Source organism: Pseudochrobactrum kiredjianiae, assembly GCF_030362795.1.
GTDB classification, from domain to species: domain Bacteria; phylum Pseudomonadota; class Alphaproteobacteria; order Rhizobiales; family Rhizobiaceae; genus Pseudochrobactrum; species Pseudochrobactrum kiredjianiae.
The window spans coordinates 230,685-288,355 of the sequence record NZ_JAUCBM010000003.1; the positions used below are offsets into that span (position 1 = coordinate 230,685).

Consider the following 57,671-nt stretch of genomic DNA (forward strand, 5'->3'; position numbering starts at 1 on the left):
TCTGTTGCTGATATGGCAGAGGACTTGCTCGACGCTGTTGTGAATATCTCTACCTCGCAAACCGTGAAAGACGAGAGTGGTGAGGAAAAGGCTGAGCCAGCGCCGGAAATACCGGAAGGTTCGCCGTTTAAGGAATTCTTTGATGATTTCTTCTCTGAAGAAAATCAGAAAGACGGCGGCAGTGCCGCGCGTAAAATGCAGTCGCTTGGTTCAGGCTTTGTGATCGATGCCAAGAAGGGTCTCGTTGTCACCAATAATCACGTTATTGCGGATGCTGATGAGATTGAGGTGAATTTCACCGATGGCAAGAAGCTGAAAGCTGAATTGCTCGGCACAGATACCAAGACTGATATTGCATTGCTGAAAGTCGATCCGACCAAACACAAACTGACAGATGTCGGTTTTGGTGATTCTGAAAAGTCGCGCATTGGTGACTGGGTGATGGCAATCGGTAATCCGTTTGGCCTTGGTGGCACTGTAACGCTTGGTATTATCTCTGCACGGAACCGCGATATTCAGGCGGGGCCATATGACAATTTTATCCAGACGGATGCGGCCATCAACCGTGGTAATTCCGGTGGTCCATTGTTTGATATGCATGGCAAGGTCATCGGCATCAATACCGCAATTATTTCCCCAACCGGTGGTTCGATCGGGATCGGCTTTGCTATTCCGTCCGAACTGGCTGTGACTGTTATCCAGCAGCTGGAAGAATTCGGTGAAACCCGTCGTGGCTGGCTGGGTGTTCGTATTCAGCCGGTGACGGATGATGTGGCTGAGAGCTTTGGCATGAGCGAGCCAAAAGGCGCACTGGTTGCCGGTCTCATTGCCAATAGCGGTGTCGAGAACAAAGAACTGATGGCCGGTGACGTTATTCTGAAATTCGACGGCAAAGATGTGGCGAATGCCCGTGATCTGCCGCGCGTGGTTGCGGAAAGTCCTGTTGGCAAAGAAGTGGGCGTTCTGGTGCTGCGCAAAGGCAAAGAGCAGACCGTAAAGATCAAACTTGGCCGTCTGGAAGATTACGAAAACAAAGACAAAGCTGCTGTCGCTAAAGATGGCGCGAAGGCTAAAGAAGCCGCGACCGTGACTGTTCTGGGGATGACACTTGGCAAACTGGATGATGCGCAGCGCAAGCAGTATGAAATCTCTGAGGATGTTGAGGGCGTGCTGATCAGCGCTGTGGAAGCCAAATCAACCGCAGAGGAAAAGCGTGTTAAGGCCGGTGATGTGATTGTTGAATTCGCGCAGGAGGCGGTTAAGGCTCCTGCTGATATTCAGAAGAAGCTTGAAAAACTGCGTCAGCAGGGACGAAAGAATGCATTGCTGATGCTGGCAGCCCCAAGCGGTGAGCTGCGCTTTGTGACGCTGCGAATCGATTGATATGACATCAACAAGAATGTAGAAAAGGCCGGAGGATGTGTACATCCTCCGGCCTTTTTATTTGTAAAAACTTGAATCAGATGAACGGATTAGGCGTCGGACTTGCCATGTTGATTCAACCACTGCTGTTTGCTGATGGTATAAAGCACATGGCGCTTCAGCTGCGGATGGCTGTCCGGTACTTTCGGGTGGTCGAAGTCGCGCTTCGGATCGTTGACCATACCAATGCGTTGCATCACTGAAGTTGAACGATAATTATTATGGACAGCGAAGGAGACAACCTCATCCTGTCCGCGTTCGTTAAAAGCATAGGCGAGCGAGGCAAGTGCAGCCTCGGTTACATAGCCTTTGCCCCAATAGCGTTGAGCTAAGCGCCAGCCGATTTCCAGTACGCCCTTAGGCATGAATGGCTCAAGATCAGTTCTCATCAATCCGGTGAAGCCGACAACATCGCCGGTATCTTTATCTTGCAAGGCATAGAAGCCGAAACTGTCATCATTGATCATCGCCACGATGCGATCCATCAGTGCATCGGATTCTTCACGGCTGCGCAGAGCTGGAAAGAACTCCATCACTTCCGGATCAGAATTGATTTCATGGAAGAATGCACGATCATCTTCCTGCCAGTTGCGCAGCAGCAGGCGGGGTGTTTCAATAATGGTACTCATTTAACAAAATCCGTTTTTCTGTAACCCTGAATGTAGAGCAGAGCTGTCAGGTCACCATGATTAATGCGGATACGTGCCTGTGCTGCAACCGCAGGCTTGGCATGGAGGGCAACGCCACTGCCTGCATGTTTGATCATCGGCAGATCATTGGCGCCGTCACCGACTGCCATTGCTTGTTGAGCTGTAATGCCGAGCGTGGCGCAGATTTCATCAAGGCTGATCTTCTTGGCTTCGGCACCGAGAATCGGCTCTTTAACAAGGCCGGTAAGATGTGTGCCGTCATCCAGCAGAAGATTGGCACGGTTTTCATCAAAGCCAAGCATCGCTGCAATGCGGGAGGTAAAGCTGGTGAAGCCGCCGGAAACCAGAGCCGTATAGGCACCGTTTTTCTTCATGGTGGCAATTAGTTCACGCCCGCCCGGTGTCAGGGTGATGCGGTTGGCGATAACCTGATCAACGATGCTGACCGGCAGACCTTTAAGCAGGGCAACGCGTTCCCGCAAGGCCGGTTCAAAGGCAATTTCACCATTCATTGCACGGGCGGTGATACCGGCAATATGTTCGCGCAGGCCAACCTCTTCAGCGAGTTCATCAATACATTCCTGTTGGATCATGGTGGAATCCATATCCGCAATCAGCAATTTCTTGCGACGGGTATCCTGTTCCTGAATAACCACATCTACAGGAGCGTCACCCAGTGCTGCGCGGATATTTTCAGCCGCTTGGCCAGCATCTGTGCCGGTTTTCAGTGGCAGATCACAGGCAATACCATCTGCCAGCCAGTAAAGGGCTTGCGTATCGGCAGCCACGCAGGCTTTATGCGCCAGTTCAGGTGTCAGAACCGGATGAGCAGGATTGCAGATCAGTGTGGTAACAAGTGAGGCAGGCTGGGACATAAAACCGGTTCCGCTTTGTGCGTTTGGAGAATTTTTGAGTGATAGAGCAGAGAGACAGGCAAAAGGCAATTCTGATCGCGGGGCCGACTGCCAGCGGTAAATCAGCATTGGCACTGCGTCTCGCACGGGATTGCGGCGGCTATATCATAAATAGTGATTCCATGCAGGTTTATGATGTGCTGGATCAGCTGACGGCGCGCCCGCAATCTGACGATCTGCAAATTGTTCCGCATTATCTTTACGGCCATGTTTCACCATTGCAACTTTATTCGACCGGTCGCTGGCTCGAAGAAGTTGAGGCACTGCTGGCCAGACCGGAATTGCAGGGGCGCATACCGGTTTTTACCGGCGGCACGGGTCTTTATTTCAAAGCGCTGCTCGGTGGTCTTTCAGATATGCCGCAGGTGAAAGACGCAGTGCGCGACTACTGGCGCAACCGTATACAGCAAGAAGGCGCGCCGCGCCTGCATGAGGAATTGCAACAGCGCGATCCGGCAATGGCAGAACGGCTGAAGGCCGGTGACAGTCAGCGGATTGTTCGCGCTCTGGAAGTGATCGACAGTACCGGACGTTCGCTCATTGAATGGCAGGAAGCTAAGGGCAGGGCGCTGATCGATCCGCTGCATGCGGAAAAACTGGTGCTGACGCCGGACAGGGCATGGCTGCGTCAGCGTATTGCCCAGCGTTTTGATCTGATGATGCAGGGCGAAGCCGTGCAGGAAGTGCAGGCTCTGCTTGCCTTGCAGCCGGATGCGGCTCTGCCGGTGATGAAAGCCATCGGTGTGCGTGAGATTGAAAGCTGGCTTAAAGGTGAAATGTCCCGCGAACAGGCGGTGGAGCTGTCAGTGATCGCCACGCGCCAATATGCCAAACGGCAGATGACATGGTTCCGCAATCAGTTTGGCGATGAATGGCGGCGGCTGGAACGGGCTGAAGACTACTTCGGCTGATGCGTCCGCGCCGTTAACGTGGGTGAAACACTTAAGTTTTAATCTCGTTCAGAAATCTGTTGTTTTAGGACAGTGGGTCGGCGGGGGATAATGCGTTTTTTCAGAGCAGAACTGTTTTTCATCATTATGCTGGTGCTGCTATGCGGCGCAGGCCTGATGCTGTTTATGCAGTATCGCCTGATCCATGATCTGGGAGAGACGTATAAATCCGGTGCTTTGTCAGATGCGCCGTTGGGCATCGCGCTTTTGTTACTGGTTGCTGCCGGTATAACTGGTAGCCTGATGCTGTTGCCGCAAATTCGTATGCAGGTTAAAAACAGAGGCCAGCTGAAAATCATCACATGGATGATTGCCCGTAATTCAAAAGATTTAGAGCAGATCAGCTTTACCGATCCTTTGACTGGTTTGCAGAGCAAGGCTTATTTTGATGCAGCCTTGCATGAATATTTGCTGCAATTTGCTAAAATCAAGCATCCGGTTACTATTGTGCTGATCGGTGTTGAACGTTTGCAGCAGCTCTGCGAGCAGCGCGGACGTGATGCGGCAGACCGTTTGTTGATGGAAGCGGCTTTATGTATCCGCAACTGCACCCGTTATCATGATGTGCTGGCGCATATCGGCGATGGTGAATTCGCACTGATCGTGCCGGATCTGGAAGCGGCTGATGCCAAAGGAATGTCGGCGAGAATCTGCAAGGCACTGGAAGAGTGCGAATTGCGGATGGGACATGACAGCCATATCATTCGTGCAGTCTCTGCTGTTACACAATGGAATGGTACTGAAAAAGCACCGGTATTGTATAAAAGAGCCCGTGCAGCCTTGCAGAGCGCCATCGGTACATCTGTTTAATTACATGATTTTCAAGGTCTTGCTGATGTTCGCTATGAGAATGATTCATAGTGAAATGCAGTTTTTGCCTGATGGTGTTTTTAGGCATAAATTTGCAAAGAAAATAACAAGATTACGTTTTTTGCCATTGACGTGAAAAAAACTGCTGTTTAATCTCCCCTTATGGCTAAGAAAATTATTCTCGTGGTGGGTAAGCGTATGGGCAGGATGGTGTAACCATCCGGCGAAAGCTCCCATGCGCGAAACACAGGCTCCCTCAGGGGGCCTTTTTTATTATCTAAACACAGCGGATAAAGCTAAACAGTACGGGACTTCCGGTGAGTATCAGGGAAGTAATCACCGGCACAGCAGACGGGACATCGAAAGACAATGAGTACAGATACAAGTGGCGCAGCTGCCGCAACACAAAAAGAAACCGGCAAACGGGAAATGACCGGTGCTGAAATGGTTGTACAGGCGCTGATCGATCAGGGCGTGGAGCATATTTTCGGTTATCCGGGTGGTGCAGTGCTGCCGATCTATGACGAGTTGTTTCAGCAGGAAACTGTCGAGCATATTCTGGTGCGTCATGAGCAGGGTGCTGGTCATGCGGCTGAAGGCTATGCGCGCTCAACCGGCAAGGTTGGCGTTATGCTGGTAACCTCGGGTCCGGGTGCGACCAATGCGGTAACGCCGTTGCAGGATGCGCTGCTCGACTCTATCCCGCTGGTTTGCATTACCGGTCAGGTTCCGACGTCTCTGATCGGTACGGATGCATTTCAGGAAGCTGACACTGTTGGTATTACCCGTCCTTGCACCAAGCATAACTGGCTGGTTAAAGATGTAAATGATCTGGCCCGTGTTCTGCATGAGGCTTTTCATGTTGCGCGTACCGGTCGTCCGGGTCCTGTTGTTATTGATATTCCGAAGAACATTCAGTTCGCGACCGGTATGTATACGCCGCCTGCAACAAGCCCGCGCACCAGCTATAATCCGGTTGTCAACGGTGATCAGAATGCAATCCGCGCGGCCGTTGAGCTGCTGGTGAATGCCAAAAAGCCGGTTATCTATTCCGGCGGCGGCGTTATCAATTCCGGTCTGGAAGCCTCGAAGCTGCTGCGTGAACTGGTTGAAATTACTGATTTCCCGATCACATCGACATTGATGGGGCTGGGCGCTTATCCTGCATCGGGCAAAAACTGGCTGGGTATGCTCGGCATGCACGGTACGTTCGAAGCCAATATGACCATGCATGAATGCGATGTTATGCTGTGCGTTGGTGCGCGCTTTGATGACCGTATCACCGGCCGTTTGGATGCTTTCTCACCGAATTCCAAGAAAATCCATATTGATATCGACCCGTCTTCAATCAATAAGACCGTTCGCGTGGATGTGCCGATTATCGGTGATGTTGCCCATGTTCTGGAAGATATGGTGCGCCAGTATCGTGCTTCTTCCAAGCGCCCTGAAAAGGCCGATATGTCCGCTTGGTGGAACCAGGTTGATAAATGGCGCGCACGTAATTCGCTGGCCTATAAGCACAACCGCGATGTGATCATGCCGCAATATGCGCTGGAGCGTTTGCAGGAACTGACCAAGGATCGCAAAACCTATATCACCACTGAGGTTGGCCAGCATCAGATGTGGGCGGCGCAGTTCATGAAATTTGAAGAGCCGCACCATTGGATGACCTCGGGTGGTCTGGGTACTATGGGTTATGGTCTGCCGGCAGCGCTGGGCGTGCAGATTGCCCATCCGGATGCATTGGTGATTGATATTGCCGGTGATGCCTCCATTCAGATGTGTATTCAGGAAATGTCGGCGGCCATTCAGCATAATGCGCCGATCAAGATTTTTATCCTGAACAACCAGTATATGGGCATGGTGCGCCAGTGGCAGCAGCTGCTGCATGGTAACCGTCTGTCGCATTCTTACACGGAAGCGATGCCGGACTTTGTTAAACTGGCTGAAGCCTATGGCGGTACAGGCATCCGTTGCTCTAAACCCGCTGAACTGGATGATGCAATCATGAAAATGATTGAAACAGACGGGCCGGTGATTTTTGACTGTCACGTTGCCAATCTGGCGAACTGCTTCCCGATGATCCCTTCAGGCAAGGCGCATAATGAAATGCTGTTGCCGGATGAAGCGACTGATGAAGCTGTTGCCAATGCCATTGATGCTAAAGATCGTCACCTAGTCTAATACCGGAACAAGGATATTCATTATGAACGCACAAAATGCAGCTTCCGGTTCAGCCTATTTTCTGACCGAAGAAACCCAGCTAACGGAAACCCATACACTATCGGTATTGGTTGATAATGAACCGGGTGTCCTTGCCCGTGTTATCGGTCTGTTTTCCGGCCGTGGCTATAATATTGAAAGCCTGACGGTTTCTGAAACCGAACATGAAAAGCATCTGTCGCGTATTACCATTGTAACGCGTGGTACTGCCAATGTGCTGGATCAGATCCGTCATTCGCTGGAGCGTATTGTTCCGGTGCATCGCGTGGTTGATCTGACCTATCATGCCTATCAGCTTGGCCATGAACACCCTGTTGAGCGTGAGCTTGCACTGGTTAAAGTGGTTGGCAAAGGTGAGACCCGTGCAGAAATGCTGCGTCTGGCCGATGCTTTTAAAGCTAAGGTTGTGGATGCAACGGTTGAGCATTTCATTTTTGAAATCACCGGCAAGGGCGCGAAAATCGACCAGTTCATTTCAATTATGAAGCCGCTTGGCCTGATTGAAGTGTGTCGTACCGGTGTTGCAGCTATGATCCGTGGTGCCGAAGGAATGTAATCGTGTCTGGCCTAAAAGGCGTCCGACTGGGCTGCAAATGGCAATTTTATGCGCTTCGGTACTCACGTACACATGGTGCCGCACGTCCGTAGGACGTGCAAAGGTCACCATGAACTTTAGTTGCTGCATATCTTATCTTTCATCGTTATGAAAGGATTATGCAGAAGTACGCTCCGTTCCGATGCTCGAAAATCACCATTTTCGCTGTCGTCTGACGCTTTTTGATCCAGACACTTAAATTGCTGATCGTTTGTCGCACCGCTGTTCTCAATAGAGGCAGCGGTGTTGCTTTTCGTAAAGTGAGATTTATCGAAGATGCTGCTGGCTTCCGGTGTGAATTTCGGATTTCGCCGTACCATTCCGCATATGCTGGGAATTGGCGTTGGCTTTCTGTCACTATTGCTTGGCGTGGGTTACGGGCTTGGCGCGGTTTTGGAGATGGCTCCGTATTTATATCTGGCGCTGAAATTCGCCGGTGGCGCCTATATGCTCTATCTGGCTTATAAAATTGCCACTTCCACTTCAGTCGGTCAGGTTACAGATAGCGCTGCTAAGCCTATGAGTTTTATGCAGGCTCTGTTGTTCCAATGGGTAAACCCGAAGGCGTGGGTGATGGCGGTCACTGCTATGGCCAGCTACACGGTGCATGACGCCTATACGTTGTCAGTGCTGGTGATCGGCCTTGTGTTCGCTATCATCAATGTGCCGAGCGTGTCGTCATGGGCGGCTTTCGGCAGTTTGCTGCGCCAATGGCTGGAAGATCCGGTGCGGCTTAAATGGTTCAACCTGACCATGGCTTTGTTGCTGGTTGTCAGTCTGTGGCCGATGCTGAGGTGATAAAACTTGCTCTTTAGACGCGAATCCGGTCAATCAGTACCATGATGGAATTTTCACCGGAACAGGACAACGCGCTGCAAGCTGTGGCGCAATGGTTGGCAAAAGGCGGCTCCCCGATTTTCCGCCTTTTTGGCTATGCGGGAACGGGTAAGACGACGCTTGCGCGCTATTTTGCCGAGCATGTGGATGGTGAGGTGCAGTTCGCAGCCTTTACCGGTAAGGCGGCGCAGGTCTTGCGCTCCAAGGGCGCGAGCAATGCCCGCACACTGCACTCGCTGATCTATCGCCCGAAAGGCGAAGAAGCGATTGAAGATGAGACGACCGGTAAAACCTCGATCTCTCCGACTTTTTCACTCAATCGTCAAAGCCCCGTGGCGAAAGCAGCATTGATCGTTGTTGACGAATGTTCGATGGTCGATGAGCAGCTTGGCCGCGATCTGATGACATTTGGCACGCCGATTTTGGTGCTGGGTGATCCGGGGCAGTTGCCACCGATCAGCGGTGGCGGCTTCTTTACCGAGCAGGAACCGGATTATCTGCTGACAGAAATTCACCGTCAGGCGCAGGACAATCCGATTATCCGTTTGGCGCTGGATGTGCGCGAAGGGCGAGATATTCCCTATGGCGATTATGGTGCCGCGCGGGTGATCAGCAAATCGGAAGTGACACAGGATCTGGTGCTTGATGCCGATCAGGTGCTGGTTGGCACCAACCGCACCCGTAAGCGGTATAATCAGCGCCTGCGTGAGTTGAAGGGTTTTACCGCAGAATATCCGCAGTCTGGCGACAAGCTGGTTTGCTTGCGTAATGATCCGGCCAAGGGTCTGCTCAATGGTTCGCTCTGGAAGGTGATGACATCTTCCAAGGAAACCGTGAAGCCCGGTATCAATCTGCTGATTGCGCCGGAAGATGAAGAGCCGGGTCGGGGTGTTGCCAAGATCAAATTGCTGAAGGCGCAGTTTGAAGATCCGGATGCGGAAATTCCGTGGCAGACGAAAAAGCGTTTTGATGATTTTGATTACGGCTATGCACTGACGACACATAAAGCGCAGGGCTCGCAGTGGAATAATGTGGTATTGTTTGATGAGAGCTATGCCTTCCGCGATACACGCGAGCGCTGGCTCTATACGGCGATTACCCGTGCGGCGGAAAAACTAACAATCGTTCGCTAGAGCGCATCCCGAAAGCGGGAACGCTCTGGGAGGGACTGAAATTGATCAGGGAGTTTGATCATGGTTGCAACCTTGTCGATTAATCTCAATGCTGTGGCTATGTTGCGTAATCGCCGCGATCTGCCATGGCCGAGTGTGACAGGCTTGGGGCGCGTTGCGCTTGATGCAGGTGCATCCGGCCTGACCGTGCATCCGCGCCCTGATCAGCGCCATATCCGTTTTTCTGATCTCGGCGATCTTCGAGCGTTAATTGACGATGAGTTCCCGCAGGCTGAATTCAATATTGAAGGCTATCCGTCGGAAGAGTTTCTGGCTCTGGTGGAGAAGCATGAGCCGGAACAGGTGACACTGGTGCCGGATGATCCGGCTCAGAATACTTCGGATCATGGCTGGGACTTTGCCAAGCATAAAGTAAACTTAACTGAGGTGACCAAGCGTCTCAAATCGCATGGCATGCGTGTTTCGATGTTTGCTGATCCGACACCGGATGGTCTTGAAATTGCCAAAGAGACAGGTGCCGACCGCGTGGAGTTTTTCACCGGCCCTTATGGCGGAGCCTATGCAGATCCGAAAGCGCAGGCGCACGAACTGGCCTTGCTGGAGCGCGCCGCTTTGAAAGCCGTGGAACTCGGACTTGGCATTAATGCGGGGCATGATCTGACCGTTGCTAATCTGCCTGCACTGGTAAAAATCATGCCGACTTTGAGCGAAGTTTCCATCGGGCATGGTCTGACAGCCGATGCGCTGGAATATGGTATGCGCCTGTCTGTGCAGCGTTTTATCAAAGCACTCGGCTAAATTGCTTTTTGTGTTTTGATTCAAACTAATTTTATAAGATTTTGATTTTAATCAATTAATATAATTTCCTGCCCTGATGAGCTATCCGTATTTGTAATGCCTCATCAGGGCAGATATGCATTTCTGTAGTCTTGTTATTTCGAGAAATTGAGCATTTATATACTGCCTTCCGGCCATTTCCTTCGTCTTGGTATAAGGCTAATATCAAAGGGCAGACCGGCCATTTTATAGCATCATATAATTATAGGTTATGTATGAAGCAGGCGCAGCGTGAAGAGATTGCAAATCAGGATATACCGGTTAGCGCCGATGAGGATCAGAATGATCCTCATAGCCATACGGGAAATCTGAAGCTTTTAATGATGGGTGCGCTTGGTGTCGTCTATGGCGATATCGGTACTAGTCCGATTTATGCTTTTCGTGAAGCGCTGCATGCCTCCGTCTCCGATGGCGATTTGCTCCGGATTGAAATTCTTGGCGTGATCTCCCTGATCGTCTGGTCACTGGCACTGATTGTCACCGTAAAATATGTACTTTTTGTGCTGCGAGCGGACAATAATGGTGAGGGCGGTATTCTCTCGCTGATGGCGCTGGTGCGTTCCAGCTTTGCCAGCAGGCCGGATATTATTCTTGGTATCGGCATTATCGGTGCAGCGCTGTTCTTTGGTGATGCGGTGATTACACCGGCAATTTCTGTGCTTTCCGCTGTAGAAGGACTGGAAATTGTTGCACCGCATATGACGCCCTATGTGGTGCCGATTACCATTACAATTTTGCTGATACTGTTTTTTGTACAGCGGCACGGTACGGGGCGTATGGCCAGTATTTTCGGCCCTGTAATGTTGCTATGGTTTTTTGCATTGGGGCTAACCGGTTTTATCCATATTTTTGATGATCCGGGCATTCTTGCAGGGCTTAATCCTTATTACGCCTTTGCTTTTCTCAGCGGTAATCTGACGACCTCTTTTGCGACCATCGGTGCTATTTTTCTGGCGGTGACCGGTGCAGAAGCTCTCTATGCCGATCTTGGTCATTTCGGACGTAAGCCGATTGTGCGTGCATGGTTGTGGATTGTGTTTCCAAGTCTGATTCTGAATTATTTCGGGCAGGGGGCATTTATCCTGACGCATAGTGCGGCGGGTGGGGCGGAGGTGCACAACCCGTTTTTCCAGATGATGCCGAAATGGGCATTGCTGCCGATGGTGCTGCTGGCAACGATTGCCACAGTGATTGCCAGTCAGGCGGTGCTGACGGGAACCTATTCACTGGCGCGTCAGGCAGTGCAGCTGAATATTCTGCCAAGGCTTGAGGTCTTGCACACGTCTGAAACGCTGCACGGCCAAATCTATATGCCGCGCATTAATCTGCTGCTCGGTATCACGGTTATTCTGCTGGTCGTGACTTTCCAGAAATCCAGCAATCTGGCCGCCGCCTATGGTATTGCGGTAACCGGCAATATGCTGGTGACGACCACGCTGTTGTTTTTTGTGATGCGCCGGTTGTGGAAATGGAGCTTGCCGGTTGTGCTGGTGCCGATTATTGGCTTTGCTGTTGTTGATCTGATGTTCTTCAGCGCCAATCTGGTGAAGGTGCATCAGGGCGGCTGGGCTTCTATTGTGGTCGGATCGCTGGTCTTGCTGGTGATGTGGACATGGGTGCGCGGCAGCCGCCATTTGTTCCAGAAAACCCGCAAAACGGAAGTACCGCTGGATATTATTGTCAGTCAGATGGCACGCAAAGAACCGGTGATTGTCGCCGGTACTGCGGTCTTTCTGACTGGTGACCCGTCCAGTGTGCCGACAGCGCTGATGCACAGTCTCAAACATTATAAAGTGCTGCATGAGAATAATGTGATCCTGACGGTGGTGACGGCGCCGCGCCCTTGGGTGTCTGCGGATGATCGGGCGCGCATATCGCAATATAGCGACCGTTTCATGCAGGTGACTTTGACCTTTGGCTATATGCAGTCACCGAATATTCCGCGCGCTTTGGGTATCTGTCGCAGGCTTGGCTGGAAATATGATATTATGACTACGTCATTCTTCCTTTCGCGGCGCGTTTTGCGCGTTTCACCGCGTTCGCCGATGCCGCATTGGCAGGCCAAATTATTTATCACGCTTGCCCGCAGCGCCTCAGATGCAACGGAATATTTCCAGATTCCAACCGGCCGTGTGGTAGAGATTGGCACGCAGGTCAATCTATGACCGGTTTGCTGTATAAAATTTAGCGATGGACACAAAATCCCTCTTGCATTGTTGAAATTGTAGCGGCATAGTCCGAACCGTAACGTACGGTACGCATGATGAGAATCTGTGAGATACGTATGAGATAGGTTTAAAAGGAGCGTGGAAGCGTGCAGTTGCAGCAGCCTGATAATGTCGTGAGCAATGTCGGAACCGGCGTCGATCTGACAGATCGTCAGAAGGATGTGCTGAATGCTGCACTCGAGCTACTCGTTGAGGGCGGCGACAGTCTGACCATGGCTGGTGTTGCGCGACGGGCAAGCTGCTCCAAGGAAACGCTCTATAAATGGTTTAACGACCGCGATGGTTTGCTAACCGCAACTGTGCAGTGGCAGGCATCGAAAGTACGGGTTGTGCCGGTGGCACGCGAAGGGCTTGATGAAGAGTCGCTCTTTACCAGTCTGGAGCACTTTGCCCGCGACTGGCTGCTGGTTTTGTCCGGCAGTACATCGATTGCGCTGAACCGTTTGGCTGTGAGCCATGCGGGTTCCGGCAAGTCTGATCTCGGTGAGATCGTGTTGAATAATGGTCCGATCGCAATGGCGCGTCGTCTCAAACCGGTTCTGGAAACCGGTCGCGATGCTAGCCTGCTGGACTTTGATGATATTGATGAAGCATTCGCTTCATTCTTTGGCCTTGTGGTGCGTGACAAGCAGATCCGTCTGCTTCTCGGCGATCATCATGAAGTCAGTGATGCAGAAATTATCCGCGATGCCAGAACGGCAACGCGCCAGTTTTTTGCACTCTACGGAAATAAAGCCGGCTCCTGAAAAGCCGGATAAGAAACACCGGTTTTGTTAAAAACCGGACACAGCATAGAAGGAAGGGAATATCCTATGCGCGTTTATTATGACAGCGATGCAGACGTAAATCTGATCAAAGGCAAGAATGTTGTTATCGTTGGTTACGGTAGCCAGGGTCGCGCCCACGCGCTGAACCTTAAAGATTCCGGTGCGAAGCATGTTCGCATTGCGCTGCGCATGGATTCTGCCACAGTTAAAAAAGCTCAGGCTGATGGCTTTGAAGTTGTTAGCGTTGCAGATGCTGCTAAATGGGCAGACCTGATGATGATGGCGACCCCTGATGAACTTCAGGCTGACATCTATAAAGAACACATCCATGACAATCTGCGCGACGGCGCTGCCATTGCTTTTGCTCATGGTCTGAATGTTCATTTCGGCCTGATCGAAACTAAAAATACCGTTGATGTTGTGATGATCGCGCCAAAAGGCCCGGGCCACACTGTGCGCGGCGAATACCAGAAGGGCGGCGGCGTTCCTTGCCTAATCGCTATTCATCAGGATGCTTCCGGTAATGCACATGATCTGGCTTTGTCTTACGCTTCGGGCGTTGGCGGCGGTCGTTCGGGTGTTATCGAAACAACCTTCAAAGAAGAGTGCGAAACCGATCTGTTCGGTGAGCAGGCTGTTCTCTGCGGTGGTCTGGTTGAATTGATCCGCGCCGGTTTTGAAACACTGGTTGAAGGTGGCTATGCCCCTGAAATGGCTTACTTCGAGTGCTTGCACGAAGTGAAGCTGATCGTTGACCTGATCTATGAAGGCGGTATCGCCAACATGAACTATTCGATCTCCAACACTGCTGAGTGGGGCGAATATGTAACTGGTCCGCGCATCATCACTGCAGAAACCAAAGCTGAAATGAAGCGTGTTCTGCACGACATTCAGACCGGTAAGTTCACATCCGACTGGATGCAGGAATACCGTGCCGGTGCTGCACGCTTCAAGGGTATCCGTCGTATGAACGACAATCACCAGATTGAAGAAGTTGGCGCCAAGCTGCGCGGCATGATGCCTTGGATCTCCAAGAACAAGCTGGTTGATAAGGCTCGCAACTAATTTGGCTAAGAACAAGTTGGTTGCAAAAATGACAACCAAGCAAATGTTCTGGCAATTATGAATATCAGGCCCGCACAAAGTTTTGTTTGTGCGGGCCTGACTATTTATGGCAGTACTGCTGACGGGAGGATTTAAGCATGACTGAAATAACAATCCGGCAGTTAGTGTCAGACGATTTTCCAATTTTGCGAGAGATCAGGCTGGAGGCACTGCAACTGCATCCGGAAGCCTATAGCTCGGCCTATGAGGACTGGGTGAAATTCTCAGACACAGACTGGCGAGCTAAATTAAACGCACCCGTTTTTGCTGCTTTTGACGGTGACAAGGCCGTTGGTCTGATTGGCTTGTGGCCTCAGGACGGCGCGCGGACATCGCATCGTGCGATTGTTGTGATGGTCTATGTGAAAAGCGAAATGCGCGGCCGGAATATTGGGCAGAAACTGATGCAGGCTGTTGAGGTCTATGCGCGTGATAATGGCTTCAGCCAGCTTGAGCTGAGTGTGCTCGCTGAAAATAAAACCGCATTGCAGCTTTATCTACGTGAGGGATACACAGAATTCGGACGCAGACCGAACTGGATATCGCTGAACGGTGCGTTGTATGATGAAGTGATGATGGTGCGTCCGATCACTGCAAATGCATGATTGTTAGTTTTTTGCGATGATTTTTGTACGAAAATAACGAAATTTACACTCGTCTCGCAACAATGTGAATAAAAGGTCAGCATTGCTGACATATTTTGCTTGTTTTGTTGTGAAATACGCATAAGGTGATACCCAAAGGTACACAGCTTTTGGTTAAGTATTATGGTCTATTCCATGGCATCTTTTTGAATTGATAAGGAACTCCCCATGTTGGATTGGGAAAAAATATTCGCAACACGCTCCTCGCGTATGAAAGCGTCTGAAATTCGTGAATTGTTGAAACTGCTTGAGCGTCCGGATATTATTTCTTTCGCTGGCGGTATTCCTGATCCGAAGCTGTTTCCGGCGGAAGAATTTAAAGAAGCATATGCTGATATTTTCGCTTCCGGAAAATCCGATGCGGCGCTGCAATATTCGGTGAGTGAAGGCTATAAGCCGCTGCGCGAATGGCTGCAGGGTGAAATGGCTAAACTTGGTGTGCCTTGCACTGCGGATAATATTTTCATCACATCCGGCTCACAGCAGGCACTGGATTATCTGGGCAAGCTGTTCCTGTCGCCAAATGATACGGCGCTGGTTGTTCGTCCGACCTATCTCGGTGCGTTGCAGGCTTTCAATGCCTATGAGCCGACCTATGATGATCTGCAGCCAAACGGCAATCGCACTCCGGCTTCCTATGAAGAAGCTGCTGCGAGTGCCGGTGGTAAAGTGAAATTTGCGTATTTCTCAGCAGATTTCAGCAATCCGACCGGTGAAACCATTGATCGAGAAGGCCGTGAAAAGCTGATTGATCTGGGCGATGAAATGGATATCGCACTGATCGAAGATGCTGCCTATCAGTATCTGCGTTTCGACGGCACGCCGATCCCGCCGGTTCTGGCGCTGGAAATCGAGCGCAAAGGTTCGATTGAAAATACCCGTACCATCTATTCCGGTAGTTTTTCCAAGACACTGGCACCGGGTCTGCGTGTTGGCTATGTTGTGGCCAATGCGACAGTTATCCGTAAACTGGTGCTGATGAAGCAGGCTGCTGATCTGCATTCTTCAACCATCAATCAGCTGGCTGTGCATCATGTTGCTGCCAATGGTTTTGATGCGCAGATTGCTAAGATCAAGGCTGTATATTCCCATCGCCGCAACAAAATGCTCGAAGCGCTGGATAAATATATGCCGAAATCCGCCACATGGACAAAGCCTGAGGGCGGTATGTTCATCTGGGTGACCCTGCCGGATTATATGAACGGCGCTGATCTGCTTGCCGCGGCCATTGAGACTGAAAAAGTCGCTTTTGTACCAGGTAAAGCATTCCATGCCGATGGCAGTGGTGCCAATACAGTGCGTTTGGCCTATTCCTGTGCCAATGATGAGATGATTGAAGAGGGCATTAAACGCCTTGGCAATCTGATCCGTGCACATCAGAAATAATAATATCTGTTGAAGTTGGAAAAGCCGGAGCCTTGCTCCGGCTTTTTTATGTCTTCAGGGCAGAGTTTCAGCCGAAGCATATCGCCGTTAAATGGATGTATTTAACGGCGATATGCTTCAGCACTTAACTTGCTGAATTTGCGGCTTTCTTTATAAAAGATACTTGGATTTAGCGGGCAATGCTGTAGCTTGGATACGCAATAATTTTATGTGTCTGAGTCCGGATAATGGTGAGCGGTTCAGGCGGAGAATGAGGGGAAACTCATGACTATAATTAAAAAATATACGCTGGCTTTGGCCTGTGCATCCGTACTTGGTATGGCTGCTGGTGCTTATGCCGCAACACCGGCCAATACGCTGGTTGTGGCTATGGCCATTGACGACGTGATTTCTCTCGATCCGGCAGAAATTTTCGAAATCACCACATCAGAGATTCTGACAAACACCTATGAGCGCCTGATCACAACCGATCCGAAAGACCCGACCAAGATCATCCCGCAGGTCGCTGAAAGCTGGACGATCTCTGAAGACGGCAAGACCATTACTTTTAAAATCAAGCAGGGGCTGAAGTTTGCCTCCGGCAATCCGCTGACAGCGCAGGATGCGGTTTATTCCCTGCATCGCGCAATCAAACTTGATCTGAGCCCTGCATTTATCATCAGCCAGTTTGGTTTGAATAAAGACAATGTCGATAAGCTGGTGACCGCGCCGGATGATTATACCGTTGTGTTTTCTACGGAAGAAACCTTCGCGCCAAGCTTCGTGCTCAATGCGCTGTCTTCCAGTGTTGCTTCTATCGTCGACAGTAAGCTGGTTGAGGAACATGCGGTCAAGGTTGAGAAAACCGATGCTAAGCCTTTTGATACGGATTTCGGCTATGATTGGCTGAAGCGCAATTATGCGGGTTCGGGTGTCTACAGCCTGAAAGAATGGCGTCCGAATGAGGTTATTCTGCTGGATCGTAATGAAAATTATAGCGGCACAAAACCGGCTGTTGAGCGTGCTATTTATCGTCATGTGAAAGAAAGCATGTCACAGCGTCTGCTGTTGCAGGCCGGTGATATTGACGTTGCCCGTAATCTGGAGCCGGGTGATATTGAAGAACTTGCTAAAAGCAGCGATTTCAATGTGCTAAGTGCTCCTAAAGGCCGCACTTACTATCTGACAGCCAACCAGAATGTGCCAAACCTTGCCAAGCTGGAAGTGCGTCAGGCGATGAAATATCTCGTCGATTATGATGCGATTGAAAATACGCTGATTAAAGGTATCGGCCGCACACATCAGTCATTCCTGCCGCTTGGTATGTTTGGCGCGATTGATGACAAGCCGTTCAAGCTGGATGTTGATAAAGCCAAGCAGTTACTTGCTGATGCGGGTCTGCAAGATGGTTTCAGCGTGACGCTTGATGTGCGTAATACACAGCCAGGTGTTGGTATTGCGGAAAGCATTCAGCAGACTTTTGCCAAAGCCGGTATCAAAGTTGAGCTGTTGCAGGGCGATGGCAAGCTGACTACTACGAAGGTTCGCGCCCGTAAACATGAGCTTTCATTGGGTATCTGGGGCCCCGATTATTGGGATCCGCATACCAATGCTTCGACCTTCTCCTATAATCCGGATAATGGCGAAGATGTTTCGATGAAAACGACAGCATGGCGCAGTTCGTGGGATATTCCGGAAATGTCCAAGGAAACTATGGATGCTGCAAAGGAAACTGACACTGCAAAGCGCGAGCAGATGTATCATAAAATCCAGAAGGATTTTCAGGAGACCAGCCCGTTCGTCATGCTCTATCAGCAGATCGAAACTGCTGTTGCTGCTAAAAACGTGAAGAATTTCAATATGGTTGCTGATGCCAACTATATTACAGAGGTCAGCAAAGACTAATTTTCTGTACCTTTTTAAATAAGACAACGCCCCTTCAGATTTAGGTCTGAAGGGGCGTTATTTTTTAAAGCTCAGAAAGGAGAGTTACAGGTTTTGCGGACACCGGCAAAAGGCTGATAACTGTTATCGGAAGCGCGATAAGAGCGGTACTGGTTACTGCACCATTGCATGTGGTTGGTGTTATCGCTGGTGCCTGAGGATGTTGCGGAGCCGATACGCGATGTGGCGCCGCGCTGTATCAGCGGATCGCCGTTCTTGTAATTCAGCACACCTTCTTCGGTGTAATAAGAGCCGCTTTCTTTGCAGAGCGTTGAGCCATAGCAATTGCGGGAGGCTGGATCAGTGCGATTACCACCGGCAATACCGCCGATAATCAGCATTCTTGTCGGGTTGAGCGAGGGAATGCCGCCGCCGATCTGGCTACCGCCAGCATAGGCTGAAGCGCCTGAAAGCAAAGCAAAGCTCAGCGCTAAAGCAGACTTTAAAATGAATCTGGACATGGCAATATCCGTTCGTAATTTAGTAAAACTACCTTTTAGAGCGCGTTTCGATCTGATTAAATCAGATCGGCGCTCTGACACACTGATTTGACGCGCATCTTGTCCGAAAACCGTTTCACCCTTTTCGGGATGCTCTCTTATATAGCTATAAAATGCCGCCAATTTAAGGTGCAGGAACATTGCCACAAAAATGTTACCGGCCATATCAGAGATTGCAATTCAGTTGATGCTGTTTAGGTTGGGGTGAGCAGTCGCTGATGAACGCAATGATGGTACAATAATGTCTGAAATGATTTCTGCGCAGGGTGAACAGGCACGTGATAATGCTTCAGCCGAAAAGCCTGTTCTATTTACACTGGCGACATTCAATATTGAAAATCTGATGCGGCGGTTTGATTTTACCGGCTATCGCAATGAGAGCCGTCAGGATCGTTCCTTGCAGCTCTTTGAGATTGATAATGAGGCGCAGTACCGCTTGTTGGAACAGGCACGTATGGTGGCGCATACGGATGATACGCGCCAGCTTTCTGCTTTGTCGATTGCGCAGACCCGCGCGGATATTCTCTGCTTGCAGGAAGTTGATGACCTCGAAGCGCTGAATGCTTTTGAATATGGCTATTTGTTTAAAATGGTCGGGCAGGGCTACAAGCATAAATATCTGATCGATGGCAATGACAGTCGCGGCATTGATGTTAGCGTGATGATGCGCGACACCACCAAAAGCGGCCATGAGATTGAACTGGTTAAGCTCGAGAGCAATGCGCATCTGACCTATCAGGATTTAGGTATTTATGATCCGGTGCTGGCCAATGTCGGTATTGAGGCGCATGAGCGTGTGTTCAAACGCGATTGCCTGATGCTCGATTTACGGATTGGCGGTAAACCGCTGACGCTGTTTGTGTCGCATTTTAAATCTATGGGCGGTGTGCGTTACGGGCAAGATCCGAAACTGACAACCTTGCCGGTGCGCATGGCAGAAGCGCGTGCGGTGCGAATGATTATTGAAAAGCGCTTTGGCCGTGAGGGTGCAGCAGATGCATCATGGGTGATCTGCGGGGATTTCAATGATTATTATGAGAAAGTAGCCATCAGCGGCGACCAGTGGGACGGCTATCATTTTACACCGGTGCAGGAGCCGGAAAATTGTCTGAATGTTTTTCTTGAAGACGGTTTTGCTGTGAATTTGGTAGAGCGGCGGCCCGAGCTTGATCGCTGGACGCTCTACCATACCCGTGGCCCGCAAGAGCGCCATTTGTGTCAGCTGGATTATATCTGGGCATCACCTGCTTTGGCGCAGCGCAACCTGCAGGCTGTGCCGGATATTATCCGCAACGGGCAGCCTTTTCGCACGGTATTTCCCAAAGGGCAGGATGTGGCACGTTTCCCGCGGATTGGCTGGGACAGGCCGAAAGCAAGCGATCATTGTCCTGTTGCTGTCACACTTGAGCTGTAAGGCACGGCACAATGTAACGGAGCGGTACAAATGCAGGATATTGTCCAGAATAAAATCTATCCGGTACAGGATGTCAGGGTTTTGGTGGAAGCCGGTGAACCGGATTATGTCGTGCAGAACAGGCTGGCGATTGATAAAAACTGGCCGCAGGAAATAGCTGCAAACCCGACGCTTTTTGACGGCGAAATCTATCTGGCCGCGCGTGCTGAATTGCGGGGCGGGGTTTTAACTGCCTCCTATCAGCGCACAGGTTTTCGTAGTCTGCTCTATTGGCGCAAAGATAAAAGCGCGGATAAGCCGTTTCATATTTTTGGCAGCGGTGTGATTGTATCCTCTGATAATCAATTGCTGCTCGGGCAGATGGCGTCGCATAATGCTGTTGCCGGACGTATTTATTTCCCTGCGGGTTCCAATGATGATCAGGATATCGTTGGCGGACAGGTGGATTTCGCCGGCAATGCGCGCCGTGAAGTGCTGGAAGAAACCGGCATTGATCTGGGCAATGCAGTCCGCGCCGGCGGTTATAGTTTGGTGATGAGTGAGCGCAGTCTGGCACTGTTTCGCTGCTATTATTTTGACCGGACGGCAGATCAGTTACAGATGCAGGCTGAGCAATTTATTGCTTCTCAGGAAAAGCCGGAATTGTCCGGTGTGCGAATGATCGGGCAGGGGGATGTTTTGGATGAGCGGAGTCCGCCTTATATTCGTACTTTCACAGATTGGTATTTTACGCAATAATTTCAGTCTGCGTTTGCTGCAAAGTTCTGGTTGTTGAAAAGCAGTTCATGAATCGTTTGAATGTTTTAGCTGGTAATGCAAATGTGTTGAATCAGATGCTGCCGGTTTCAAAACTGGCAGTGATCATCATTGATCAGCGTGAAGGGCAGAGATTATGGGCAGCAAACTGATGCAGGGGCGTTTCTATGAAATCTATGATGTTTTCACAGAAAAGCCGCTCGCGGGAAATCCGCTGGCTATTGTTCATGATGCTGACGGGCTGGATGATGCTACAATGCAGGCCATTGCCCGTGAGTTTAATCTCTCTGAAACGGTCTTTGTCTTTCCGGCGGAAAACCCGTTGCACTCGGCATCTATCCGGATATTCACGCCCGATTATGAACTGAATTTTGCCGGTCATCCAACGGTCGGAACTGCTGTTGCTCTTGCCTATAAAAAACATGACGGACAAAAACCGCAGACTGATCTGATTATGACGCTGGAAGAAAAGGTTGGGCCTGTGCGTGTCGCCGTTCATTGCAGTAGCGATGAGCAGTCATCTGCATTTGCAGAGTTCGATCTGCCGCGTCTGCCGGAGCGTGTGAATATCACTGTTGAAAAAGAACAGGTGGCTGCCGCCTTACGTTTGAATACGCATGAGATCGGCTTTGAAAATCATGTGCCTTCCGTATGGAGCGGCGGTAAGCCTTATGTCTTGGTGCCGGTGAAAAACATGATTTCAGCTGCAAAGGTTGTGGTAGATCCGGTTTTTGTGGAAGATCATATGCAGGCTTTTGAAGGTCGTGCGATCCCTTTTTATATCTACACCCGCGAAACACGGCTGTTTGAGAGCAGCTATCATGCGCGTATGTTCACATCAGGCAAGCATGTCTATGAGGATCCTGCTACAGGTTCAGCCGTTGCGGCTTTTGCCGGTGCTATCCATGAATTCGACAGGCCAGTGGACGGGCTGACGCAGCTATGGATTGAGCAGGGGATACAGATGGGCAGGCCATCGCGTATTCGTCTGGAACTGGATGTAGCGGGGAAAAAACTCACTGGCGCTCGCATTGGCGGTAGCGCGGTGAAGGTGGCAGAAGGCTATCTGCAAATTTAGATTAAGCTGATGATCAGGCCGGTCATATCTGGTGGCTGGCCGCAGCTGTTCGACAGTCTGTATTTTGGAAATCTGGTTGTGAAACTATTAAAATGCATTTGGATTTATCCGTTTGCTTAGTGATATGTCACTTTTGGCTTTAGGTTTGGACATTTCTCTGCATCCCGTTTGTTCAGCAGATTCACCATTTTGTCAGTTTCACTAATATTGAGGCCGATGACCTGTGCGCCATTATGTTTGGCTACAATGCCGGTAAAAATATCATAAACGCACCATTGGCCATTTGGTAGTTTTTTCATGTCGTAACGAATACGCATTGCTTTATCTTCTCCAAGGATATTGCATTTATAGGCAGGTGAAGGTTTGCAACATAAGTTGCAAAATTAATTATTGTTATAAATATGGAGTTTTTGTGAGGCTAAAATGATCATGTCATGGCAATCTGCAAGTCTAAAAATTTCAAATAAGTAAGCATTCAGGCATCATTGCCGCTAATAGCCTAAGAGGCAAGTCTCTCATATATCACTTCAAAAATCAGTTGTAATAGTTCGGCATAGTCGCGTGATAAAAACGTGCTGATGAGCAAAAATACCTGCTCCGTATCAAAATTTCATTGTACAGCAGTGATTGTAGATCGGTTTAAGAGCCTGTTGTTCTCGTTATCATCAAAAGATGTAACAGCTGAGTTCCTATCATTATAGTACTAAAGATGAGCAAGGAGCGGATTGTTATTGCCGCGTGTCCGCTAATGCCGGTAAAAATAATAAATGCAGCAATAAGGGCATAAAGAACGGGAAAAAATGCGAGCCCTATGGCTCTCGGAGCTGTCCAATTGACTTGCCCCGATAGTCCCCACTGCATGGGTAATCTTTGCATATGCCGAAGTCTGTAATTGGCGATGGCTGCAATGACGCTTGAGATGATAAAGGCGAAAAATCCGGTGACATACATGGTATGTTCCAACTGGCTGCGTTCATGAGGATAAATGTCGGGCTATTCAAAGTAAAACGGCGACCAGAAGGTCGCCGCTTGTAAGAGCTTAATTGCGTGGCAGGCGATCTCTGATTTCAGTCAGGCGATCATAAACGCGGAATGACAGCATGATGCCTTCACAAGCAACGCGCCAGAAAATGATACCCACAACCAGCATAACAACACCACCGAAAACCTGCTTAATACCGCCGCCCATAAAACTGAAAGCAGTAAAAATAGTTCCGAGTGAAGCAAGAACGATTGCTACAATGCCAATCCAATAAACAATTTTGATCAGGGATGGCGTTAAAAATTTATCGAAAGTCGTCATGTCTTGGAAGTTCATGTGAGATTTCTCTGTTTATTGGAGGTTGTTGAAATATGTTTTATTTGAAGTGTAAATCTTTTCGATAAGACTATGTCACTCTATTGGATTTTAAGCGGTTTGAGTATAGCTATTTATGAGGTCTTGTTTAAGACACAATTACATACTATATATATTCGCTATAGGCATTGCTGATGAGCGCGGATACGCGTCTGACGCTCGCAAATGTCTTCATTAATTTACGCCTTTGACCACGGATGTACTGGCACTGGTGATTAAATTGTGAGTAGGAAGGTCGGTGCAATTTTGCCCCGGCCTTTTTTATTGCAAATGCGTCTGTAATAAAATTACTTATTTTTCGCAGGGATGCAATTATGTCTGCTTAATGGATAGCGCGCCATATACATCTCAAGTAGCTCATTGCAGAATTTTTCATTGTCTTGATAGCCATAAAAAACAGCAACCGGTATCGGTTCATTAATGCTGCTCTCGACCAAAAAGAACGGTTTGGGCTTATCCTGAGGGTAGTTTGCAAAATAGTCTTCAACAGACAATGGTTTGTCTGCATGACTTGTTTCAGCGCCAGACAAAACCAGTAGGGCAGTAAAAGCCAATATGAGCTTAGTATGCCAAAAGCTATGTTTTCGCTTATTGAAGGTGCTTGGTACGCTGTTTATGACTGTGTTTTGCAATATCATGATCCTTTAAAGCCTACAGAATCCAGCAGATTTAACAGTTTTTAATAAGAAAGACTGCTTTTATAGCACTCCCGTGTGAGTTAAAGCGGAGAAATCTATATAAAAATCACGGATGCCTGAGGCCAGAAACTGGACTGCAATACAAGTAAGCAGGAATCCCATAATTTTTGAAATGGCTTGAGTGCCATGCTTGCCCAGAAGTTTCTCAATCCACTTCGATGCTAGTAATGTGATGAAAGCGATCGTCGCAACAATTCCTATGCCGATCAAAATATGGATGTGCCCCATAATCATTTGTCCCGCAGGAATTTGGGAGCCGAAGCCCATCACTACGGCAATGGAGCCGGGCCCTGCGAGGCCGGGCATGGCTAAGGGAGAGAAGGAATAATCCATATCAGCTTTTTTGATGTCTGAAGCTGTGGAGTCGACCTCGGAGGACGGGTCACTACCCGAAAACACCATCCGCAGAGCCAGTATCAGGATAATAATGCCACCAGCGACCCGAATACCTGGCATAGAAATACCAAAGAGCGAGATAATACCTTTTCCCAGCAGCAGGAAGGCCGCTAATATGCTGAAGGCATAGATACAGGCTTTAGCTGCTTGTTTGCGCTTATTTTCAGCGGACATGCGATTTGTGAGCGACATATACAGCGGAATTGTCGTGAGCGGGTTCATAATCGGAAGCAGGCCGATAACCACAAGCGCTGTGTATTTGAAAAAATCTGCAATATACGCCATCAAGAATACCCTTTTAGAATGCCTATGGGAAATTTCCTCGTAAATAGCAAATATCAGAACATTTACAGCAGATGCGGAAGTTGGTCTTGCGTTAGGAAATGCGTAAAAACAGCCCTAATATTTCAAGTGAAACTGGAAATGCTCTGGCAGTATACAAAGATAAAGCTGCATTTTTTGAGCTGACAGAAAAACCAGCCGTCACAAAACCGTTTGAGTCCGGATTTAAAACAATAAGGAACTTTCGCAGCTTTGTGCTGTTTCTTTATCAGGAGGAATAAGCATGAAAGTGTATGAATATATCTCAATTTATAATGCTGTAGTTATCTTGCTGGCCATTTCTGTTGTGATGGTGGTCTTTTCTATGTGGCAGTTACGCAAAAGAAGCCGGTCTGCGAGAGAAAAGCATAAATAAGAAAAGCCCCGCAATTACAGGGCTTTGCTAGCAATTTTAGCGTTATAAAAAGGCTTCAGGTTTACGTCAGTGGTGACATGACGCCTTTTTGATAGGCCGGTCGTGCTTTAAGGCGTTCATACCAGTCTTCCAGTGCGGGCATGGAGGGGCGATCAATGGGAAATGAAAACCACGAATAAGCAATCGAGCCTAAAGGAATGTCGCCAATGCCAAGATTTTCGCCTGACAAATAGGGAGATTTTGTCAGAGCTGTATTGGCCATCTCCATCAATGCTGTGCAATGTTTGATGCCATGGCTAATCTCATCTTCATTGCGTTGCTCGGCTGTGTAACGCACTAAATTCCAGAACAGGTTTCTGAATGGCATGCCGAATGACAGGGATGTCCAGTCCATCCATTTTTCAGCTGCAAACCAGAGTTGAGGGTCAGATGGTGCGAAAGGCGCTTGTCCGTATTTCTGCGCGAGATAACGAACAATCACATTCGATTCCCAGAGAATAAAACCCTCATCCTCCAAACAAGGGATGCGGCCATTTGGGTTTTTAGCAAGATAGTCCGGTTCAGAAACGATCCCGAACTCACCGCCAGCCGGAATGGATTCATAAGTGAGATTAAGCTCTTCCGCGCACCAAAGTACTTTTCGGACATTGCTTGAGTTAATACGGCCCCATATTTTCATTTGCTGTGCTTTCAGATAATATAATCAATGACCTGTAGGGTCATTATATGAGCTAAGCGCTTATTCTTTCGGTTTGGCAACAGTATTTTCTTGTGTGCTTTTATGCGATTTCAGTGAAAATTTGCGATCTAACGGGGAGGTGAGGCTTATGCCTTACTTCGTTGTAAAGCATGTGGTGCCGACAGAAATGCATATATAAAACGGTTCATTGCCGGTTTCAGGTACTATCAGAAACCGGTAATAGAAAATGAACATAATGGGGGAGCTTAAGCTTCCATTGCTTCAATCATCTCAACGCGTGTGGCATGCCGTCCGCCTTCGAACGCGGCACCGAGAAACGCATCCACAATATCAAGCGCCAGACCTTCGCCAACAACGCGCACACCAATGGATAGCATATTCGCATTATTGTGTTCACGGATCATGCGGGCTGAGAAAGTATCTGAGCAGACACCGCAGCGAATAGATTTCACTTTATTGGCAGCCATCATAATACCCTGACCTGTGCCGCAAAGAATGATGCCATATTGGCAGTCTCCGGAAGCAACGCGCTGCGCTGCCGCTTCACCGTGTGTGGGATAAGGGGTGCTTTCCGGTGTTGTCGGGCCGATATCAACGGCGACCCAGCCTTTCGCAGTAATATGGCTGGCGATTATCTGACGAAGCTGAATAGCGGCATGATCGCTTGAGAGAACAATACGTTTATTGGCAGGCATGATGAAATAGCTCCGGTTTTGGGAAAGAGGGTGAGAGATATCATGGGAAATGTCTGATGATCCCGAATATTTGTTCCGCTTTATACGAAACAAAACGAACCAGAGGTAGTCCTGTGAGTGTTTATGAGACAGGTCAGTTGAGTGACTGCTATTATAGTGCCTGAGATCATAAAAAGCGGCTATGTCAGTTCATAGCTGTGGGAACGTAGCCATACAAACCCACCCGAATTGAACAAGAGATCTATTCGCGCTAAGGCGAACGTGTCTGATTCTTTAGTGATTGTGAATATAGAAGATTACGTGATTTTATAAGCTAAGATCAGGAAATTAATAATCAAACCAGATAGGCGTCAGGTTGTTTCAACATTGTAAAATCCACGGCTAACAATACCGTTTATGAAAAACTTGCTGGTTGTTTGATTGAAAATGAAAGGGGGGCTACACACTCAATCCATCGTAATTTTGTCCCCCCTCAGGTCAAGATTACAGGAGAATATGTAGCCCATGGAAAGCATATAAGACTCTGTGCCGCTGTGGGGTCTGTAACGCATTCTTATTCTGACAGACCTTAGCAATGCAGAGGTGTCAGAGAATATGTTTATTCATCGGCTAGTTTGTATTTTCCGCGGCTGACACGGACATACAGTGCTTCGGAAGTCAGTCTGTTATCTGTGCAGTTATGAGCCATATAAGAGAAGTAACGGGGATAAGACCAACCTTTCGCTATACGGCGCACATCTCTGGGCGTGAATGGCTCTTTCAACGTGCCATGCAACCTAACCGCGTCTTTGATAAGTGGGTAGATGCTCGCTTTGTCCATGACTTATAATAAAATATCATTGTGCATTATAATATCCCCCTGAATATGGGGGGGGGGGGCTTTGCAGCTTGACAGTTTTTTACCTGTTTTAATGCAAAGCTCTGACGCATCCGTTGCAATGAATTTGATTGAGCAAATCCACCATCTGATCAGTTTTAATAATATCCAAGCCTATAACTGTTTTGCCATTATGTCTGGCTAGGCCGCCTGTAATGATATCAAAAACACACCATTGACCATCTGGCAGTTTCTTCATGTCGTAACGTATTCTCATAATTTATTGCTTTAGGTGGTGAGTGTTTTGCGAATAAGAAACGGCTTGATACATTGAAAATAACAATGATCAATATGATATTTAATTAAATTAACATTATGCATGAAATGCAATTTGACATGTTATATCAAGATATTCTTATGTTTATGTAATATGTGTTTTATGAAAATAAAAATCTTATTTATATTTTTTAATTTATAATATTGTATATGTAATATTATTATCAGACATTCATCTTTGGATGAGAGTTTCAGTTTTATAATAAATTTATTGCTTTGAACATGATTAGAACACAATCTCGATCTATATATACATCACAGGCATTGCTGAGGAGCGCTGGTACGCGTCTGACGCTCGCAAATGTCTTCATCAACTTAGCTTTTGACCACGGATGTACTGGCACTAGCAATTAAATGATGAGTAGGAAGGTCGGTGCATTTTTGCCCCGGCCTTTTTTATTGGGCAATCCGGTTTCTTTAAATCATATGCCAATCAACGGTGCGTAAATTGCTCTCTTGCCGTTTTTTGCTTGGTTTCGTCGCCACACCGGCTTTTGTTGTAAAGGCGGGTGTGCGAAAAATACTCTTCTTTCGAATCTTGTGTGAGGGGTGACGTATGGGAGAGCGTGAAAGATATATGCAATCGGCAGCGGTATTTATGATCTTGCGAAAAGACACGCAGATTCTGTTATTGCAACGTCAGTTTACAGGCTGGATGGATGGGCATTTTAGTTTTCCTGCCGGAGCTTTAGAGGCGGGCGAGACTGTTAAATCTGCTGCGATACGCGAGGCTCTCGAAGAAGTTGGTGTAACGGTTCGGCCTCAGGACGCCGCATTTGCACATATGATGCACTGTAAGACAGGCTCATCCGCCTGGACGGGGTATTTCTTTACCTCTGTAAAATGGGGCGGTGAGCCGCGTGTCTGTGAGAGCGATAAGCATGCCGATATTTTGTGGTGTGAAAGCACTATGCTCCCAGATAATCTTATTCCTTATGTCCGACAGGCCGTGGAAATGATTGATCGTGGCGAGGCTTATTCAGAGTTCGGATGGGAGAACTAGAGCTTGGTTTGTTCTTTTTAAATAAGCATATTTAAATATATACATGAACAAACAGCGTCTTATATGAGAACTTTTCAGGAATTTTTAGTTTTAACTGTTTGTTTTTAATATTTGAGAGCTAATTTAACGCTGATTAAATATGGCCTTTAATGATTTTATCTCTGCATGTTTCCATAATGTCGGTGACTAATCTTAATTGGTAATTATAAATTAGTTTTTCACCTTTGCCGCGATTTACAAATCCGTCTTGTTTAATGATGTTGTTTACGCGTTTGATTTCTGCATATTTCTCACGACAGGTGGATGCCGGCGTTGCTCTTTGTGTGAAGAGTGTGCCATCGCTTAAGGGGATACGCGGCGTTGAAAACTTTGCGTCTTTTTCTGCTTCTGTTGTTGTGCAGCCCGCTAAGGTGATCAATGCAGCGCCTAACAGGAAGTTACGATTGAACATGATTATTCTCATGGCAGATGATCTGTGTGATTGTCTTGTGAGGTATTTTCAAAGCAGAGTCAAATAATATGACTATAAAACTCATGTAATAATGCCGTGCCAATAGAGATAATTTATCGGATTGATTGCCTCGCCGTTTTATTGCGGATCGGGCACGGGAGTATGAAACACGTTTTAGAGCGGCTTACGTTTAAATTGGACCATGGCGCTCGCTCCGGATTCTTTAGTTGATCACATTGTCATGCCATTCAAGTTGATCCAACTTGAATGTGAAATGCTCTAGCGGGAACGGCGTGTGTGGCGCGGAGCTGTTATTTTGCCTGCATGGGCGGCAATCGCCATCTCAAAACTGTCAGCAATCCGATGCGCCCGATCAATGAAAATCATAGCCGCATCCTCAGGAAAGATTTCCCGCGCTGTTTGTTCAAAGAGGGAGAGCCATCGATCGAAATGCTCATTTTTAAGGTCAAGCTTCAGATGCGGAGGCATTGGACGCCCCTCATAGCCCCCGGTTTTGAGAACAATTGCTGACCAAAACTCTGTAATTTGTGCAATGTGATGATCCCAGTCTTCTACAGCCTGCGCGAAAATGGGGCCAATCAGTTCATCTTCACGAGCGCGCCCGTAAAATCTTGTAACCAGCATTTGAATGGATGTCTGGTCAATGGATGCATGTGGTTGATTGATAAGAACAGTCATAATGCGTGCTAAAACTACTCATGTCGTGAAAGTAAATGGTCGCCGATGATAGACGGTTAAGCCTCTGCAAACCAGAGGGTGAGGCTAACTTGTAAAGCGTCCGGTGCAATGCAGGCCGGGGCGTAAAGCTGCGATTTCATACGGCAAAATTCCATGAAGACTTTATTTGCCCGATAGTACTGAATTGCACGTTTAGGTACGTGATTGCTATATTTGTGATTTATTTACAACTTAAACGATAATAAAATACTCTATTATAAAATTAAATTGTCATTTTATAAAAATGCGAAATACTGCCCCTGTTTAACGCAGCCTGCAAATTACTCCTAGGTTGAGTAAAGCAGCAGGCTGATGGGGGGATTTATATGCATAAATTCAAGCATTCTCTTCTATCCCAGACAGCTTTGGTCTCTATGGCCAGCTCGATGTCAGTTGCGCTGATGTTTGCTATGGTGCCGATGGCGTGGAGTAGCTCAGCGGCATCCGCGGCGGCATGTACCGCAAACGCTAATGGTTCATTTGCCTTGGGAGCAAATGGTGCCGTTAATCAAACGAGTTGTGAGATTAACTTTGTGGCTCCGGTTATCGGGAACACCAGTATCTGGAACCTTGGCTTTCAAGTCTATAGCCAGGGTGGCAAAAACAATGTCATGACGATCGGTAGTGATATTACTACGACCTTGAAAGGCACTGGAGGTATCGCTGTCTATGGGGCGACGCCAACAACACTATCGACATTTGATGCATCCGGAAAAACCATCAATCTGACAATTGCAAATATAGATGCAAATGCATCGATACCTGCCGGTGATCATATTCCAAAAGTCGGGCTTGGTGTGTCGCATGCTTCAACTGCGAAAATTGGAACATTCAATCTGACAATGCTGAATTTACCATCTGGTAATGATGGGAGTTTCGGTGGCGGGCGGTTTGAGCATTATGGTGTTGTTACAGGCTCTTCCGTGAGTGCAGACGAGACCGCAGCATTCAACGGACTGTATTCCAGGGCCGAGTTTGATAATCTTGATATTAAAATGAGCTCTGCCAGTCAGGGTGGGTTCTTGACTTCCAATTATCCGCTGCTTGTCGGTATCCGTGCCATTCAGGGAGCGGGAAAGAATTCAGGCAATGGCACATCAGGCTATGTTGATGTGAAGCAAAATCTCAATATTGATCTGCAAGCACAGCAAAATGATGCCATCGGCATTTATATTTCGGGTGGCGATTCACAGGTTCATCTGAATAACAGTAATATCAAGGTAACTAGTCAATCAACCAGAGCAAATGCAATACGACTAGGTAAAACGGCAGCGATCGGAACCGGTTCTGGGAAATTGTATTCCAGCGGTGCAATGGTACTCGACACGACCAATGCAGCCAATAGCGCTACGATTGATATTATTTGGCAGGGTGCATTGCTTGATGCGAATGAGAATAGCAGCAGCACGACCATTAAGAGTGCGAAAACTGCAATTGCAGTGGCGGGGAATAAGGATCAGTCCGGCCCTGCGAAAACGATTACTTCATTCAACAATCTGATCGCCACGACCACCTCTCAGTCAGCTAATCTCATTAATGTTGCCAATAATCAGGCAGAATATGAGCTAAATGTACGCGGAGCACAAAGTGCGATGACCGCTGCTGCCAATGGCTGGCTCTTGAATGTGGAGGGCGCAACGAACAGGCCAAGTCTGGTCAACTTCAACTTTTCTGAGGGAAATATGCAGGGGCTGGTGAATGTCCAGGCAGCCTCAACTTTGAACCTTAATCTTGATAAGGCAGGCGTCTGGTTGCTCAAGGAAAAAGGCGGGACAGGTTCGTCAACAACCTCCACCTTTACGCAGCTTAACCTGACAAATAATGCACGTGTCGATGCTTTCGGGGATTTTACCCTGGCAGGTAATATCGCCAGCACCAGCGGTATTTTAAATCTATCAGACGGGGTTGCGACAAATACACTAACGATTAAAGGGAATTATGTAGGTAGCGGTAATGCTTTGCTGCAGTTGGATACTTTCCTCGGTGGCAGTGGTTCGGATAGTGATCGTCTCATCAATGATGGCGGAACAATAACCGGCCAGACATTTGTCCGGATTAATAATACTGATACTGCCGATACGGGGGCAGAGACTGAGCCAGGGCACGGCATCAAGATTGTGCGTTCTGTTAATGGCGGCACAACAACAAGTGATGCATTTGCTCTGGATGGCACAGCTAACAATGCGTATCAGTTCGACGGTCATACGGTTGTTGGTGCCGGTGCTTATGCTTACAGCTTGTATAAAGGTGCCAACCCGAACAGTACATCTGCGACGGATGAATATGGGGATGAGGCTCTCGATAATGACTGGTATTTGCGCTCCCAACTGAACAAAGATGAAGAGCAATATACTGCGGGTGTTCCGATATACGAAGCTTATCCTCAGTTACTTTTAGGCTTAAATGGTCTGCCGACCCTGCAACAGCGTGTTGGAAACCGTTATTGGAACAATGCGGGCAACAGGGTGCTTACGCAGGGGGCAGATGCAATTCAGCCATATGCCCCTGCAGAAGAGGCCGGTGTTCTGATCGAAGAAAATGGCATATGGGGGCGTATTGAAGGCTCTCACACCAAGATCAAATCGAGGGAATCTACCTCCGGCACGGATTATGATTATAATATTTTCAAAATGCAGGCCGGTCTTGACGGTTTGCTGCATGAAACCGAGAACGGGAAATTAATCGGTGGTGTGACTGTTCATTATGTGAATGGTTCTGCGGATGTTTATTCTGCTCATGGTGATGGTGATATTAAGACGAATGGCTATGGCTTTGGCGGAACGCTGACATGGTATGGCGAAAGCGGATTTTATATTGATAATCAGGCGCAAGTGACCTGGTATGATAGCGATCTCAATTCAAAAACGGCCAATACATCCCTTGTTAACGGGAATAATGGACTTGGTTATGCTGTGTCCGTTGAAACCGGTAAGCGTGTTACGCTTGATGAACATTGGTCCGTCACACCGCAGGCGCAATTGATTTATTCGAATGTGCGCTTTGACAGTTTTACCGATCAATTCAATGGTCATGTTTCCAAGGATCGCGCGGATAGTTTGCAGGGTCGTCTTGGCCTAAGTGCAGATTATCAGAACTCATGGCTAAATGGGCAAGGCAACACCAATCGCAGTCATGTTTATGGCATCGCAAATCTGTATAATGAGTTCCTGAATGGAACAAAGGTCGATGTCAGCGGTGTTGGCTTTACCAATAAACAAGAGCGTCTGTGGGCGGGAATTGGTCTCGGCGGTTCTTATAACTGGAATGACGACAAATACTCAGTCTATGGCGAAGGTTCAGTGAATACCAGTCTCAAGAACTTTGGCGATAGCTATGCTTTCAAGGGAACTGTTGGTTTCCGCGTGAAGTGGTAATTGCATAGCCATAAAACACGACAGCGGGCGCTACTTATGGGCGCCCGTTTTGTTGTCAGCTTATTGGAATGTTGAAGTATTTTACGACGGCTTCTTCATAGGTGGAGCCGCGTGAAAATGAAAATTCGGACTTCAGAGAGTTGCTAGAGCGTGCCGGATGTTCGCGGTAGCTCAAGTGATCCCATTTAGCTGCGCATGCTCTAATTTTAAGGTGTCAGAGCGAGCTTTGTATGCCAAGTCTGGCACACAGTGTTTAGTGTAATGATCTGGAAAAACCGTTGCGGTGGATCATATTTAAACGATCAACCATACTATCTGTCTCAACAATATTAAGTCCGATAACTTCTTTACCATTATGTTTGGCAATAGCGCCGGTGATGATGTCGAAGACGCACCATGATCCGGTAGAAAGCTTTTTCATGTCGTAACGGATGCGCATGGCAATACTTCTTTTCAGTATAAATATTATCAGGATGTTCTTGGATTAAATCGAATTTAATTGATTGAAAAATGAATTAATATGATCGGAGCTATGAATGAAATTGATGGTATTTTAGTTCAAGTAATGCGGATGGTTACGCTCATTCCTTGACAGAAAAGGCAGCTTACGGATTGCTGTTTATTTAGATTGAGAAAAAACAAATCCACCTGAAATAGTGAGTACTACGCCTGTAGCAATAGCTATGACAGGATTATCAGGGGATGATGTGAGTAAGGCCGCGCCGGTTCCGATGCCGATTATCGCCCCGTAAATGACACCAGGAAGAGTCATTGTTGCCTCTCTATGTTGTGTAACAATGTCAGGTTACTCACTATTTTATAGGGCAGTCAATTTTTCAAGTGAATAACTTTAATTTATTATTTTTATTTAAGTCATATTGAAGGTTCAATGTAACATTAATTTTATTTTTTAAGTTTATAGTATTTTATTTATATTTAATATTATTTATAAGTAAAATTGAATTATTATTCATATATTGAAACAGAGTTGATTTATTTTTTATTTAATATTAATTGCTTTAGACGGTTTTGATTTAATATATAGTAAAAATAATGTCGTGAATTCAGTTTCAATAAAGACTGAATAAAAAAATTTCATTTTTATGCTATGTGATTTGGCGTGTTCTGATGGCAACAAAACGATTAGAGAATATTGATGGATTGCGGGCAATCGCAGCTCTGTCAGTGCTAGTGCAGCATATGTTTGGCGATATGTTGCGCTACCCTGGTGTTGAATCTACTGTGTTGTATCCTTACGTTTCGACGTGGGTTCATAATTTTGACCTCGGACGTTTCGGGGTGGTCTTATTTTTTCTAATTAGTGGATTTGTCGTCCCTTTCAGTATTAAAGGGGAGAAACCACTGCGCCGATTTGCAATTTCCCGGTTTTTCCGACTGTATCCTGCCTTGTGGCTGGCAATTGCAGCCTTAACTGCATTGTTTTGGTATCGTGGAAATATGCCGGCTGTTTCTACTATATTAGCCAATATGACTATGGCGCCGGCTCTCTTTGGTAAAACATGGCTGTCTGAAATATACTGGACGCTGTTTATTGAGCTGGTGTTTTATTTTCTCATAGCGAGTTTATTCGCAATCAAGCGACTTTACGACTACCGTACTGTTTTTGCGCTGGGAATGCTGCTTGTCGCTTCTACAGCTTTCCCTGTTTTGTTGCGTATCAATCATGTTGCTGAGTTGCCTGTTCAGTATATCGGTTTGCATGTTTCATTTTTGTTTAGCGGGTTGTTGTTACGGTTTTCAATTATCGATAAACGTCCTCGGGCAGGGCTATGTGCGTTATGTCTTCTCGGCCTGCAGCTTGTTACAATTTTTAGCCTGTCCGATTTTTCCTTGTTGCGGAATGACGGCTTTGTTCTGATTAGTGGCCAAGCAATCCTTGCTGCTTATATTGCTGCTATAATCTTATTCATTACTGCTGCAGTAACTTTGCGCCCCCATTCGGAAACTTTAGCTGCAACAGGTCAAATCAGCTATTCGATTTATCTTTTCCACTGGTTGGTTTGCAGTTTTATTTATAGCCAGCTTCCTTTAACAGGTGAGTGGCGCAGCCTTGCAATCATGATGCTTTGCATTGTCGCAACACTTATTGTTTCGTCGGCTGTATACAATCTGGTCGAGAAGCCGATGCAGGCATTGGGTAAATATATTGTTAATATCTACTCCCGTACGAACATGCGGCCAGTTCGTCTGTCGAGCTGATAGGGTGGTTTCACCACCCCCAAGCTGTCGATATCAAAATGCTTTATGCCAAATTCGGCGAACTGACATTGAAAGATGATTTTTTACTAGAGCGCTCAGCAAGGAGGAATTGCTGGGGGAAAAAAAATGATCGATCACAAACACAAGCTCGCGGCATACGGCAACCAGACACCGCTGTGCTGGCTGGGGCAAAGTTCGCCTTGCACCTGATATTGCCGTTTATCTGGTAAAAACTGATGCTAAGGCTGGTAAGGATCTCGCCGGACACAGTCTGCTTGGTAAACAAGCATGGGGGGCTGGTGATGGCATTGAGACGCTGAAAGATGGTTTGCATCTGGCCATTGCAATGCGCATTGTCGCAGACTTATGAAATGGATGATTGTCGCTGTTGTCTGTGCATTTATCGGCACAGTAATGTTGTATGAAAACATCCTCAAAGTTCTCAATTGGATTAACCACTCTAAATAAAACAGCTTTGCCGGTCAGGAAACCTGATCGGCAGTTGGAATGGATGTGCCGCTGTGCGTGAACTTACGACTTGATACTGGTGGCTTGTGACCAAACGACCTGCCATTGCTCATTGTGCTTCTCATAGGTATCGGTATGCCAATAATCACTCAACGGAACTTTATGCCCGCCAAAGATCGCTTCGAGTTGAGCACGATAACGGAGTATTGCAACGCCATCATATAAGCGCACGGCAATCTCGGCAGGCTGCCACGTCAGATATTTGAGATGGCCGGAGGCGATAGCACCCAAATATTCGTTCTTTGATAAAGCCATGCCGATTGGCGTTATCAATTGGAAGTCTGCTGTATGAAAGCGTTGCGCCTGTTCAATATCAGCATCGATCAGGGCGCGAAGTCTGGCACGCTCTGCTTCTCTGAGATGTTCGGCTATGGCGGCAGGTGAATGCTCGCTGGTTGCTTGTACTGTCATCAGTTCTCTCTATTTCTAAAATAAAATCTGCTTGCGCATCATTGTGGCTGATGGCTATGCGTGCCGGACACATCGTCCGCAGCAACTAAGCCCAAATCGATAAGGCTTTGCGCACTGGCTCGGATGCATTCTTCCTCTGGACGCGAGTGCCAGTTGAGAATGCGCTTCGCCTTTTCTGAGCTGACGCTCAGGTCTCGATTGAGTTCATGAACAATAGTTCGCGCATTCGGGTCTATCGCTGCCATGGTTATGACGACCTCGTCGGGCACTTCTGAGAGAGGAAGTCGAGAGCTGTAGTTTGGGAAAAAATCGCGCAATGTCGCCACCAAGTCTTTAAGCCAAAAGAACCGTCCACCAACGATGATCCGTTGACCGCTAGCAGCAGGCGCGGTCAACGCACGAATGTGGGCGTCTGCAACGTCGCGTACATCGACCACAGAAAAACCAAAGCGCGGAATACCGTCAAAACGCCCCGTCATCAAATGGTGAAGCAGCCCTACTGATGTTCCAAAATGCCTACCCAGCACTGGGCCGAGAATGACGCTCGGATTGATAACAGCAAGATCAAGACCCGTATCCTGCGCAAAATTCCAAGCGGCTTGTTCACTCAGGGTTTTCGACTTGTAATAGGGCGTTGCGCGGGGGCTATTTATATCAGTCCAGTTCTCCTCGGTGTAGGGTGCATGTCCATTGCCGTGGTTGGTGGCCGCGATAGATGAGGTCATCACGACCCGTTTGACTTGCGCCTTATGTGCAGCGCGCAACACCCGTAATGTACCTTCCCGCGCGGTATTGATCAGAGCAGTTTCATCTTCGGGAAACCCCGGAGGGAAGGGCGAAGCGGAATGAATAACATAGCTGCAGTCTTTGACGGCTTCTTCCCAACCGGCATCGCTATCAAGATCTGCCTGTACAAAACTCAGATGTTCATTTGCATCGGGACAGTATTTGGCCAGGTTCCGACGTATCGCATCACCTTTTTCGATAGATCGCACCGTACCACGAACCCGATATCCCTGTTGTAGCAATTGTAATGCTATATGCTCGGCTAGAAATCCGGTAACGCCCGTCACAAGCACAGTTAAATTTCTGGAATGGTCATTCACCATGGCGGCCATCAAGGTTCCCTTTGGTTGCAGCGCGTAATAGCTAAAATTAGACATATAGACTCATATTGTCTAATTGTGTTTTTTGACAGGTTGGACATTAACTGTCAATAATAGCCAACCATGCATATTGATCGTAAAATAGACCACATTCTGGATGCTGCCCTGCCGGTATTCGTGCGCTTTGGTTTCCGTAAAACGTCCATGGCTGACATTGCACGCGCTGCAAAAATCTCCAGAGCCTCACTGTATTTGGCCTTCAACAGCAAAGAGGAACTGTTTCGTGCAGGCTCCATGAGGGCACATACCCGAACAATGGCGAATGTGACTGCGGTCTTGGCGCAATCTGGAAATGCTATTGAACGAGTGGAGGCGGCCATTATGGTCTTCCAGCGGGAACTGGTCATACCATTGAACGAGAGTGATGAAGCTAATGAGCTCTTTGCAACCAATATGGCACTTGCACCCGACATCACAATCGAAGCGCGCACCAAGTTATTGAACGTGCTGGAGCAGACATTAGCTGCTGCAGTTCAGACCGGTGAGATCAACCTTGAAGCAGCTCGTGCTACACCTGCGCAACTGGCAAGTCTCATTTTGGCGGGGATTGAAGGCATCAAGCATTCACGCAAAGCCGGGAATCATCTTGAGGATGAAATCAAGCTATTCATGTGTTTTTTACGTGTCGCAGTCACGCCATAGAAGGACTGCTAAAGTAACGGCACATTTAGCCGAATGATAAGCATTATGATAATGCAGCTATAGCCTTGAGCTGCATCGGGCGCGGCTCTCAATTTCATCCAGATGGAGCGGTTCACGACCTTTGGCTGTTCAGATCATTTCTATTTATTGCTCGCGAATGTTCTGATTTCTGTGAAAGAGCATACGTGATTTTTGCGATAAATTTGAAGAAATAGAAATATAGTTTCGGGGAGCAATTACAGATACTATAAACTATGCAATTTCGTTCTTGGGAAATTGTCACTAAGCTATTGAAAAGCTTGGTGGGTGCGACAGGGATCGAACCTGTGACCCGCTGATTAAGAGTCAGCTGCTCTACCGACTGAGCTACGCACCCACTTTTCTGAATTGGCATTCAGTAAGTGATCGGTTCTATAAAGTGGTGGTGCAGCTCTGTCTAGTCATGAAATTATTTTTTTGTGAAAAATATGAAGCCGGCTGATTTTTTTGCACAAAATTTATGTGCCAATTGTCAGTTTATGTTGTGTTTTTTGCAGTCTGATTGATGCCACTATTACCCAGCATGTCCGGCGCAGCGGGGTGCATGGCCTTGATGTGCGATAATCCATTGCACATATAACTTGCATTATGGTTATACGGGTATATCAGACTGCTTAAAGATACAGGCTGTGCATCGGATTGTTAATAATCTTACCGGTATAAAACAGGTGTTATTGGTGTCACAGAATGCAATTGTCATAACAGTTTTATTTTTGCGCCATAATTAGGCGCTGAAAAGTGGCATAGCGTCTGTTGCAGGATTGGTTAAATTGCTCATCAGGCAATATTAATCTTTTAGAAAATGATAGCGAAACAGTTCGGAGAGCAATCTTCGTGTTTTGCGTGATCTGAGGGTTCAATGGACGGTTTTATCGGTGATCTCGGGCAATTTATTTCGGCTAATCAGGCTTGGGCCGGACCAATTGTCGGATTGATAGCCTTCGGTGAATCGCTGGCTGTCGTCGGTATGCTGATTCCTGCGACACCCATCATGCTGGCAATCGGCGGGTTGGTCGGGGCCGGTATTATTGATCCTATTCCCGTGATGATCGGCGCTGTGATTGGTGCTGTTATCGGTGATATTATCTCTTATTTTCTTGGCTGGTGGCTCGGCCGCCGTGTTATTCACCAATGGCCATTGAATAAATATCGCTCGCATATTGCGCAAGCGCGCCTGCTGTTCCGTAAATACGGTTTTGCTGCTGTGTTCTTCGGTCGTTTTTTCGGGCCTGTTCGTTGTACGGTGCCGCTGGTGGCCGGTATGATGTCGATGGATCAGAAGCGCTTCCAAACCGCCAATGTGACCTCCGCTCTGGTCTGGGCGCCGGTTATGATCCTGCCGGGCTGGCTTGCCGGTAAAGGCGCCGGTATTTTTGCGCGTCTAGATGGTAGTGACTGGGTTTGGATGGCGGTTGCCATGACAGTTGTTGCAACGCTTGCCAGCATTATCGGGGTGCGTTTCATGCGTGCGCGTCCGAAACATGAGCGAAAACGCGGTGCAGCGAAGAATAAAGTTTCAGCGACACCAGCGGAATAGGCACCTTTTTAAGCTGTTAAACCGGTAAAATTTATTCATTTTTCGGTGGCGCTCACATTATAGTGTCGCCACCCTATGAAATATTTACCGGAATATCTTGATTAGAATTGCGTTTATACTCATTATAGCTGCAATTAATCGGAGCATTCATTTTAGTATGCTTCTGTGCTAATATTCAGTATTGAAACTGCTTATAGAAATTTTAACCGCGCAATTGCGCCTAACAGGGGTCTTTAAAAACTCTTATGCCGGAAGATACTTCTGACGATTCGTCTATTACGGATTGTTGCCATTTCAAATCGGTAACAATCCGAAACCAGTCTTTACTGCACGTTGAATACCGACGGAACAGGTCTTTGAGCTATCAGGCCTTTGTTTTACCGGTTGTGCATGTTTCCCGTTTTGCAAAGAAAATGCATGGCAGAGCTGCCGCTTGGCCAGCCATGATTGCACGCCAGATCTCTGAAAAGGAGACCGGCCTGCGGGATAAAATCCTCCTGTTTTTCGAAGTGTTTTGTAAGAACTCTCTGCGGATACCTGAAGGGGTTTCGGGCAGGGACTACTCTGATTTTACGCGATCAGAGCAAAAACATTCTGCAATTGAGCATTTCCGGTTCGCCATCTTCAAAGGTGATATCGGGACGGCGCTGAACCGGTTTCTCGAAACCGTGTATCGTGCCGACCCAGTGCTTGCGCGTTTGTCCGGCCTGAAGCTGGCTCACAACCGCATCCCGCAACAGAAATTCTAGGAAACGACAACCCATGGAATGGATTGCCGATCCCAATGCCTGGATAGGCTTGGTTACACTGATTGTTCTTGAGATTGTTCTTGGTATCGACAATCTTGTGTTTATTTCGATTCTTGCAGGCAAATTACCGCCGAGCCAGCGCAATAAAGCGCGGTTACTCGGTCTTTCGCTTGCGCTTTTGATGCGCCTTGGTTTGCTGGCTTCGATCTCGTGGATCGTGACGCTGACACAACCGCTGTTTACCGTTCTTACTTATGATTTTTCCGGCCGCGATATTATTATGATCGTGGGTGGTGTGTTCCTGCTTGCCAAGGGCACGATGGAGTTGCACGAGCGCCTTGAAGGTAAAGGTGCTATCAAAGAGGGCAATCCGGTTCATGCGGTGTTCTGGCAGGTTATTGCCCAGATCGTCGTGCTTGATGCGGTGTTCTCGCTCGACAGCGTGATTACAGCTGTTGGTATGGTGCAGCATCTGCCGGTGATGATGATCGCTGTTGTGATTGCCATGGGCGTGATGATGCTGGCTTCCAAGCCGCTGATGTCGTTTGTCGAAAAGCATCCGACCGTTGTTATCCTCTGTCTCGGTTTCCTGATGATGATCGGTTTCAGTCTTGTGATTGAAGGCTTCGGTTATCATGTGCCTAAGGGCTATCTCTATGCCGCTATCGGCTTCTCGATCCTGATCGAGGCTGCGAACCAGATTGGTCGTCACAATCGTGAAAAGCGTGTGACAACCAATGATCTGCGTGAGCGTACCGCTGGTGCGGTTCTGCGTCTTCTTGGTGGTGGTCGTGGCAGTGATAACGCCTTGTCAGAAACAGTGGATGTGATCGCCGAACATACAGCTGCTGCCGATGTATTCCGTCCGGAAGAGAAGGAAATGATCCGCGGCGTGCTGGATCTGGCGGATCGTCCGGTTCGCTCGATCATGACACCCCGTAATGAGGTGGAATGGCTGGATCTGGACGCGAGTGAAGAAGAGCTTCGCGCAGAATTGCGCCAGTTCGGACATTCACGCGTGGTGCTTGCCCGTGGTCAGGTGGATGAATTTGTTGGTGTTGCGCTGACAAAAGACCTTCTGCTCTACATGGCGGATTCCAAGCCGATCGACTGGCAGGGGGCTATGAAGCAGCCGCTTGTGGTTCATGAGCATAGCAATGTGCTGCGGGTGATGGAGCAGCTACGTGGTTCGTCTGTGCAGATGGCTGTCATCGTGGATGAGCATGGTTCGTTTGAAGGTGTTGCAACGCCGACAGATATTCTTGAAGCGATTGCCGGTGAATTCCCTGATGAGGACGGCGACACACCAAGCGTGGAAACGCTTGAGGATGGCGTCTGGATTGTCGACGGCTTCACCGATATTCGCCGACTGAGTGGCGTTCTGGATGCCGATCTTGTTGACGACGACGACCGCTACACAACATTGGCAGGCTATGTTCTCTGGCACCTCGGTCATATCCCGACCGGTGGTGAAAAATTCACGGCAGCAGGCTTCGAGTTTGAAGTACTGACCATGGAACGCCGCAATATTGCCAAGGTCAAAATTAAGGCCGTCTCTGCTTACGATATTTAAACGTAAGACCGATCAATGATCTTATAACGCCGCGTTCTTTGGAGTGCGGCGTTTTTTCTTATCTATTATGTGAACAGTGTGTTGCAGGAGATTGCTTGCAGTTTTTTACAAACACTTTTAACAAGTATCTGAAAAAAGGGCTGTTTTGCCTGTCTGTTTTGCTGGCTGAAAAGGAAATATCCGGTGCCAAAACTGTATACGATTATTTGTGCAACCCGCGCTGCACGTCATGGCGATAAATTCGCGAAATGGTTTAATGATTTTGCAGCTGCAAATTCTGACTTTGATGCAGAACTGGTTGATCTGGCAGAAGTGAAACTGCCATTCTTTGATGAATCAACCCACCCACGTGCGCAGAAATATGAGCATGAGCACACGAAAAAGTGGAGCAAGCTCATCGATGCCGGTGATGCATTTGTGTTTGTTATTCCGGAATATAATTATTCGCCACCAGCAGAATTTTTCAACGCGATTAACTTCCTCAATACCGAGTGGAATTATAAGCCTGCTGCAATTATGAGCTATGGCGGTGTATCCGGCGGTTTGCGCTCAGCACAGGTTGCCCGTTCACATCTGAGCACATTGCGCATGGTGGCTCTGCCGGAAGGTATTCCGCTGCCAAATTATCCGCAGTTCCTCAATGAGAATGGCGAATTTGTTGCAACTGAAATGGTTGAAGCCAGCGCGAAAACCGTTTTGGCTGAGCTGAAAGTCTGGAATGATGGCTTGCAGACTATCCGCAAAAAATAAATCTCTATCTTATTGATGCTTATAGAAAACCGCTGCAGCAATGCAGCGGTTTTTGTGTTTTTCCCGTTAGATTGACCTCACTAAATCACATAAATTTAATGGGATTATTGACAAATCCGTCTGATTGGCAGAAATTAACGGAATATTAAGTCCAGAGCATTTCCCTGTTTATCTTGAATTACAGGTAATGTTCTGTCTCTTTTTTATTACGCGTATCTTGTCCGTAAACCGCTTTGCACTTTACGGGATACGTTGTTAATCTGACGATACAGGAGTGTTATTCATGCCTCTTTTTCAATCTCTGAAGGGAATGATGAAGCAACGCCGACAAGCGTTTCAGAAGTTTTGGCAGGAAATTTCTCAGGATGAGAAGACAATCGAACGCCGACGTCAAAACCGTCTTGCACCTAATCAATCTGAAAAATTCGGCTGTTGGCGTCATCGCGGTATCTGGTAAAATCTTCTGAAATTCCGATTTTTCGACATGTTTCCGAAAATCATATTGCGCTTGATGTGTTATTGTTAGCAAAATCTTGCTCGTTCCTTTTAACGCTTGTTATAGATTTTCGATTTTTGGTCTGAATTTAAATTATCTATTTATATCAATGATTTAGTATTGATTTTACTTGAACGTTGCTTAATCTTTGGAGCTATCAGTAACTCCATTTTATTTGCACTCAGCAAAGAATAAGCGGCGGGGAATTCATGAAGAAGCTTCTGTTAACGGCCGGCCTTGCGCTCGGTCTCGGGTTTTCACAGACTGCGGCACAGGCGCAGGCACCGAAGGAAATCCTCAACGTCTCCTATGACATTGCCCGCGAGCTGTATGAGCAGGTCAATACTGCTTTCATTCCGGTGTGGAAAGAAAAAAGCGGCGAAACTATCACTGTTAATCAGTCTCATGCAGGCTCATCGAAACAAGCACGTTCCATTCTGGAAGGGCTGGAAGCGGATATTGTGACCTTTAATCAGGTGACGGATGTGCAGGTTCTCCATGATAAGGGCAATTTGATCCCCGCAGACTGGCAGAGCCGTCTGCCAAACAACTCTTCTCCTTATTATTCTCTGCCTGCTTTCCTTGTGCGTGCAGACAATCCGAAACAGATCAAAAACTGGGATGATCTGGTGCGCGATGATGTGCAGGTGATTTTCCCGAACCCGAAAACCTCTGGCAATGCGCGCTATACTTATCTCGCTGCGACTGCCTATGCGCGGGAAGCCTTTAACAAGGATGATGCGAAGGTTCGTGAGTTCATTGCCAAGCTGTTCAAGAATGTTCCGGTATTTGATACCGGTGGCCGTGGTGCGACCACCACATTCACCGAGCGCGGTATCGGCGATGTTCTGGTGACATTTGAAGCAGAGGTACTGGGCACACAAAAACTGCTTGGCAAGGACAAATATGAAGTCGTCGTGCCGCCAATCAGCCTGCTGTCGGAGTTTCCGGTAACCATCGTTGATAAGGTCGTTGATAAGCGTGGCTCGCGCGAAATTGCTCAGGCTTATCTCGATTTTCTCTATGCTCCCGAAGGGCAGGAAATTCTTGCCAGCAATTTCAACCGTGTGCATGACGCGGCAACTATTGAAAAGCACAAAGCCAATTTCCCTGATGTGAAACTGGTGCGTGTGGAAGATGAATTCGGCGGCTGGGCAAATGTGACCAAAGAGCATTTCGCTGAAGGCGGTATTCTCGATCAGCTCTTCACGGGCAATTAATCTGGCTTGAAACAGATAGCGACCGGTGCATCGTAACTGATGTGCCGGTTCTTCTCATAGAACACGCAGAGCAGGCCGGTTATGAAACGCCCAATATTCAAAGTCCGAAAAACAGTCATGCCGGGTTTCGGTGTTACGCTTGGCTGCACGCTGCTTTATCTGGTAGTGATTGTGGCTTTGCCGCTTTTTGCTCTGATTATGAAAACGGCCAGTCTCGGCTTTGCTGACTTCTGGGCGATTATCAGTTCACCACGGGCGGTTGCAACATTTAAACTCACGATATTGGCTTCGGCTGCTGCAACAGTTTTCAATGCACTTTTCGGCTTGTTAATGGCGTGGGTCTTGGTGCGTTATGAATTTCCGGGCAAGCGTTTGCTGGATGCTGCGGTGGATTTGCCCTTTGCTTTGCCAACAGCTGTGGCTGGCCTTGCTTTGGTGACGGTATTGTCGAAGAACGGCTGGATCGGTCAATATATCGAACCGCTGGGCTTGCATTTGGCCTATACGCCTGCGGGCATCATAATCGCGATGGCCTTCACCAGTATTCCCTTTGTTATCCGCACGGTACAGCCTGTCCTTGAGGATCTGAATCATGATGTGGAGGAGGCTGCGGAAACGCTTGGTGCCAATCCGTTACAGGTTTTCATCCATGTTATCTGGCCGATGATCCTGCCAGCATTTTTGGCGGGGAGTGCCCTGTCTTTTGCGCGGGGCTTGGGGGAGTTCGGCGCGATTGTTTTCATCTCTGCCAATCTTCCGTTTAAAACCGAAGTGACTTCGCTTCTCGTTTTTGTACGTTTGGACGAATATGAATATCCGGCAGCGGCGGCTCTGGCGATGGTGATGTTGCTGATGGCATTTGCAATGCTGCTGATAACCAATCTGATGCAGGCACGGCAGCTGCGCTATGCGGAGCGAAACTGATATGGCGATTTTGGCTTTTCCTGCTGTAGCATCTGAAAAAATCTCGCCACAGTTCCGGCGCAGGCTTTGGGGACGGCGTTTGCTGATCGGGCTGGCCGTTGTGCTGTCGCTGATCGTGCTTGGTATTCCGATGGCGGTGATCTTCTCTGCCGCCTTTGGCAGCGGTATGGGACGCTTTTGGCTGGAAATTACCAAGCCGGATACGATGCATGCGGTGTGGCTGACTGTGCTGACGGCGATTGTGGTTGTGCCAATCAATATGGCTTTTGGTGTTTGCGTGGCATGGCTGGTGACACGTTTTCGCTTTCCGGGACGGCGTTTGCTAATCAGCTTTATCGAGATACCGTTTTCAGTATCTCCGATCATTGCCGGTACGGCTTATCTGTTCCTCTATGGCGCGCAGGGGATGCTGGGACCTTTACTGGAGAGTTATGATCTCAAGATCATGTTCACAATTCCGGCGATCTTTCTCGTCAGCCTGTTCGTGACAAGCCCTTTTGTTGCCCGTGAGCTGATTCCGCTGATGGAGATGCAGGGCGGTGAGGATGAAGAGGCAGCACTGTCGCTCGGTGCCAGTGGTTTGCAAACCTTCTTCTATGTGACACTCCCGAATATCAAATGGGCACTGCTCTATGGTGCAGTCTTATGTAATGCGCGTGTCATGGGCGAATATGGCGCAACATCGATCGTCTCCGGGGCCGTTCGCGGTAAAACCAATACACTGCCTTTGCAGGTTGATCTGTTGTTTCAGGATATGAACACGGTTGGTGCGTTTGCTGCGGCTTCAACATTGGCGGTGCTGGCACTGCTGACACTGGTGCTGAAAGTCTGGCTGGAACGCAAGCAGGTAGACTAAGATATATAGAAAAGCCGCCTCTGAAATTGATTCAAAGGCGGCTTTTATCTTTTTGTAATTGTTTGTTTTATTGCGGCTGTGCTGCTGCCTTGCGCTGTGTCAGGATCATCACCAGTGCAATCAGGATTGTGCCGACAATGAAGACAAATGCAGCTGCCGCAATGGCCGGACTGATATTCTCACGAATGGTAGAGAACATTTGCCGCGCTAATGTGCGCTGGTTCGGGCCTGCCACAAACAGGGTCAGCACCACTTCATCCAGCGAGGTTGCAAAAGCAAACACTGCACCGGAAATAATGCCGGGTTTGGCCAGCGGCAGTGTCACCTTTTGCAGGATGACATAGGGTGGCGCACCAAGGCTTGCCGCTGCTTGTTCCACGCGCCGGTCAACACTTTGCAACACAGCCAGCACATTGATAACCACGAATGGCACTGCCACAACCGTGTGTGCAATAATTACACCGGTATAAGAATTGAGCAGATTATATCGCGCAAACATCAACTGCATACCCACGCCCAGTACTACGGCAGGCACGACCATCGGCAGCAAGAAGATCGTTTTGATCGAGTTGAACATGAAGGAATACTGATTGCCGCGTAAGCCTAAAGCACCAACGGTTCCCAGCACTGTTGCGAGTGCTGTGGTGCCGACGGAAATGATGAGGCTGTTGATGATCGAGCGTCGCCATGCATCCGCCTGCACCAGTTCCTGAAACCAGCGTGTTGAATAGCCTTCCATCGGATAGCCGAGCAACGCCCCGCTGGTGAAGGCCAGCGGCAGGATTGCCACCAGTGGTGCCAGCAGAAAGAAGACGACCGCAGCGCCGAACAGGAGTTTGAGGAGTTTGAAGCCGTTCATGAACGTACCTCCTTCTCAGTCGAGAGGCGCATATAGATTGTGTAGAGCAGGATGGTTGCAATCAGCAGCACCATGCCAAGCGCACCGGCCATGCCCCAGTTTGCAGCACCCATGGCGTAGAAGGCGATCACCGAGCTGATGAGCTGATCTTTAGCGCCGCCAATCAGAGCAGGGGTGATGTAATAACCAAGCGCTGTCATGAAGACGAGCAGCGAGCCGGAGACCACGCCGCGCATAATCAATGGCAACAGTACATGAAAGAAAGAACGCAGCGGATGTGCGCCGAGCGAGGCGGCAGCGGGCATCAGGTTCTTCGGAATACCAATCAGCACGCTGAAGACAGGTAATACCATGAATGGCAACAGCACATGGGTCATCGCGATAATCACGCCGGTACGATTGAAAATCAGCGCCAGCGGTTCACTGGTAATGCCGATTGCGATCAGTGCGGAATTAATCAGTCCCTGATCTTGCAGCAGGATGAACCATGCAGCAGTACGCACCAGTAGTGATGTCCAAAGCGGCAGCAAGACTGCGCCAAGCAGGAGCTGGCGTTTCCAACCTTCAACAGACGCGGCAACCATAGCGAACGGAATACCGATCAGAATACAGGCAATGGTAACGCTGAGTGCGGTGATGAAGGTACGCACCATAATGGTAACATTGGCGGATGCGTCAGATGGCAGAGAGCGTATTTCACCGGAAATATCGCGTTCCATATCAATGGCTGCGAGCAGATTGCGATCAGTCATTGTGCTGGAGGCAGCAACGGCTATCGCCTGCCAATAGGGCTGTTCGCCCCACTTTTTGTCTATGCCGACCAGATCAACCTGTGCGTAATCAACCGGTTCTTCCAGTTTGGTCAGTTGATTGCGGGTTTTGCTCATCAATGTACGGAAGCCCGGTTGCGCACTGTTGAGGCGGCGTACAAGATCACCATAAAGCTGAGCATCATTATTGTTTCGGATATCTTCGGCCAATGCGGCTTGCATGTCCGGCGTTGGTGGTGTTTCCGGATTCCAGTTGCTCACCGCTTGGGCGGTCAGTGGCAGTGCTTTGGCTGCCACCGGATCGGAGATTGCCTCTTTCATCATTGTCGCCAGCGGAATGATGAAGAACACCAGCAGGAACAAAGCCAGCGGTGCCACGAGTGCGAAGGATTTCAGCCGTTGTCGTTTTATTTCGCTCATGCCGCTGCCTTTGCAGATTTGACTTGGGTCGCAATTGGCCAGCAGTCAGCAGGAGAGAAAGATAACGTCACCGGATCCCCGGCTTTCAGACTATGGAAACTACGGTCGGCTTTGGTAACAAGGCTTTGACCGGCAAAGTCCAGCGCCACACGCAAATGATCGCCGTGATAAACAATATCGCTGACCGTGGCAGACAATTGATTGGAAGTGCTGTCGTCTATATTCAAACGCACGCGCTCCGGCCGCAGCGACAGACGGATATCCTGCCCCGCATGTAAGGGGGCTTCTGCATCAACACGTATGTCCTGACCATTGCTCAGGCGGATTTGGGTCTGGCCGTTTTGCGAGCCGGAGACTTTGCCGTCGATCAGATTGGTCTCGCCGATAAACTCCGCAACAAATTGCGTGGCCGGATGGTCGTAAATCTGGAACGGTGTGCCGATCTGCTCAATCTTACCGCGATTGAAAACAGCAATACGATCGCTCATTGTCAGCGCTTCAGACTGGTCATGGGTCACGAAAACAATGGTCAGGCCAAGACGGTGATGCAATTCGCGGATATCGAGCTGCATCCGTTCACGCAATTGCTTGTCGAGCGCGCCGAGCGGCTCATCCATCAGTACCACCTCCGGTTCAAACACCAATGCGCGTGCCAGTGCAACACGCTGCTGCTGGCCGCCGGAAAGCTGGGACGGTTTACGCTCAAGCATGGTGCCGAGCTGCACCATATCCAGTACACGCTTTACCCGATCCTGCGTCTCCGCTTTGGAAAGCCCGCGCATTCTCAGCGGAAAAGCAACATTCTCTGCAATTGTCATATGGGGAAACAGCGCGTAGTTCTGAAATACAACACCCATATTACGCTTATGCGGCGGAAGCTGATCTATGCGTTTACCACTCACGCTGACTGTGCCGCCGGTAGGCCGCTCAAAACCGGCCAGCAACATCAGCAATGTGGTTTTACCAGAGCCGGAAGGCCCGAGCATACTGACGAACTCGCCTTTGCTGATTGTCAGATCCAGATTATCGACGACTGTCAGTGAGCCAAATGCTTTGCTCACTTTATCAAAATGAATGAACGGATTATTCACGCGTAAAACCTCGTATAGGAGCTGATCACTGTTCAAATTGTTTTAGGCAATACTGTTTTCGGGATTAAAACAGGACAGTGATTGCTGTTGTCTGCTGCGGGGCGGCAACAGGAAATACGTTTTGAAATTTTGGAACTGCCAGACAGTCAGGGAGATTGAAGCTGTCCGATGCAGCCGCTCCGGAACAAATGCAACCTCACGGGGGAAAGGTATGCAAATGCCGGAGCGACTGTATGAACGGGCATGCATATGCCAGTTTTATGCTTCAGTTTACTGAGCAAGCCATGCGTTGAAACGCTGGTTCAGACTTTCAGAATTGTCTGTCCAGAATTCTACGCCGATCGCTGCCGCATCGGTCATATTGGCCGGAGTGGTCGGCAGGTCTTTACGGTATTTTTCGTCTACGAATTTATCGGCTTCGATATTCGGCAGACCATAGGTGATATATTCCGGCAGCTTGGCCTGATTATCGGCTTTACTGGCAAAAGCGACAAAATCCATCGACTCTTTCGGGAAAGGCGTGCCTTTCATGATTGCCCAGCTATCCACGGCATAAATGCTGCCGGGCCAGACGAAACCGAAATTTTTGTTTTCCGTACGGTTCAGGGCGTTGATGCGGCCATTATAGACCGAAGCCATCACAACTTCGCCGGAGGAAAGCAGCTGCACCGGCTGTGCGCCGGCTTCCCACCACACAATATGCGGCTTGATTTCATCGAGCTTCTTGAATGCACGCTCAACACCTTCCGGTGTTGCCAGCACATCATAAACATCTTTCGGTGCAACGCCGTCGGCAATCAGAGCAAATTCAAGGGAGTATTTAGCGCTTTTACGCAGCGAGCGTTTGCCCGGAAACTTTTTAACATCCCAGAAATCAGCCCATGATTGCGGGGCTTCTTTCATCGTGTCGCCATTATAGGCAATGCCGGTCGACCAGACGATAGCGCCGACGCCGCATTCATGTACGGCAGCCGGAATGAATTTATCTTTACCGCCGAGCTTTTCCCAGTCTATTGGCTCGTAAATACCGTCGGCACAACCAAGTTCCAGCTCTTCGGCTTCAACTTGAACAACGTCCCAGTTGGTTTCACCAGCTTTGACTTTAGCCTGCAGCACGCCGTAGCCGCCGTCCCAGCTTTCATCAAGCACCGGTTTGCCGAGTTCTTTGGCAAAAGGTTTGAAATAAATTTCGCGCTGACCGTCCTGATAACTTCCTCCCCAGGAGACGATCGTGAGGTCGCGTGCCTGAGCAGAACCGGCTGTCAAAGCCAGTCCGCCAAGCATGGTGCAGGCAGTGAATGCAATATGCGTAAGCTTCATTGATTATTCCCCACAGTTTATTGTTATGAAATTTGTTGCAACAAGTTACTCATAGGAAATGCGGAGGGGCAAGTGCTGATTATGCTGTTGGCGAACAATTAATGTCGAATAAGAGAAAAGCTAATTTAGTGCTTCTCTTATTTAAATCAGGAGACTTTGCTACAGCTTCTGCGTGTTACGCATCAATTTTTACGCAATATCTGAGGTTGAAAATGGTTTCTGATATATGAAACCATGAGGGGAATGGCGTGTGTTTTCCGCCGCTTGAAATGCTTATCTTCCGTAAACGTCAAATTGATACAGGGCATGTTTCGACTATGGGACTTGATGCGTTTTCGGAATGAATTTGTGCTTAAAAAAGATGGGTCACTGATTTCATTGAGGCTTCAGCGCGCAGAAATAAATTTTAAAATTTAATGTTTTTTAATTGGGCTGTTGCACTTCCGGAGAAGAATTTTATTGTAATCCGAGCGAGCGATGGGGACAGCGTCTGGTCATTTAAGATAGCACCAGCCGGTTCCTGTGTTATGCAGACCATCGCAGCAGGCCGGAATTTGCTACAGGCAGGTTTCCGGATTTCAGTTTTGATTCGCATATGGAGAAGTGACATGGGCCAGATTGGTCGCAGCTGGACATTTTATAAAGGCAAATGGCATGAAGGCGATGTGCGCATTCTAGGTGCGTCGTCGCAGGCAACCTGGCTCGGTTCCCTTGTCTTTGATGGCGCGCGCGGTTTTGAGGGCGTGATCCCTGATCTTGATCTCCATTGTGCGCGTGTGAACCGCTCTGCTGTTGCACTCGGTTTGAAGCCGACCTATACGCCTGAAGAAATCATGGAACTGGCCCGTCAGGGTATGGCGAAATTTGGTGAGAATGCTGCGGTCTATATTCGTCCGATGTATTGGGCGGAAGAGGGCGAGGCTAATGTGGTTCTGCCTGCTGCCGACAGCACCGATTTTGCACTGTGTCTGGAAGAGATTCCTATGGGCGAGCCAACCGGCTTTACCATCACCACGACACGCTTTCGTCGTCCGACGATTGAAACCATGCCGCTGGATGCAAAGGCTGCCTGTCTTTATCCGAATAATGCCCGCATGATCCGGGAAGCACGTGATAAAGGTTTCGGCAATGCATTGGTCTGCGATATGCTGGGCAATGTGGCGGAACTGGCGTCTTCCAACGTGTTTATGGTGCGTGACGGTGTGGTGTTCACACCTGCGCCAAACGGTACGTTCCTCAATGGTATTACCCGTCAGCGCGTGATGGGCTTGCTGCGCGATAATGGCGTGACAGTGACTGAGGCGACTTTGCGCGTTGAAGATTTCCGTGAAGCCGATGAGATTTTCTCAACCGGGAACCATTCCAAAGTTGTGCCGGTGATCGGCTTTGATGACAAGCAACTGAGCTATGGTCCGATTGCGCAAAAAGCCCGTAAGCTCTATTGGGATTGGGCGCATTCATAAGAATGTCTCTGTAACAAAAAAGCCGCGAAACTGAGTTTCGCGGCTTTTTTTGTTGTCATGATTTGATATCGACTTTGCGTTTCTTGGAGAATTCACCTTTTTCGAACACAAGAACGACGATCAGCGAAATACCAAACGGGATCAGCAAATAGAGCAGGCGGAAGACAATCAGCGCTGCAAGAACATCTGCCGGATTGAGATTGGGCAGGCCGGTGATGAACAGGAATTCCAGAACACCGAGGCCACCCGGTGCATTGGAAATCAGCGCGGCCGAGAATGAAATCAGGAAAATACCCAAAACGATCAGGAAGCCCGGATGGTTCACTTCCGGCAGAGCAAAGTAAATGATCCCAGCGGCGCCGATCAGCTCCAGAGGTGCGATCAGCAACTGCCACTTCACCACGGAAAGGCGTGGATAGGATAGCTGAAATTTGGAGCCGATGCGCAGCGGGCGCAACTGCATCCAGCTGCCGAACACATAAAGCGCAACCAGTACCAGAATGATGATACCCGCAGCAATTGCTAGGCTTTCAGGAATATCGCTATTAAAGCGCTGGAGCAGGTCCGGTTCAATCAGCAACACAATCGCGCTGAGGATCAGTGTGCCCAGAGCAAAGGTGAAGGAGCAGAAACCTACCAGTACGGCAACTTCAGCGCCAGACAGACCTTTAGATGAATAAGCACGGTAGCGCACAACTGCACCGGAAATCACCGATGCGCCGATATTATGTGACAGCGCATAAGCGGTGAATGAACACAGGCTGATAAACAGCCATGAAATCTTTTTGTTCAGATGCTTCAGCGCAATACGGTCATAACCGGCCAGAGACATATAGGACAGCAAGGCACAGCCTGCACTGAGCAGCCATTGCTTCAGTGTAATTGCGGCAAGACTATCAATTACATCTTCAAGAGAAATGCTGCGCAGTTCTTTGTAAAGAAGCCATACGGAGATGGTAACCGCGCCGAGGCCGATTGCCGGCCAGATGTAATCTTTCCATTTCATCTATCAGATGACACCTTTTTGCTGTTGGTGTGGTCACTTATGGTATCGCCGGATTACAGACTTTTAAAGGCCGGTTCTCTGTTGATTGATTCCACATCACATATTTGTAACAGGTATTCACATGTTGTCAGTTTTACTGTTTCGCACTTTTAACGATTTTTATGTCTTAATCATTAATTTATGGAACTTAAGGGTTCTTCAGGTGAAGTTTCTGTCAGTTTTTTCTGATTTTCGGTATTATTCTCTGCAATCTTTTCAAGAATGCCGCGTGCGATTTCCTCTTCGGCCAGAATAATGGTGCCGATACCGAGCTCGCGCAGGTAGTCAGCCTCTACAACTGATTCAGCGCGGGCAATAATATGCAGGGCAGGATTCTTCTGGCTGGCCTGAGCGATGACGCGCGCAGTCTCAAAAGCATAGGGCAATGCGAGGATAAGGCATTGTGCGTCTTCAAGACCGGCTCTGAATAGTGTTTCTTTTTCTGCGGCATTACCGAGAATAACTTCAACGCCGGTTTCACGCAGTTCAATCGCCGGTTTTTCCGCATTTTCAATCACCACAAGCGGGCATTTCTCTGCGAGAAGTTTTTCCGCAACGCGCGAACCGACCTCACCGTAACCGGCAATGATCGTGTGGCAGGTTAAGGATGTTGCATAAGCGCTGAACGACTTGATCGTGTGATATTCTTCATCATCTGCTGAGAGTTCTGTGACATCCGAAGATTGTTTAGTGCCGAGTTTGCGCTCGATGAACGGGCGCAGCCTCTCAAATCCGATAAACACCAGCGGATTAAACAGAATAGATAGAATTGCACCTGCCAGCACCAAATCCTGTGCTTCTTTTGGCATAAGTTTCAGTGAAACACCAAGACCTGCCAGAATGAACGAGAATTCACCAATCTGCGCAAGACTGGCAGAGATGGTCAGTGCAGTGCCTGTCGGATGTTTAAACGCGCGGACGATGAAGAAAGCGGCAGCGGATTTACCGATCATGATAATCAGTAATGTTGCCAGCAGTGACAGCGGATTGTTAATCAGCACCATCGGATCGAACAACATGCCAACGGAAACAAAAAAAAGCACCGCGAAAGCATCACGCAGTGGTAGGGATTCTTCGGCCGCCTGATGGCTGAGTTCCGATTCACTCATCACCATGCCGGCGAAGAATGCACCGAGAGCCAGTGAAACGCCGAACAGATTGGCCGCACCGAAAGCTACACCAAGCGCAATGGCCAATACACCGAGGCGGAACAATTCACGCGAGCCACTGGCGGAGATTGTTTCCAAAACCCATGGCACGACACGCTTGCCGACGACCAGCATCAAAGCAATGAATATAGCGACTTTGATCAGGGTCAGTACAATGATGCCGATAATGCCGAGACCAAGCGCCGAGGCAATCGGATCTGACGGTACTGTGCCGGAATTGCCGTATAACAGACCGGCAATGGCGGGCATCAATACCAGTGTCAGCACCATCACCAGATCTTCAACGATCAGCCAGCCGACTGCGATGCGCCCGCGATCCGTTTCCATCAGGCGGCGTTCTTGCATCGCACGCAGCAATACAACGGTCGATGCTGTGGAGAGTGCCAGACCAAAGGTGATAGAGCCGGTGAGATCCCAGCCGATAATCAGGCCGAGACCGGTGCCGAGTGCAGTGGCTGCAAAAATCTGCGCTAACGCTCCCGGAACAGCAATCGCTTTGACCGAAAGCAGTTCTTTCACGGAGAAATGCAGGCCGACACCAAACATCAGCAGGATAACACCGATTTCAGCCAGCTGAAGCGTTAGTTCCTGATCGGCTACAAAGCCAGGGGTGTAGGGGCCACACAACACACCTGCCAGCAGATAGCCGACCAGCGGGGAAATACGCAGACGATTGGCAATGGCTCCGAAGAGAAAAGCCAGACACAGACCAACAACAATCGTGGCGATGAGAGGTGTGTCGTGAGGCATAACGGCTGTCCTTTTAAAACCAAACTCCATTGAGTGAAACGCATTGGAGTTTGGCTAAGCCCGAGTGGCGATTGAACTTTTCAAGACGTGATAGGTAGAATCTTAACGCCTTGCGATAAGGGTCTTTTGCCGTTTGTCTCAACTGCAATATCGGCGGAATTATGCAGGTTCAGAAAAAGGGCAGAGAGGGAGGAGTATCACGCGGCGGTTAAGCTGCGTGATACTTATTTGTCTCGGATTATTTGGCGGTGACGGCAGTATCCGTATCGCCGAGGCCGCGCTTATGGGTGCGCTCCCACCATGTACCGAGCAGCATCAGAATTGGTGCTGCAATGAAGATCGACGAAGTCGTTGCAATGAACACGCCGAACAGCATCGGGATCGCGAAGTTCTCAACCGCACTACCACCCCAGATTGCCATTGGAAGAACGGCAAGGAAGGTACAAAGCGAGGTATAGATACAACGGGCGAAAACCTGATTGATACTCATATCAATGATTTCACGCAGCGGCTTAGACTTATACATGCGCATGTTTTCGCGCATACGGTCATAGACCACCACCTTATCGTTGACCGAGTAACCGACCAGCGTCAGCACTGCGGCAATCGCCGTGAGGTTGAAATCGAGCTGCGTGATAACAAAGAAACCGACCAGCTTGGTGGTATCCAGTACCAGAGTGGCAATCGCACCAATGGCGAAATACCATTCAAAACGCCACCAGAGATAGATCAGCATAGCGACAGCAGCCAGTACCAGCGCGATAAAGCCGGAACGGGCAAGCTCGCCACTGACTTTAGGCCCCACGACCTCGGTGCGTTCAATCTTCACGTCTTTGTCGATCGCCTGAACAGCATCACGGACTTTATTAACCGCAACTGTCTGGGCTTCTTCACCGCCATCCTGACGCTGAACGCGGATCAGAACGCTCTGGTCACTACCGGCATTTTGCAGTGCAACTTCACCAAGGCCAAGACCACCAAGTGAGGAACGCAATTGTCCCAGATCAGCTGGCTTGGAAGTGGTGATTTCGACCTGAATACCACCGGTAAAGTCGAGGCCGTAATTCAGACCCGGCTTGAAGAACAGGAACAGGGAGGTAATCGACAATACGACCGACACGATAATCCCGAAATAACGGGCTTTCATGAACTGGTAGTTGGTGTTTTCCGGTGCAACGCGAATCCAAGGCTCAATATGCAGCACTTTGAGTTTACGGCGACGGACAGACCAAGCCATGATCATGCGAACAACCGAAACAGCTGTAAACATGGAAATGGCAATACCGAGCATCATGGTAATCGCAAAGCCGCGCACTGGTCCGGTACCGAACATAAACAGCAGCAGGGTTGCAATCACGGAAGTGACGTTGGCGTCAACAATGGTCGAGTAAGCGAAGTTAAAGCCTTTATCGAGCGCTGCCATAGCGCCCATGCCTTTTTTGGTTTCTTCACGGATACGCTCGTTGATGAGAATATTCGCGTCCACAGCAATACCAATACTGAGGATGATACCGGCAATACCGGGCAGGGTGAGTGTCGCGCCGATCAATGTCAGTGCCGCAAAAGTCAGCACAATGTTGAGCAGCAGCGCGAAGTTCGCAATCATGCCCCACACGCCGTAGAGCATAATGATGAAGGCAGCGACCAGAATAAAGCCGAGAATACCGGTATAGACACCCATTTTAATGGCGTCGCCACCGAGATCAGGACCAACGGTACGTTCTTCAATAACGGTTAATGGTGCAGGCAAAGCACCAGCACGCAGCAGAGCGGAAAGCACCACTGTATCTTCTACAGTGAACGAACCACTGATCTGACCGGAGCCGCCGGTAATTGGTTCACGAATGGTCGGTGCCGACAGAACCTTGTCATCAAGAACGATAGCAAAAGGACGGTTGACGTTTTTAGTGGTGATTTCAGCGAACTGACGGGCACCCTGACTGTCGAAACGGAAGGATACGATCGGTTCGTTGGAACGCTGGTCAAATCCGGCGCGGGCATCGGTCAGACGCTCGCCGCTGAGTGCGACCTGATCTTCAATCGGATATTTGATATCCGGATTTTTAGAGTCTTCCATAATAGTGACGCCCGGAGGCGGCGTGCTGTTCGGATCCGCATCGGCAACCATATGGAAGGCCATTTTAGCAGTAGAACCAAGCAGCTGACGGAGCTGTGTCGGGTCTTGCAGGCCAGGCAACTGAACCACGATACGGTCACTGCCGACGCGCTGGATGGAAGGC

General features: G+C 48.6%; 52 protein-coding genes, 1 tRNA gene and 1 pseudogene (1 of these 54 only partly in view). 31 read left to right on the top strand and 23 right to left on the bottom strand.

The features are described 5' to 3' along the window. Nucleotides 1-12: 12 nt before the first annotated feature. Nucleotides 13-1,383: a Do family serine endopeptidase gene (locus QUF18_RS08810; protein WP_289386809.1), complete on the top strand. Its 1,371-nt coding sequence runs from the start codon at nt 13-15 to the stop codon at nt 1,381-1,383. Nucleotides 1,384-1,472: 89 nt separating this feature from the next. On the opposite strand, the gene QUF18_RS08815 is transcribed toward QUF18_RS08810, so the two are convergent. Both QUF18_RS08815 and serB read right to left on the bottom strand, forming a co-directional pair. Beyond that, on the bottom strand, nt 1,473-2,051 hold the full coding sequence (locus tag QUF18_RS08815) for a GNAT family N-acetyltransferase (protein WP_289386677.1): 579 nt from the start codon (nt 2,049-2,051) through the stop codon (nt 1,473-1,475). Then, complete coding sequence (gene serB / locus QUF18_RS08820) at nt 2,048-2,947, bottom strand: phosphoserine phosphatase SerB (RefSeq protein WP_289386678.1); 900 nt, start codon at nt 2,945-2,947, stop codon at nt 2,048-2,050. Before serB ends, QUF18_RS08815 begins: the two co-directional genes overlap by 4 nt. Before the next feature lie 41 nt (nt 2,948-2,988). Between serB and miaA the strand changes: the two genes are divergently transcribed. The 13 genes and pseudogenes from miaA (at nt 2,989) to QUF18_RS08885 (ending at nt 18,384) form a co-directional block, all read left to right on the top strand. Continuing rightward, the gene (gene miaA, locus QUF18_RS08825; RefSeq protein ID WP_289386810.1) at nt 2,989-3,897 is read left to right on the top strand and encodes a tRNA (adenosine(37)-N6)-dimethylallyltransferase MiaA; all 909 of its coding nucleotides are present in this window, start codon (nt 2,989-2,991) and stop codon (nt 3,895-3,897) included. Between the two features lie 90 nt (nt 3,898-3,987). After that, nucleotides 3,988-4,746, top strand: coding sequence for a GGDEF domain-containing protein (locus QUF18_RS08830; protein WP_289386679.1), 759 nt, complete (start codon nt 3,988-3,990; stop codon nt 4,744-4,746). Between the two features lie 369 nt (nt 4,747-5,115). Further along, nucleotides 5,116-6,930, top strand: coding sequence for an acetolactate synthase 3 large subunit (locus QUF18_RS08835; protein ID WP_289386680.1), 1,815 nt, complete (start codon nt 5,116-5,118; stop codon nt 6,928-6,930). A gap of 22 nt (nt 6,931-6,952) precedes the next feature. Beyond that, nucleotides 6,953-7,525 (top strand): acetolactate synthase small subunit, encoded by a 573-nt coding sequence (gene ilvN, locus QUF18_RS08840; protein ID WP_289386681.1) that lies wholly within the window; start codon nt 6,953-6,955, stop codon nt 7,523-7,525. A gap of 315 nt (nt 7,526-7,840) precedes the next feature. After that, a pseudogene (locus tag QUF18_RS08845) lies at nt 7,841-8,362 on the top strand (LysE family translocator); the annotation flags it as partial. Between the two features lie 44 nt (nt 8,363-8,406). After that, a complete protein-coding gene (locus QUF18_RS08850; protein WP_289386811.1) occupies nt 8,407-9,534 on the top strand; it encodes an ATP-dependent DNA helicase in 1,128 nt (375 codons plus the stop codon). Nucleotides 9,535-9,594: 60 nt separating this feature from the next. Then, a complete protein-coding gene (locus QUF18_RS08855) occupies nt 9,595-10,332 on the top strand; it encodes a pyridoxine 5'-phosphate synthase (protein ID WP_289386682.1) in 738 nt (245 codons plus the stop codon). 359 nt (nt 10,333-10,691) lie between these two features. Continuing rightward, a complete protein-coding gene (locus tag QUF18_RS08860) occupies nt 10,692-12,536 on the top strand; it encodes a potassium transporter Kup (RefSeq protein ID WP_353074505.1) in 1,845 nt (614 codons plus the stop codon). Between the two features lie 176 nt (nt 12,537-12,712). Beyond that, nucleotides 12,713-13,345: a TetR/AcrR family transcriptional regulator gene (locus QUF18_RS08865; protein WP_289386812.1), complete on the top strand. Its 633-nt coding sequence runs from the start codon at nt 12,713-12,715 to the stop codon at nt 13,343-13,345. A gap of 66 nt (nt 13,346-13,411) precedes the next feature. Then, nucleotides 13,412-14,431 (top strand): ketol-acid reductoisomerase, encoded by a 1,020-nt coding sequence (ilvC, locus tag QUF18_RS08870; protein WP_289386684.1) that lies wholly within the window; start codon nt 13,412-13,414, stop codon nt 14,429-14,431. A gap of 137 nt (nt 14,432-14,568) precedes the next feature. Next, a complete protein-coding gene (locus tag QUF18_RS08875) occupies nt 14,569-15,075 on the top strand; it encodes a GNAT family N-acetyltransferase (protein ID WP_289386685.1) in 507 nt (168 codons plus the stop codon). Nucleotides 15,076-15,282: 207 nt separating this feature from the next. After that, nucleotides 15,283-16,500 (top strand): aminotransferase-like domain-containing protein, encoded by a 1,218-nt coding sequence (locus tag QUF18_RS08880; RefSeq protein WP_289386686.1) that lies wholly within the window; start codon nt 15,283-15,285, stop codon nt 16,498-16,500. A 318-nt stretch (nt 16,501-16,818) separates the two neighbouring features. Continuing rightward, nucleotides 16,819-18,384, top strand: a complete 1,566-nt coding sequence (locus QUF18_RS08885) for an ABC transporter substrate-binding protein (protein WP_289386813.1) — start codon at nt 16,819-16,821, stop codon at nt 18,382-18,384. Nucleotides 18,385-18,455: 71 nt separating this feature from the next. Here QUF18_RS08885 and QUF18_RS08890 read toward each other — a convergent pair whose 3' ends face one another. Further along, nucleotides 18,456-18,884 (bottom strand): BA14K family protein, encoded by a 429-nt coding sequence (locus QUF18_RS08890; protein ID WP_289386687.1) that lies wholly within the window; start codon nt 18,882-18,884, stop codon nt 18,456-18,458. Nucleotides 18,885-19,173: 289 nt separating this feature from the next. Between QUF18_RS08890 and QUF18_RS08895 the strand changes: the two genes are divergently transcribed. The 3 genes from QUF18_RS08895 to QUF18_RS08905 all read left to right on the top strand — a co-directional run bounded on the left by QUF18_RS08895 (nt 19,174) and on the right by QUF18_RS08905 (nt 22,171). Further along, the gene (locus QUF18_RS08895) at nt 19,174-20,337 is read left to right on the top strand and encodes an endonuclease/exonuclease/phosphatase family protein (protein WP_445482820.1); all 1,164 of its coding nucleotides are present in this window, start codon (nt 19,174-19,176) and stop codon (nt 20,335-20,337) included. A gap of 30 nt (nt 20,338-20,367) precedes the next feature. Then, a complete protein-coding gene (locus tag QUF18_RS08900) occupies nt 20,368-21,075 on the top strand; it encodes an NUDIX hydrolase (RefSeq protein ID WP_289386688.1) in 708 nt (235 codons plus the stop codon). Nucleotides 21,076-21,229: 154 nt separating this feature from the next. Beyond that, complete coding sequence (locus QUF18_RS08905) at nt 21,230-22,171, top strand: PhzF family phenazine biosynthesis protein (protein WP_289386689.1); 942 nt, start codon at nt 21,230-21,232, stop codon at nt 22,169-22,171. Nucleotides 22,172-22,287: 116 nt separating this feature from the next. Here the strand turns inward: QUF18_RS08905 and QUF18_RS08910 are convergent, their stop codons facing one another. The 4 genes from QUF18_RS08910 to QUF18_RS08925 all read right to left on the bottom strand — a co-directional run bounded on the left by QUF18_RS08910 (nt 22,288) and on the right by QUF18_RS08925 (nt 24,907). Next, on the bottom strand, nt 22,288-22,488 hold the full coding sequence (locus QUF18_RS08910) for a hypothetical protein (protein ID WP_289386690.1): 201 nt from the start codon (nt 22,486-22,488) through the stop codon (nt 22,288-22,290). A 722-nt stretch (nt 22,489-23,210) separates the two neighbouring features. Continuing rightward, nucleotides 23,211-23,489: a DUF4282 domain-containing protein gene (locus QUF18_RS08915; RefSeq protein WP_289386691.1), complete on the bottom strand. Its 279-nt coding sequence runs from the start codon at nt 23,487-23,489 to the stop codon at nt 23,211-23,213. Nucleotides 23,490-23,815: 326 nt separating this feature from the next. Then, complete coding sequence (locus QUF18_RS08920) at nt 23,816-24,160, bottom strand: hypothetical protein (protein WP_289386692.1); 345 nt, start codon at nt 24,158-24,160, stop codon at nt 23,816-23,818. A gap of 66 nt (nt 24,161-24,226) precedes the next feature. Beyond that, nucleotides 24,227-24,907, bottom strand: a complete 681-nt coding sequence (locus QUF18_RS08925; protein WP_289386693.1) for a MarC family NAAT transporter — start codon at nt 24,905-24,907, stop codon at nt 24,227-24,229. A 98-nt stretch (nt 24,908-25,005) separates the two neighbouring features. Here QUF18_RS08925 and QUF18_RS08930 point away from each other — a divergent pair, with 98 nt between their 5' ends. Beyond that, nucleotides 25,006-25,185 carry a hypothetical protein gene (locus tag QUF18_RS08930; protein WP_289386694.1) on the top strand — a complete coding sequence of 60 codons (180 nt, stop codon included), beginning with the start codon at nt 25,006-25,008 and terminating at the stop codon, nt 25,183-25,185. A 195-nt stretch (nt 25,186-25,380) separates the two neighbouring features. Here the strand turns inward: QUF18_RS08930 and QUF18_RS08935 are convergent, their stop codons facing one another. After that, nucleotides 25,381-25,998, bottom strand: a complete 618-nt coding sequence (locus tag QUF18_RS08935) for a glutathione S-transferase family protein (protein ID WP_289386695.1) — start codon at nt 25,996-25,998, stop codon at nt 25,381-25,383. Between the two features lie 266 nt (nt 25,999-26,264). After that, nucleotides 26,265-26,714 (bottom strand): ribose 5-phosphate isomerase B, encoded by a 450-nt coding sequence (gene rpiB / locus QUF18_RS08940; RefSeq protein ID WP_289386696.1) that lies wholly within the window; start codon nt 26,712-26,714, stop codon nt 26,265-26,267. 1,709 nt (nt 26,715-28,423) lie between these two features. Here rpiB and QUF18_RS08950 point away from each other — a divergent pair. Then, the gene (locus QUF18_RS08950; protein WP_289386698.1) at nt 28,424-28,870 is read left to right on the top strand and encodes an NUDIX hydrolase; all 447 of its coding nucleotides are present in this window, start codon (nt 28,424-28,426) and stop codon (nt 28,868-28,870) included. A 133-nt stretch (nt 28,871-29,003) separates the two neighbouring features. Here the strand turns inward: QUF18_RS08950 and QUF18_RS08955 are convergent, their stop codons facing one another. Both QUF18_RS08955 and QUF18_RS08960 read right to left on the bottom strand, forming a co-directional pair. Further along, nucleotides 29,004-29,321: a hypothetical protein gene (locus QUF18_RS08955; protein ID WP_289386699.1), complete on the bottom strand. Its 318-nt coding sequence runs from the start codon at nt 29,319-29,321 to the stop codon at nt 29,004-29,006. Between the two features lie 279 nt (nt 29,322-29,600). Then, entirely contained in the window at nt 29,601-30,020 is a 420-nt protein-coding gene (locus QUF18_RS08960) for a group III truncated hemoglobin (RefSeq protein WP_289386701.1), read from the bottom strand. Nucleotides 30,021-30,385: 365 nt separating this feature from the next. Between QUF18_RS08960 and QUF18_RS08965 the strand changes: the two genes are divergently transcribed. After that, nucleotides 30,386-33,433 (top strand): autotransporter family protein, encoded by a 3,048-nt coding sequence (locus tag QUF18_RS08965; protein WP_289386702.1) that lies wholly within the window; start codon nt 30,386-30,388, stop codon nt 33,431-33,433. A gap of 253 nt (nt 33,434-33,686) precedes the next feature. On the opposite strand, the gene QUF18_RS08970 is transcribed toward QUF18_RS08965, so the two are convergent. Next, nucleotides 33,687-33,872, bottom strand: a complete 186-nt coding sequence (locus QUF18_RS08970; RefSeq protein WP_289386703.1) for a hypothetical protein — start codon at nt 33,870-33,872, stop codon at nt 33,687-33,689. A gap of 180 nt (nt 33,873-34,052) precedes the next feature. Next, nucleotides 34,053-34,205: a hypothetical protein gene (locus tag QUF18_RS08975; RefSeq protein ID WP_289386704.1), complete on the bottom strand. Its 153-nt coding sequence runs from the start codon at nt 34,203-34,205 to the stop codon at nt 34,053-34,055. A 356-nt stretch (nt 34,206-34,561) separates the two neighbouring features. Here QUF18_RS08975 and QUF18_RS08980 point away from each other — a divergent pair, with 356 nt between their 5' ends. Continuing rightward, a complete protein-coding gene (locus tag QUF18_RS08980) occupies nt 34,562-35,653 on the top strand; it encodes an acyltransferase family protein (RefSeq protein WP_289386705.1) in 1,092 nt (363 codons plus the stop codon). A 531-nt stretch (nt 35,654-36,184) separates the two neighbouring features. Here the strand turns inward: QUF18_RS08980 and QUF18_RS08985 are convergent. Further along, nucleotides 36,185-36,592 carry a nuclear transport factor 2 family protein gene (locus QUF18_RS08985; RefSeq protein ID WP_289386706.1) on the bottom strand — a complete coding sequence of 136 codons (408 nt, stop codon included), beginning with the start codon at nt 36,590-36,592 and terminating at the stop codon, nt 36,185-36,187. Between the two features lie 38 nt (nt 36,593-36,630). Next, nucleotides 36,631-37,755, bottom strand: a complete 1,125-nt coding sequence (locus QUF18_RS08990) for an SDR family oxidoreductase (protein ID WP_289386707.1) — start codon at nt 37,753-37,755, stop codon at nt 36,631-36,633. 66 nt (nt 37,756-37,821) lie between these two features. On the opposite strand from QUF18_RS08990, the gene QUF18_RS08995 reads away from it, so the two are divergent. After that, nucleotides 37,822-38,400 (top strand): TetR/AcrR family transcriptional regulator, encoded by a 579-nt coding sequence (locus QUF18_RS08995; RefSeq protein WP_289386708.1) that lies wholly within the window; start codon nt 37,822-37,824, stop codon nt 38,398-38,400. Nucleotides 38,401-38,700: 300 nt separating this feature from the next. Here QUF18_RS08995 and QUF18_RS09000 read toward each other — a convergent pair. Next, nucleotides 38,701-38,776 (bottom strand) — tRNA-Lys (locus QUF18_RS09000). A gap of 522 nt (nt 38,777-39,298) precedes the next feature. Here QUF18_RS09000 and QUF18_RS09005 point away from each other — a divergent pair. The 8 genes from QUF18_RS09005 (at nt 39,299) to cysW (ending at nt 46,544) form a co-directional block, all read left to right on the top strand. Continuing rightward, nucleotides 39,299-39,976: a DedA family protein gene (locus QUF18_RS09005; RefSeq protein ID WP_289386709.1), complete on the top strand. Its 678-nt coding sequence runs from the start codon at nt 39,299-39,301 to the stop codon at nt 39,974-39,976. Nucleotides 39,977-40,221: 245 nt separating this feature from the next. Continuing rightward, nucleotides 40,222-40,725: a hypothetical protein gene (locus QUF18_RS09010; protein WP_289386710.1), complete on the top strand. Its 504-nt coding sequence runs from the start codon at nt 40,222-40,224 to the stop codon at nt 40,723-40,725. A gap of 13 nt (nt 40,726-40,738) precedes the next feature. Beyond that, on the top strand, nt 40,739-42,298 hold the full coding sequence (locus QUF18_RS09015) for a TerC family protein (protein ID WP_289386711.1): 1,560 nt from the start codon (nt 40,739-40,741) through the stop codon (nt 42,296-42,298). 183 nt (nt 42,299-42,481) lie between these two features. Then, a complete protein-coding gene (locus tag QUF18_RS09020; RefSeq protein ID WP_289386713.1) occupies nt 42,482-43,048 on the top strand; it encodes an NADPH-dependent FMN reductase in 567 nt (188 codons plus the stop codon). 283 nt (nt 43,049-43,331) lie between these two features. Continuing rightward, a complete protein-coding gene (locus QUF18_RS09025; protein WP_289386714.1) occupies nt 43,332-43,505 on the top strand; it encodes a hypothetical protein in 174 nt (57 codons plus the stop codon). Nucleotides 43,506-43,753: 248 nt separating this feature from the next. After that, nucleotides 43,754-44,764 carry a thiosulfate ABC transporter substrate-binding protein CysP gene (gene cysP / locus QUF18_RS09030; protein WP_289386715.1) on the top strand — a complete coding sequence of 337 codons (1,011 nt, stop codon included), beginning with the start codon at nt 43,754-43,756 and terminating at the stop codon, nt 44,762-44,764. Between the two features lie 81 nt (nt 44,765-44,845). Further along, a complete protein-coding gene (cysT, locus tag QUF18_RS09035) occupies nt 44,846-45,688 on the top strand; it encodes a sulfate ABC transporter permease subunit CysT (protein WP_289386716.1) in 843 nt (280 codons plus the stop codon). After that, complete coding sequence (gene cysW, locus QUF18_RS09040; protein WP_289386717.1) at nt 45,672-46,544, top strand: sulfate ABC transporter permease subunit CysW; 873 nt, start codon at nt 45,672-45,674, stop codon at nt 46,542-46,544. Before cysT ends, cysW begins: the two co-directional genes overlap by 17 nt. Nucleotides 46,545-46,611: 67 nt before the next feature. Here the strand turns inward: cysW and QUF18_RS09045 are convergent, their stop codons facing one another. The 4 genes from QUF18_RS09045 to QUF18_RS09060 form a co-directional block, all read right to left on the bottom strand. Next, on the bottom strand, nt 46,612-47,403 hold the full coding sequence (locus QUF18_RS09045) for an ABC transporter permease (RefSeq protein WP_289386718.1): 792 nt from the start codon (nt 47,401-47,403) through the stop codon (nt 46,612-46,614). Then, on the bottom strand, nt 47,400-48,593 hold the full coding sequence (locus tag QUF18_RS09050; protein ID WP_289386719.1) for an ABC transporter permease: 1,194 nt from the start codon (nt 48,591-48,593) through the stop codon (nt 47,400-47,402). Before QUF18_RS09050 ends, QUF18_RS09045 begins: the two co-directional genes overlap by 4 nt. Continuing rightward, nucleotides 48,590-49,684: an ABC transporter ATP-binding protein gene (locus QUF18_RS09055; RefSeq protein WP_289386720.1), complete on the bottom strand. Its 1,095-nt coding sequence runs from the start codon at nt 49,682-49,684 to the stop codon at nt 48,590-48,592. Before QUF18_RS09055 ends, QUF18_RS09050 begins: the two co-directional genes overlap by 4 nt. A 270-nt stretch (nt 49,685-49,954) precedes the next feature. Beyond that, nucleotides 49,955-51,004 (bottom strand): ABC transporter substrate-binding protein, encoded by a 1,050-nt coding sequence (locus tag QUF18_RS09060; RefSeq protein ID WP_289386721.1) that lies wholly within the window; start codon nt 51,002-51,004, stop codon nt 49,955-49,957. A gap of 608 nt (nt 51,005-51,612) precedes the next feature. Here QUF18_RS09060 and QUF18_RS09065 point away from each other — a divergent pair. Continuing rightward, on the top strand, nt 51,613-52,467 hold the full coding sequence (locus QUF18_RS09065) for a branched-chain amino acid aminotransferase (RefSeq protein ID WP_289386722.1): 855 nt from the start codon (nt 51,613-51,615) through the stop codon (nt 52,465-52,467). A 55-nt stretch (nt 52,468-52,522) separates the two neighbouring features. Here the strand turns inward: QUF18_RS09065 and QUF18_RS09070 are convergent, their stop codons facing one another. The 3 genes from QUF18_RS09070 to secD form a co-directional block, all read right to left on the bottom strand. Then, nucleotides 52,523-53,473 (bottom strand): lysylphosphatidylglycerol synthase transmembrane domain-containing protein, encoded by a 951-nt coding sequence (locus QUF18_RS09070; RefSeq protein WP_289386723.1) that lies wholly within the window; start codon nt 53,471-53,473, stop codon nt 52,523-52,525. 173 nt (nt 53,474-53,646) lie between these two features. After that, nucleotides 53,647-55,431: a YbaL family putative K(+) efflux transporter gene (gene ybaL, locus QUF18_RS09075; RefSeq protein ID WP_289386724.1), complete on the bottom strand. Its 1,785-nt coding sequence runs from the start codon at nt 55,429-55,431 to the stop codon at nt 53,647-53,649. A gap of 238 nt (nt 55,432-55,669) precedes the next feature. After that, nucleotides 55,670-57,671: the 3' portion of a protein translocase subunit SecD gene (gene secD / locus QUF18_RS09080; RefSeq protein ID WP_289386725.1), read on the bottom strand. 533 nt of this gene lie beyond the right edge of the window; 2,002 of the gene's 2,535 nt are visible here — the last part of the coding sequence; its start codon lies beyond the right edge, outside the window; the stop codon is at nt 55,670-55,672.

Excerpts from the sequence above, each read along its gene's own strand:
- QUF18_RS08810 (WP_289386809.1), top strand. The coding sequence starts at position 13 with ATGGCAGAGGACTTGCTCGACGCTGTTGTGAATATCTCTACCTCGCAA.
- QUF18_RS08815 (WP_289386677.1), bottom strand. The coding sequence starts at position 2,051 with ATGAGTACCATTATTGAAACACCCCGCCTGCTGCTGCGCAACTGGCAG.
- serB (WP_289386678.1), bottom strand. The coding sequence starts at position 2,947 with ATGTCCCAGCCTGCCTCACTTGTTACCACACTGATCTGCAATCCTGCT.
- QUF18_RS08830 (WP_289386679.1), top strand. The coding sequence starts at position 3,988 with ATGCGTTTTTTCAGAGCAGAACTGTTTTTCATCATTATGCTGGTGCTG.
- QUF18_RS08835 (WP_289386680.1), top strand. The coding sequence starts at position 5,116 with ATGAGTACAGATACAAGTGGCGCAGCTGCCGCAACACAAAAAGAAACC.
- ilvN (WP_289386681.1), top strand. The coding sequence starts at position 6,953 with ATGAACGCACAAAATGCAGCTTCCGGTTCAGCCTATTTTCTGACCGAA.
- QUF18_RS08850 (WP_289386811.1), top strand. The coding sequence starts at position 8,407 with ATGGAATTTTCACCGGAACAGGACAACGCGCTGCAAGCTGTGGCGCAA.
- QUF18_RS08855 (WP_289386682.1), top strand. The coding sequence starts at position 9,595 with ATGGTTGCAACCTTGTCGATTAATCTCAATGCTGTGGCTATGTTGCGT.
- QUF18_RS08860 (WP_353074505.1), top strand. The coding sequence starts at position 10,692 with ATGATGGGTGCGCTTGGTGTCGTCTATGGCGATATCGGTACTAGTCCG.
- ilvC (WP_289386684.1), top strand. The coding sequence starts at position 13,412 with ATGCGCGTTTATTATGACAGCGATGCAGACGTAAATCTGATCAAAGGC.
- QUF18_RS08875 (WP_289386685.1), top strand. The coding sequence starts at position 14,569 with ATGACTGAAATAACAATCCGGCAGTTAGTGTCAGACGATTTTCCAATT.
- QUF18_RS08880 (WP_289386686.1), top strand. The coding sequence starts at position 15,283 with ATGTTGGATTGGGAAAAAATATTCGCAACACGCTCCTCGCGTATGAAA.
- QUF18_RS08885 (WP_289386813.1), top strand. The coding sequence starts at position 16,819 with ATGGCTGCTGGTGCTTATGCCGCAACACCGGCCAATACGCTGGTTGTG.
- QUF18_RS08890 (WP_289386687.1), bottom strand. The coding sequence starts at position 18,884 with ATGTCCAGATTCATTTTAAAGTCTGCTTTAGCGCTGAGCTTTGCTTTG.
- QUF18_RS08895 (WP_445482820.1), top strand. The coding sequence starts at position 19,174 with ATGATTTCTGCGCAGGGTGAACAGGCACGTGATAATGCTTCAGCCGAA.
- QUF18_RS08900 (WP_289386688.1), top strand. The coding sequence starts at position 20,368 with ATGCAGGATATTGTCCAGAATAAAATCTATCCGGTACAGGATGTCAGG.
- QUF18_RS08905 (WP_289386689.1), top strand. The coding sequence starts at position 21,230 with ATGGGCAGCAAACTGATGCAGGGGCGTTTCTATGAAATCTATGATGTT.
- QUF18_RS08910 (WP_289386690.1), bottom strand. The coding sequence starts at position 22,488 with ATGCGTATTCGTTACGACATGAAAAAACTACCAAATGGCCAATGGTGC.
- QUF18_RS08915 (WP_289386691.1), bottom strand. The coding sequence starts at position 23,489 with ATGAACTTCCAAGACATGACGACTTTCGATAAATTTTTAACGCCATCC.
- QUF18_RS08925 (WP_289386693.1), bottom strand. The coding sequence starts at position 24,907 with ATGGCGTATATTGCAGATTTTTTCAAATACACAGCGCTTGTGGTTATC.
- QUF18_RS08930 (WP_289386694.1), top strand. The coding sequence starts at position 25,006 with ATGCGTAAAAACAGCCCTAATATTTCAAGTGAAACTGGAAATGCTCTG.
- QUF18_RS08935 (WP_289386695.1), bottom strand. The coding sequence starts at position 25,998 with ATGAAAATATGGGGCCGTATTAACTCAAGCAATGTCCGAAAAGTACTT.
- rpiB (WP_289386696.1), bottom strand. The coding sequence starts at position 26,714 with ATGCCTGCCAATAAACGTATTGTTCTCTCAAGCGATCATGCCGCTATT.
- QUF18_RS08950 (WP_289386698.1), top strand. The coding sequence starts at position 28,424 with ATGGGAGAGCGTGAAAGATATATGCAATCGGCAGCGGTATTTATGATC.
- QUF18_RS08955 (WP_289386699.1), bottom strand. The coding sequence starts at position 29,321 with ATGTTCAATCGTAACTTCCTGTTAGGCGCTGCATTGATCACCTTAGCG.
- QUF18_RS08960 (WP_289386701.1), bottom strand. The coding sequence starts at position 30,020 with ATGACTGTTCTTATCAATCAACCACATGCATCCATTGACCAGACATCC.
- QUF18_RS08965 (WP_289386702.1), top strand. The coding sequence starts at position 30,386 with ATGCATAAATTCAAGCATTCTCTTCTATCCCAGACAGCTTTGGTCTCT.
- QUF18_RS08970 (WP_289386703.1), bottom strand. The coding sequence starts at position 33,872 with ATGCGCATCCGTTACGACATGAAAAAGCTTTCTACCGGATCATGGTGC.
- QUF18_RS08975 (WP_289386704.1), bottom strand. The coding sequence starts at position 34,205 with ATGACTCTTCCTGGTGTCATTTACGGGGCGATAATCGGCATCGGAACC.
- QUF18_RS08980 (WP_289386705.1), top strand. The coding sequence starts at position 34,562 with ATGGCAACAAAACGATTAGAGAATATTGATGGATTGCGGGCAATCGCA.
- QUF18_RS08985 (WP_289386706.1), bottom strand. The coding sequence starts at position 36,592 with ATGACAGTACAAGCAACCAGCGAGCATTCACCTGCCGCCATAGCCGAA.
- QUF18_RS08990 (WP_289386707.1), bottom strand. The coding sequence starts at position 37,755 with ATGTCTAATTTTAGCTATTACGCGCTGCAACCAAAGGGAACCTTGATG.
- QUF18_RS08995 (WP_289386708.1), top strand. The coding sequence starts at position 37,822 with ATGCATATTGATCGTAAAATAGACCACATTCTGGATGCTGCCCTGCCG.
- QUF18_RS09005 (WP_289386709.1), top strand. The coding sequence starts at position 39,299 with ATGGACGGTTTTATCGGTGATCTCGGGCAATTTATTTCGGCTAATCAG.
- QUF18_RS09010 (WP_289386710.1), top strand. The coding sequence starts at position 40,222 with ATGCCGGAAGATACTTCTGACGATTCGTCTATTACGGATTGTTGCCAT.
- QUF18_RS09015 (WP_289386711.1), top strand. The coding sequence starts at position 40,739 with ATGGAATGGATTGCCGATCCCAATGCCTGGATAGGCTTGGTTACACTG.
- QUF18_RS09025 (WP_289386714.1), top strand. The coding sequence starts at position 43,332 with ATGCCTCTTTTTCAATCTCTGAAGGGAATGATGAAGCAACGCCGACAA.
- cysP (WP_289386715.1), top strand. The coding sequence starts at position 43,754 with ATGAAGAAGCTTCTGTTAACGGCCGGCCTTGCGCTCGGTCTCGGGTTT.
- cysT (WP_289386716.1), top strand. The coding sequence starts at position 44,846 with ATGAAACGCCCAATATTCAAAGTCCGAAAAACAGTCATGCCGGGTTTC.
- cysW (WP_289386717.1), top strand. The coding sequence starts at position 45,672 with ATGCGGAGCGAAACTGATATGGCGATTTTGGCTTTTCCTGCTGTAGCA.
- QUF18_RS09045 (WP_289386718.1), bottom strand. The coding sequence starts at position 47,403 with ATGAACGGCTTCAAACTCCTCAAACTCCTGTTCGGCGCTGCGGTCGTC.
- QUF18_RS09050 (WP_289386719.1), bottom strand. The coding sequence starts at position 48,593 with ATGAGCGAAATAAAACGACAACGGCTGAAATCCTTCGCACTCGTGGCA.
- QUF18_RS09060 (WP_289386721.1), bottom strand. The coding sequence starts at position 51,004 with ATGAAGCTTACGCATATTGCATTCACTGCCTGCACCATGCTTGGCGGA.
- QUF18_RS09065 (WP_289386722.1), top strand. The coding sequence starts at position 51,613 with ATGGGCCAGATTGGTCGCAGCTGGACATTTTATAAAGGCAAATGGCAT.
- QUF18_RS09070 (WP_289386723.1), bottom strand. The coding sequence starts at position 53,473 with ATGAAATGGAAAGATTACATCTGGCCGGCAATCGGCCTCGGCGCGGTT.
- ybaL (WP_289386724.1), bottom strand. The coding sequence starts at position 55,431 with ATGCCTCACGACACACCTCTCATCGCCACGATTGTTGTTGGTCTGTGT.